Annotated in this window: 57 protein-coding genes and 1 tRNA gene (1 of these 58 cut by a window edge); 19 read left to right on the top strand and 39 right to left on the bottom strand. The window is 71.4% G+C overall.

All coding sequences use genetic code 11. The features are described 5' to 3' along the window. Positions 1-839: 839 nt before the first annotated feature. The 4 genes from QP119_RS06405 to QP119_RS06420 form a co-directional block, all read right to left on the bottom strand. Positions 840-1,973 (bottom strand): DNA glycosylase AlkZ-like family protein, encoded by a 1,134-nt coding sequence (locus tag QP119_RS06405; protein WP_284774594.1) that lies wholly within the window; start codon positions 1,971-1,973, stop codon positions 840-842. A 176-nt stretch (positions 1,974-2,149) separates the two neighbouring features. Beyond that, a complete protein-coding gene (locus QP119_RS06410; RefSeq protein WP_284774595.1) occupies positions 2,150-2,311 on the bottom strand; it encodes a hypothetical protein in 162 nt (53 codons plus the stop codon). Beyond that, positions 2,311-3,003 carry a YceI family protein gene (locus tag QP119_RS06415; RefSeq protein WP_284774596.1) on the bottom strand — a complete coding sequence of 231 codons (693 nt, stop codon included), beginning with the start codon at positions 3,001-3,003 and terminating at the stop codon, positions 2,311-2,313. Before QP119_RS06415 ends, QP119_RS06410 begins: the two co-directional genes overlap by 1 nt. Before the next feature lie 3 nt (positions 3,004-3,006). Continuing rightward, on the bottom strand, positions 3,007-3,360 hold the full coding sequence (locus QP119_RS06420) for a hypothetical protein (RefSeq protein WP_075663840.1): 354 nt from the start codon (positions 3,358-3,360) through the stop codon (positions 3,007-3,009). A gap of 95 nt (positions 3,361-3,455) precedes the next feature. Between QP119_RS06420 and QP119_RS06425 the strand changes: the two genes are divergently transcribed. Further along, on the top strand, positions 3,456-3,833 hold the full coding sequence (locus tag QP119_RS06425) for an RNA polymerase-binding protein RbpA (RefSeq protein ID WP_284774597.1): 378 nt from the start codon (positions 3,456-3,458) through the stop codon (positions 3,831-3,833). A 109-nt stretch (positions 3,834-3,942) separates the two neighbouring features. Here QP119_RS06425 and QP119_RS06430 read toward each other — a convergent pair whose 3' ends face one another. The 16 genes from QP119_RS06430 to QP119_RS06505 all read right to left on the bottom strand — a co-directional run bounded on the left by QP119_RS06430 (position 3,943) and on the right by QP119_RS06505 (position 21,717). Further along, on the bottom strand, positions 3,943-4,755 hold the full coding sequence (locus QP119_RS06430; protein WP_284774599.1) for a polyprenol monophosphomannose synthase: 813 nt from the start codon (positions 4,753-4,755) through the stop codon (positions 3,943-3,945). After that, positions 4,742-6,256: an apolipoprotein N-acyltransferase gene (lnt, locus tag QP119_RS06435; protein ID WP_284774601.1), complete on the bottom strand. Its 1,515-nt coding sequence runs from the start codon at positions 6,254-6,256 to the stop codon at positions 4,742-4,744. The genes QP119_RS06430 and lnt overlap by 14 nt, the downstream gene beginning before the upstream one ends. After that, complete coding sequence (locus QP119_RS06440) at positions 6,253-6,783, bottom strand: FxsA family protein (RefSeq protein WP_284774603.1); 531 nt, start codon at positions 6,781-6,783, stop codon at positions 6,253-6,255. The genes lnt and QP119_RS06440 overlap by 4 nt, the downstream gene beginning before the upstream one ends. Before the next feature lie 22 nt (positions 6,784-6,805). Next, positions 6,806-7,528, bottom strand: coding sequence for a precorrin-6A/cobalt-precorrin-6A reductase (locus QP119_RS06445; RefSeq protein WP_284774605.1), 723 nt, complete (start codon positions 7,526-7,528; stop codon positions 6,806-6,808). An 8-nt stretch (positions 7,529-7,536) separates the two neighbouring features. Next, positions 7,537-8,661, bottom strand: a complete 1,125-nt coding sequence (locus QP119_RS06450; protein WP_284774607.1) for a M24 family metallopeptidase — start codon at positions 8,659-8,661, stop codon at positions 7,537-7,539. Between the two features lie 20 nt (positions 8,662-8,681). Then, a complete protein-coding gene (locus QP119_RS06455) occupies positions 8,682-11,456 on the bottom strand; it encodes a DEAD/DEAH box helicase (protein WP_284774609.1) in 2,775 nt (924 codons plus the stop codon). 24 nt (positions 11,457-11,480) lie between these two features. Then, positions 11,481-12,440 (bottom strand): twin-arginine translocase subunit TatC, encoded by a 960-nt coding sequence (gene tatC, locus QP119_RS06460; RefSeq protein WP_284774611.1) that lies wholly within the window; start codon positions 12,438-12,440, stop codon positions 11,481-11,483. 3 nt (positions 12,441-12,443) lie between these two features. Continuing rightward, complete coding sequence (gene tatA, locus QP119_RS06465; protein ID WP_284774613.1) at positions 12,444-12,731, bottom strand: Sec-independent protein translocase subunit TatA; 288 nt, start codon at positions 12,729-12,731, stop codon at positions 12,444-12,446. Between the two features lie 82 nt (positions 12,732-12,813). Further along, the gene (locus QP119_RS06470) at positions 12,814-13,764 is read right to left on the bottom strand and encodes a helix-turn-helix transcriptional regulator (RefSeq protein WP_284774615.1); all 951 of its coding nucleotides are present in this window, start codon (positions 13,762-13,764) and stop codon (positions 12,814-12,816) included. Beyond that, positions 13,761-14,759 carry a helix-turn-helix transcriptional regulator gene (locus tag QP119_RS06475; RefSeq protein ID WP_284774618.1) on the bottom strand — a complete coding sequence of 333 codons (999 nt, stop codon included), beginning with the start codon at positions 14,757-14,759 and terminating at the stop codon, positions 13,761-13,763. The genes QP119_RS06470 and QP119_RS06475 overlap by 4 nt, the downstream gene beginning before the upstream one ends. Continuing rightward, the gene (pafA, locus tag QP119_RS06480) at positions 14,756-16,162 is read right to left on the bottom strand and encodes a Pup--protein ligase (protein ID WP_284774620.1); all 1,407 of its coding nucleotides are present in this window, start codon (positions 16,160-16,162) and stop codon (positions 14,756-14,758) included. The genes QP119_RS06475 and pafA overlap by 4 nt, the downstream gene beginning before the upstream one ends. Before the next feature lie 4 nt (positions 16,163-16,166). Beyond that, positions 16,167-16,361, bottom strand: coding sequence for a ubiquitin-like protein Pup (locus QP119_RS06485; protein ID WP_284774623.1), 195 nt, complete (start codon positions 16,359-16,361; stop codon positions 16,167-16,169). Positions 16,362-16,434: 73 nt separating this feature from the next. Then, entirely contained in the window at positions 16,435-17,961 is a 1,527-nt protein-coding gene (dop, locus tag QP119_RS06490; RefSeq protein ID WP_284774624.1) for a depupylase/deamidase Dop, read from the bottom strand. 15 nt (positions 17,962-17,976) lie between these two features. Next, positions 17,977-19,602, bottom strand: a complete 1,626-nt coding sequence (gene arc / locus QP119_RS06495; RefSeq protein ID WP_284774626.1) for a proteasome ATPase — start codon at positions 19,600-19,602, stop codon at positions 17,977-17,979. Between the two features lie 21 nt (positions 19,603-19,623). Beyond that, on the bottom strand, positions 19,624-20,460 hold the full coding sequence (locus tag QP119_RS06500; protein ID WP_284774628.1) for a tRNA (adenine-N1)-methyltransferase: 837 nt from the start codon (positions 20,458-20,460) through the stop codon (positions 19,624-19,626). Between the two features lie 9 nt (positions 20,461-20,469). Further along, positions 20,470-21,717 carry a M18 family aminopeptidase gene (locus QP119_RS06505; RefSeq protein WP_284774631.1) on the bottom strand — a complete coding sequence of 416 codons (1,248 nt, stop codon included), beginning with the start codon at positions 21,715-21,717 and terminating at the stop codon, positions 20,470-20,472. 54 nt (positions 21,718-21,771) lie between these two features. Between QP119_RS06505 and QP119_RS06510 the strand changes: the two genes are divergently transcribed. From QP119_RS06510 to QP119_RS06525, 4 genes are all read left to right on the top strand, one after another. Further along, positions 21,772-22,632: a RecB family exonuclease gene (locus QP119_RS06510; protein WP_284774633.1), complete on the top strand. Its 861-nt coding sequence runs from the start codon at positions 21,772-21,774 to the stop codon at positions 22,630-22,632. Between the two features lie 163 nt (positions 22,633-22,795). Next, positions 22,796-23,359 carry a DUF6230 family protein gene (locus QP119_RS06515; RefSeq protein WP_284774634.1) on the top strand — a complete coding sequence of 188 codons (564 nt, stop codon included), beginning with the start codon at positions 22,796-22,798 and terminating at the stop codon, positions 23,357-23,359. After that, entirely contained in the window at positions 23,346-24,425 is a 1,080-nt protein-coding gene (locus QP119_RS06520; RefSeq protein WP_284774636.1) for a DUF6114 domain-containing protein, read from the top strand. The genes QP119_RS06515 and QP119_RS06520 overlap by 14 nt, the downstream gene beginning before the upstream one ends. Before the next feature lie 8 nt (positions 24,426-24,433). After that, entirely contained in the window at positions 24,434-24,619 is a 186-nt protein-coding gene (locus tag QP119_RS06525) for a hypothetical protein (protein ID WP_284774639.1), read from the top strand. A gap of 3 nt (positions 24,620-24,622) precedes the next feature. On the opposite strand, the gene QP119_RS06530 is transcribed toward QP119_RS06525, so the two are convergent. After that, positions 24,623-26,281, bottom strand: coding sequence for a formate--tetrahydrofolate ligase (locus QP119_RS06530; RefSeq protein ID WP_284774642.1), 1,659 nt, complete (start codon positions 26,279-26,281; stop codon positions 24,623-24,625). 43 nt (positions 26,282-26,324) lie between these two features. On the opposite strand from QP119_RS06530, the gene QP119_RS06535 reads away from it, so the two are divergent. Further along, positions 26,325-26,717: a YidH family protein gene (locus QP119_RS06535; protein ID WP_423777767.1), complete on the top strand. Its 393-nt coding sequence runs from the start codon at positions 26,325-26,327 to the stop codon at positions 26,715-26,717. Further along, positions 26,714-27,046 carry a DUF202 domain-containing protein gene (locus tag QP119_RS06540; RefSeq protein ID WP_284774644.1) on the top strand — a complete coding sequence of 111 codons (333 nt, stop codon included), beginning with the start codon at positions 26,714-26,716 and terminating at the stop codon, positions 27,044-27,046. The genes QP119_RS06535 and QP119_RS06540 overlap by 4 nt, the downstream gene beginning before the upstream one ends. Positions 27,047-27,122: 76 nt before the next feature. Here QP119_RS06540 and QP119_RS06545 read toward each other — a convergent pair whose 3' ends face one another. The 8 genes from QP119_RS06545 to QP119_RS06580 form a co-directional block, all read right to left on the bottom strand. Further along, complete coding sequence (locus tag QP119_RS06545; RefSeq protein ID WP_284774646.1) at positions 27,123-28,430, bottom strand: anaerobic C4-dicarboxylate transporter; 1,308 nt, start codon at positions 28,428-28,430, stop codon at positions 27,123-27,125. Positions 28,431-28,589: 159 nt separating this feature from the next. Beyond that, positions 28,590-30,041 (bottom strand): aspartate ammonia-lyase, encoded by a 1,452-nt coding sequence (gene aspA, locus QP119_RS06550; protein WP_284774648.1) that lies wholly within the window; start codon positions 30,039-30,041, stop codon positions 28,590-28,592. Between the two features lie 299 nt (positions 30,042-30,340). Continuing rightward, entirely contained in the window at positions 30,341-31,186 is an 846-nt protein-coding gene (gene hisG / locus QP119_RS06555) for an ATP phosphoribosyltransferase (RefSeq protein WP_284774651.1), read from the bottom strand. Positions 31,187-31,240: 54 nt separating this feature from the next. Then, complete coding sequence (locus QP119_RS06560) at positions 31,241-31,504, bottom strand: phosphoribosyl-ATP diphosphatase (protein ID WP_284774653.1); 264 nt, start codon at positions 31,502-31,504, stop codon at positions 31,241-31,243. A gap of 24 nt (positions 31,505-31,528) precedes the next feature. Next, the gene (locus QP119_RS06565) at positions 31,529-32,236 is read right to left on the bottom strand and encodes an HAD family hydrolase (protein ID WP_284774654.1); all 708 of its coding nucleotides are present in this window, start codon (positions 32,234-32,236) and stop codon (positions 31,529-31,531) included. A gap of 60 nt (positions 32,237-32,296) precedes the next feature. Continuing rightward, entirely contained in the window at positions 32,297-32,677 is a 381-nt protein-coding gene (locus tag QP119_RS06570; RefSeq protein ID WP_284774655.1) for a hypothetical protein, read from the bottom strand. Between the two features lie 23 nt (positions 32,678-32,700). After that, positions 32,701-33,951, bottom strand: coding sequence for a cysteine--1-D-myo-inosityl 2-amino-2-deoxy-alpha-D-glucopyranoside ligase (mshC, locus tag QP119_RS06575; RefSeq protein ID WP_284774656.1), 1,251 nt, complete (start codon positions 33,949-33,951; stop codon positions 32,701-32,703). A gap of 90 nt (positions 33,952-34,041) precedes the next feature. Beyond that, on the bottom strand, positions 34,042-34,869 hold the full coding sequence (locus tag QP119_RS06580; RefSeq protein WP_284774736.1) for an undecaprenyl-diphosphate phosphatase: 828 nt from the start codon (positions 34,867-34,869) through the stop codon (positions 34,042-34,044). 73 nt (positions 34,870-34,942) lie between these two features. Between QP119_RS06580 and QP119_RS06585 the strand changes: the two genes are divergently transcribed. From QP119_RS06585 to QP119_RS06595, 3 genes are all read left to right on the top strand, one after another. Further along, positions 34,943-35,842, top strand: a complete 900-nt coding sequence (locus QP119_RS06585; RefSeq protein ID WP_284774658.1) for an aldo/keto reductase — start codon at positions 34,943-34,945, stop codon at positions 35,840-35,842. Between the two features lie 72 nt (positions 35,843-35,914). Beyond that, positions 35,915-36,949, top strand: a complete 1,035-nt coding sequence (locus QP119_RS06590) for a YncE family protein (protein WP_284774659.1) — start codon at positions 35,915-35,917, stop codon at positions 36,947-36,949. Positions 36,950-37,025: 76 nt separating this feature from the next. After that, positions 37,026-38,132 (top strand): quinone-dependent dihydroorotate dehydrogenase, encoded by a 1,107-nt coding sequence (locus QP119_RS06595; protein WP_284774661.1) that lies wholly within the window; start codon positions 37,026-37,028, stop codon positions 38,130-38,132. A gap of 22 nt (positions 38,133-38,154) precedes the next feature. On the opposite strand, the gene QP119_RS06600 is transcribed toward QP119_RS06595, so the two are convergent. Then, on the bottom strand, positions 38,155-38,508 hold the full coding sequence (locus tag QP119_RS06600) for a hypothetical protein (protein WP_284774663.1): 354 nt from the start codon (positions 38,506-38,508) through the stop codon (positions 38,155-38,157). A gap of 59 nt (positions 38,509-38,567) precedes the next feature. Further along, positions 38,568-39,113: a YbhB/YbcL family Raf kinase inhibitor-like protein gene (locus tag QP119_RS06605; RefSeq protein WP_284774665.1), complete on the bottom strand. Its 546-nt coding sequence runs from the start codon at positions 39,111-39,113 to the stop codon at positions 38,568-38,570. A 161-nt stretch (positions 39,114-39,274) separates the two neighbouring features. Between QP119_RS06605 and QP119_RS06610 the strand changes: the two genes are divergently transcribed. The 4 genes from QP119_RS06610 (at position 39,275) to QP119_RS06625 (ending at position 41,479) form a co-directional block, all read left to right on the top strand. Further along, a tRNA-Leu gene (locus QP119_RS06610) sits at positions 39,275-39,360 on the top strand. 76 nt (positions 39,361-39,436) lie between these two features. Next, positions 39,437-40,093, top strand: coding sequence for a GNAT family N-acetyltransferase (locus tag QP119_RS06615; protein ID WP_284774666.1), 657 nt, complete (start codon positions 39,437-39,439; stop codon positions 40,091-40,093). A 4-nt stretch (positions 40,094-40,097) separates the two neighbouring features. Then, positions 40,098-40,838: a TVP38/TMEM64 family protein gene (locus tag QP119_RS06620; RefSeq protein ID WP_284774667.1), complete on the top strand. Its 741-nt coding sequence runs from the start codon at positions 40,098-40,100 to the stop codon at positions 40,836-40,838. Between the two features lie 65 nt (positions 40,839-40,903). Next, positions 40,904-41,479 carry a MarR family transcriptional regulator gene (locus QP119_RS06625; RefSeq protein ID WP_284774668.1) on the top strand — a complete coding sequence of 192 codons (576 nt, stop codon included), beginning with the start codon at positions 40,904-40,906 and terminating at the stop codon, positions 41,477-41,479. 78 nt (positions 41,480-41,557) lie between these two features. On the opposite strand, the gene QP119_RS06630 is transcribed toward QP119_RS06625, so the two are convergent. Genes QP119_RS06630 through QP119_RS06640 form a run of 3 tightly spaced genes read right to left on the bottom strand, consistent with a single transcriptional unit; the run spans position 41,558 to position 44,230 of the window. Continuing rightward, entirely contained in the window at positions 41,558-42,892 is a 1,335-nt protein-coding gene (locus QP119_RS06630; protein ID WP_284774669.1) for an SPFH domain-containing protein, read from the bottom strand. A gap of 3 nt (positions 42,893-42,895) precedes the next feature. Next, entirely contained in the window at positions 42,896-43,324 is a 429-nt protein-coding gene (locus QP119_RS06635) for an NfeD family protein (RefSeq protein WP_284774670.1), read from the bottom strand. A gap of 54 nt (positions 43,325-43,378) precedes the next feature. Further along, positions 43,379-44,230, bottom strand: a complete 852-nt coding sequence (locus tag QP119_RS06640) for a DUF3097 domain-containing protein (protein WP_284774671.1) — start codon at positions 44,228-44,230, stop codon at positions 43,379-43,381. 47 nt (positions 44,231-44,277) lie between these two features. Between QP119_RS06640 and QP119_RS06645 the strand changes: the two genes are divergently transcribed. After that, on the top strand, positions 44,278-45,042 hold the full coding sequence (locus tag QP119_RS06645) for a hypothetical protein (protein WP_284774672.1): 765 nt from the start codon (positions 44,278-44,280) through the stop codon (positions 45,040-45,042). Here the strand turns inward: QP119_RS06645 and QP119_RS06650 are convergent. The 3 genes from QP119_RS06650 to QP119_RS06660 form a co-directional block, all read right to left on the bottom strand. Continuing rightward, a complete protein-coding gene (locus QP119_RS06650; RefSeq protein ID WP_284774673.1) occupies positions 45,012-46,070 on the bottom strand; it encodes a ferrochelatase in 1,059 nt (352 codons plus the stop codon). The genes QP119_RS06645 and QP119_RS06650 overlap by 31 nt on opposite strands. A gap of 91 nt (positions 46,071-46,161) precedes the next feature. Further along, complete coding sequence (locus tag QP119_RS06655) at positions 46,162-47,979, bottom strand: DIP1281 family NlpC/P60 protein (protein ID WP_284774674.1); 1,818 nt, start codon at positions 47,977-47,979, stop codon at positions 46,162-46,164. Positions 47,980-48,512: 533 nt separating this feature from the next. Beyond that, positions 48,513-49,028: a DUF6676 family protein gene (locus QP119_RS06660; RefSeq protein WP_284774675.1), complete on the bottom strand. Its 516-nt coding sequence runs from the start codon at positions 49,026-49,028 to the stop codon at positions 48,513-48,515. A 297-nt stretch (positions 49,029-49,325) separates the two neighbouring features. Here QP119_RS06660 and can point away from each other — a divergent pair, with 297 nt between their 5' ends. The 3 genes from can to QP119_RS06675 all read left to right on the top strand — a co-directional run bounded on the left by can (position 49,326) and on the right by QP119_RS06675 (position 53,760). Further along, on the top strand, positions 49,326-52,142 hold the full coding sequence (gene can / locus QP119_RS06665; protein ID WP_284774677.1) for an aconitate hydratase: 2,817 nt from the start codon (positions 49,326-49,328) through the stop codon (positions 52,140-52,142). A 189-nt stretch (positions 52,143-52,331) separates the two neighbouring features. Then, positions 52,332-52,895: a TetR/AcrR family transcriptional regulator gene (locus QP119_RS06670; RefSeq protein WP_284774678.1), complete on the top strand. Its 564-nt coding sequence runs from the start codon at positions 52,332-52,334 to the stop codon at positions 52,893-52,895. Positions 52,896-52,986: 91 nt separating this feature from the next. Next, the gene (locus tag QP119_RS06675) at positions 52,987-53,760 is read left to right on the top strand and encodes a glutamine amidotransferase (RefSeq protein WP_284774679.1); all 774 of its coding nucleotides are present in this window, start codon (positions 52,987-52,989) and stop codon (positions 53,758-53,760) included. A 28-nt stretch (positions 53,761-53,788) separates the two neighbouring features. On the opposite strand, the gene QP119_RS06680 is transcribed toward QP119_RS06675, so the two are convergent. Together QP119_RS06680 and QP119_RS06685 are read right to left on the bottom strand one after the other, a co-directional pair. Next, positions 53,789-54,481, bottom strand: coding sequence for an NAD(P)-dependent oxidoreductase (locus QP119_RS06680; protein WP_284774680.1), 693 nt, complete (start codon positions 54,479-54,481; stop codon positions 53,789-53,791). 160 nt (positions 54,482-54,641) lie between these two features. After that, positions 54,642-55,289, bottom strand: a complete 648-nt coding sequence (locus QP119_RS06685) for a hypothetical protein (RefSeq protein ID WP_284774682.1) — start codon at positions 55,287-55,289, stop codon at positions 54,642-54,644. A gap of 99 nt (positions 55,290-55,388) precedes the next feature. Here QP119_RS06685 and QP119_RS06690 point away from each other — a divergent pair, with 99 nt between their 5' ends. Beyond that, positions 55,389-55,504: the 5' end (the start) of an ACT domain-containing protein gene (locus QP119_RS06690; protein WP_284774683.1), read on the top strand. Its footprint extends 154 nt past the window's final position; the window shows 116 of its 270 coding nt (coding positions 1-116); its start codon is at positions 55,389-55,391; its stop codon lies beyond the right edge, outside the window.

Here is a 55,504-nt window from a genome sequence, read left to right on the forward strand (position 1 = left end):
TCTTGGCGGTGACACGTTGGCGCCTGGTGGTCGCCTGGCGGATGATCCTGCGGCGGGCCTGGCGCCGGCCGAGCTTCCTTCTCATGCGGGTGTTCGATGGTGTGTGGTGGCCTTTGGGTCGTCCCCGGTGGTGTCGCATGGTCCTTTCTACCCCCTGATTATGTGGTGTGTACTGGCACTTTGTGGTGCCTTGTGTGTTCGGGTTTCAGTGTAGCGCAGGGGTGGGACATGGGTAGCCTGTGTGTTCGAACGTGGGCTGTGAATTTTGGGTGAGCAGGTCTCGGGTGGGGCTTGCAGTGGATCACTGCGACCCGGGATCGGGTCGGCCGGCCCCTCGGGACTACCGGGGTTTGCAGTGAGTTACTGCATCGCCGTCTCAAGGTCGCCATCGGAGGGACCGGATGGGGGTCGCAGTAAGTCACCGCATCGCTTCATCACGCCCCTCTGAGACTGGCTTATCCGGCCCTGCAGTAGGTCACTGCACCGTCACCTAGCAGGCCACGACTGAGCGAGCTTGCAGTTGGTCACTGCATGTCCATATCCGAGACCGTCCGGAGAGCTGCATTAGGTTACTGCGACGCTGAGGGGGACCGGTCGCCGAGCGGCCGGCCTGGTTCCCCGCGGCTAGAAGGGCCGGCAGTAGATCACTGCACCCCTCCCTTTGACTCCCCCGCCACCGCATGACCGATGGGTCGCTCCCCTGCAAGCCAGGATCGACCACAAATGGAGGCCACCCACCGTGATGCGTCGACCAGGAAGTAGCGCCAACCCTCGCCTGGGGCTCGTTGAGCGCCGTAGCCGACCAACGCCACACCAGGCCAAAAGCCGAGCGCAGTAGATCACTGCGCCTCGAAGACGACCCCGGACAGATCAACACCCCGCGCCCCGGCAATCAGATTTGCCTCGCGCTCACAGGCTTCCTCCAACGCTTTAAGCGAGACCTGACCCGCGTCCTGCCCCACAGCCTTCCCCGCGGAGCTCCCAGGGCTCCCGGGACTCCCGGCACTCCCGGACCGCCCGCAACCATCCGAACCGAACCAGAACACCCTCACCATGAGCCGTCCCGACCTGGTCCGCGGCCGCCAGACACCGACCACTCGGCCGGCGACGACCACCGCGCCCGGGGCACCGACCGGACGCCAGATCGCCTTGTGGTGCTCCTCCCCCGCGATCGTCGCCCGGTCCCGTGCCTGCAGATAGGGATCCGAGGGCGGCAGCAGGCGCAGCGTCGCCCCAAGCTCAGCAGCCTCGGCCTCCGCCGGATCCGGCGCCGACACGAGAGCGGAGAGATCCGACTCGAGCGCGTAGACCCGCCGGCCGCCGTAGCGCACTGACACGAGCTCGTCGGTGAGTGCCGACCACCCCTCCGCGTCCTTCGAACCCACCCCGAGCCACGCCGCGAAGTCGCCGCGGTTGGCGGGCGCGTAGACGTGCAGGAAACGCCGCGCCAACTCGGCGCGGGCGGCCGCACCACCGGCGGCAGCGCCGCCGTCCCCGCCACCCGCACCATTGACGCCGAGGCCGACGAACGGGACGTCGTCAATCAACTCGTTGAGCAGCGCAAACGGTGCCTTATCCACCTTGCGGGGCGCGAAGGCGAGCTCGCCGCGCAGGCAGCACAGGCGCAGCAGGAAGTGGACGACGGCCTCGCCGACGGGCCAGCCGGCCGCGTGCGGGCCCTCCGCGCGCCACACGCACAGCGCCTCAGAGCTGAGCGACGGTTCGACGGCGGCGGCGAGCTGACGGCCGAGCTCGTCGATGGCGAGGCGCCGCCCGGAGAGCACCCCCGGCAGCTGCGCGGAGACGAGCTCGCGGGCCTCGTCGACCGAGAGCCCGAGCGCGGAGAGATGCGGCCGACGCCGCGGATCAGGCGCAGCCGGCCCTCGGGCGTGGGCGGCAGCGCGCCGAGGGTGTAGACGGGCAGGCCAGCGGCGTCGAAGACGAACGGCGCGCCCCGCATCGCCCAGGAGCACACGGGCCGGGCATTGACCACACCGCGCACCGCCGCCGCCTGCGCGGCGGACGAGGGTGGGCTGTCCTGGAACGCGCCGACGCCGCAATCAGCGGACCGAGGCAGCAGCCCCTGCGCACGCAGGCGATGGCCCAGCACCTGGGCCCGCTCCACGCGCACGGACACCTCGCCGAGCCCCTACCGTGCCCGGTACGCCGTGTAGAGCTGCCAGCCGGTCAGCGCGGCGAGGAGCACGCAGAGCAGAGAGAGCCAGGCGACCTCGGTGGTGGTCAGCCAGATGCCGAAGGCGATCACGATGGCCAGGCGAACCCACAGCCAGGGGATCATGCGCGGCAGCATCAGGGCTGCCTCAGGGTCAGGCGGATGTTGATCTCGCCCTGCTCGTCGATGGTGGCGGCGACGAAGTCGGGGGTCTCGACCTCGTAGTCGAGGCGGTTGACCGGGATCGTCGAGGAGACGACCACGCGGTCGCGGTCGCGCAGCACCTTGAACGGCGCGGTGACCCCGCGGGTCACCCCGTGGATGGTCAGCTCGCCGGTGAGCTCGACCTCGCCGGCGGTGCCGTCGTCGGGCACGCCCGAGAGGTCCACGGGCTCGGTGACCCGGAACTCGGAGGTCGGGAACTTGTCCGTCTCGAAGATCTTGTTGCGGACGTTGATGTCGCGGCGCTCGTTGTCGGACTCGATGGTGTTCATGTCGACGGTGACGGTGCCGTCGACGAGCTTCCGGTCCTCGACGCGCACCCCGCCGGTGATCTGCTGGGTGGACCCGGAAGTCACGCGGCGGTCGCCGGGCAGGAGCTCCGGGAAGGTGAAGCCGACGGAGGTGGCGTTGTCGCCGCGGTTGCGCACGACCTCCCAGTCGCCGTCGAGGCTGACCTCGGCGGGCTTGGCGTACTCGTCGGTCAGGCCCTCGGTCTTGACCCCGGGGCCGGTGAAGGCGGATATGACCGCGGGCGCCACGCCGGCGACGGCGATCAGCACGATCGCCACGACGAAGGCGGTGATCACGAACTTCCGGTTCTTCAGCATCGACTACCTCAGCTTCTCGACTCTCCTGGCCAGAGCCACCAGCTCCGAGCACAACCCCTCGAGCTCCGCGGCCCCGGCACCCTCGCCGGCGGCCGTGGCGACGTCCTCCGCGGCGCAGCGGACCTCGAACAGGCCGTCGCGCAGCTGCTCCGCCCGCTCCGGGGTGATCACCACGGCGTCGGCCGGGATGGGTCGTCCGGAGAGGTTGTGCCGCTGCTCGTAGGCGCGCTGGCGGCAGGTGGCGCTGCAGTACTTGCGGGGCCGCCCCCGGCCGCTGCTCTCGATCGCCTTACCGCACCACTGGCACGTCGTGGGACGACGGCGCCGGTTGTCCGGTGTGGCGGGGGTGTCTGGCACGCACACAGTCTAGCCCACCCGGGAACAAACCAGACCCGTGGGGCGTTATACTTGAGCGTCTGGAATAAGGGATCGAGTAAAGGACTGATGCGAATATGGCCGACCGCGTGCTCCGTGGCAGCCGCATGGGTGCCGTCTCCTACGAGACTGACCGCGACCACGACCTGGCTCCGCGCCAGATGGTGAAGTACCGCACCGACTCCGGTGAGATCTTCGAGGTCCCCTTCGCCGAAGACGCGGAGATCCCCGAGTCCTGGCTGTGCAAGAACGGCCAGATGGGCACCCTCGTCGAGGGCGAGGGCGTCGAGTCCAAGCCCGCCAAGCCGCCGCGCACCCACTGGGACATGCTGCGCGAGCGTCGTTCCATCGAGGAGCTCGACGAGCTGCTCGAGGAGCGCATCGAGCACCTGCGCAAGCGCCGCCGCTCCGCCGCGCGACTCAAGGCGCAGAAGGACAAGGAGGAGGGCAAGTAGCCCTCGATTACTCCTCAACCCGGAAAGACCCCGTGGAACTCCCACGGGGTCTTTCTTAATTGCCGACGTCGCGCTGCGCGGCGTCGGCAATTGACGGTGCGCGTGCGCGCTAGAAGTTGCGCAGGTTGCGCGCCTTGCGGCGGCGTTCGCTGATGGCGTGGCCGCCGAGCTTGGCCATCTCGGAGACCAGGTCGCGCAGCTGCTGGCCGCGGTGCTTGAGGCCCCACTTGGTCACGACGGCGAGGCTGTCGCCGACGAAGCTGCCCGAGAGCTTGGACTCGCCGATCTCGCGCTCGGTGAAGGTGATCGGCACCTCGCGGACGTCGAAGCCGGCCTCGACGGCCAGCCAGGCGAGGTGGACCTGGAAGATGTAGCCGGCCGCGGAGAGCTGGTCGAGGTCTAGCTGCTCGAGGACCTCGCGGCGGAAGGCGCGGTAGCCGGCGGTGGTGTCCGTCAGGCCGGTGCCCAGCGCCAGCGAGATGTACATGTTGCCGCCGCGGGAGAGGATCCAGCGCTTCTTGGGCCAGTTGACCACCTTGCCGCCCTCGACGTAGCGGGAGCCGATGACGAGGTCGGCGCCCTCGGCGATCTGCTCGAGGAGCAGGTGCAGCTGCTCCGGGGCGTGCGAGCCGTCGGCGTCCATCTCGCAGAGGACCTGGTAGTCGCGCTCCAGGCCCCACTCGAAGCCGGCGAGGTAGGCGCCGAGCAGGCCGCCCTTGCCCTCCCGGTGCAGGACGTGGATGTGGTCGTCGGCCGCGGCCAGCTCGTCGGCCTTCTCGCCGGTGCCGTCGGGGCTGTTGTCGTCGACGACGAGCACGTGCACCTCGGGCTCGGCGGTGCGCAGCCGCGAGGTGATGAGGGGCAGGTTGCCCAGCTCGTTGTAGGTCGGGATGATGACCAGGGTGCTGTCACTTGGTGCCACGACGGTGGGTTCTCCTTCTGACGGTGAACAGTGCGAGGGCCGCGAGGGCACCGCCCATCATAACCGCCGTCCACTCGAAGGCCCTCCCCCACCTGGCCGCCGGGGTCAGCCCGCGCTTGAGCGGCAGGTCGGCGACGAGGTGGTCGTGGTCGAAGATGGCGGTCTGCCCGGTGACGGTGCCGTCGGGGGTCACGATGGCAGAGACCCCCGAGGTCGCGGCCACGACGACGCCCCGGTCGAGCTCGATGGCGCGCATCCGCGACATGGCCAGCTGCTGGTAGGTCATGTCCGTGAAGCCGAAGGTGGCGTTGTTCGTCGGTGTGACGAGGATCTCGGCGCCGGCGTGCACGGCGTCGCGGTAGGCGGCGTCGACGATGACCTCGTAGCAGGTGGCCACGCCGACGTTGACGCCGCGCATGTGGACGGTTCCGTCGCCGTCGCCGGGCTTGAAGTCGCCGGCCTGGTCGACGTAGTCGGAGAAGAGCCGGAAGAAGTCGCGCATCGGCATCGTCTCACCGAAGGGCTGCAGGTACTTCTTGTCGTGGCGGTCGCCGACGCCGTGCGGGTCGAAGACGACCATCGTGTTGCGGGCGCCGACCTCGTCGCGGGTGAGCGTGCCCACCAGGACCGGGGCGTCGACGGCGGCGACGGCGGACTCGGTCATGGCGCGCGCGCTCGAGTCGAGGAAGGGGTTGACGTCGGAGGCGTTCTCGGGCCAGATGACGATGTCCGGGTCGACGTCCTCGGCGGCGAGGCGCTCGGTCTCGCGGACGTGGTTGGCCAGCACGGCGCGGCGCTGGGCGTTGAAGTCGAGCCCCATGCGCGGCACGTTGCCCTGGATCGCCGCCATGCGGGTCTGGCCGATGCGGGTGTCCTCCGGGTCGAGCCGGGTGCCGGCGCCCAGGCCGGCCGCGAGCACCACGACGACGCAGACCGCGCCGGCGAGGCTGAGGCGGCGCCGGAAGGCGGAGAGGACGAGGGCCGTCAGCGCGGCGCCGGCGGCGCAAACGGCGAGGGTGACCAGGGCGGGACCGCCGTAGCGGGCCAGGGCGGCCAGGGGCCCGGCGATCTGGCCCCAGGCCAGGCGCACCCAGGCGAAGCCGCCGAAGGGGAAGGTCGACTGGCAGAACTCGATGAACAGGTAGACCAGCGGCGCGGCGGCCAGGCCGAAGCGCCACCGGAGCACCGCGGTGAGCGCGACGGAGCCGAGCGCGATGTAGCAGGCCAGCACAATGGCGAGGGCGACGTACGGCAGCGCGCCGACGAACTCTCCGATCCACGGCAGAAGGCCGAGGTAGTTCCCGAGTCCGAAGGCCAGGCCGATGAGCGCGCCGAAGCCGAGGCCCGGGCGGTCCGCGCCCCACGGCGAGAGCGCGAGGAAGAAGAGGCCTACGCCGAGAATTGCCGCCCACCACCAGCCGGTGGGCTCATAGGAGGCGTAGACGGCGACGCCGCCGACGATCGCGATGAGCAGGCGCAGGCCGCGCAGGTACCGGTTCACCGGCCGTCCGTGCCCTTGTTGTCGCCCCCGTTGTCGCCGCCGTCGCTGCCGTCGAAGTCGTCGGGCTCCTGGCGGAACTGGGCGATCTCGTCCTCGTCGATGACCTCGTGGTCGTTGAAGGAGCCGTAGCTGGTGCGCGGGCCAAAGTGTGCGGTGGCCTCGAAGGTGCGCGCGCCCATGTCCTCGAGGAAGGTGCGCAGGCGCCGGGCCAGCCCGCGGCGGATGAGCTCGCGGGTGGGCCCGAAGATGAGCAGCAGGCCGAGGAAGGTGGTCACGAAGCCAGGGGCGGCGACGAGCACCGCCCCGGCGGCGGTCAGCCCGATCCCGCCGGCGGCCTTGCCGGGGCGTTCCCGGTTGCCGGCCGCACGGGTGGCGATGGTGCGCATCTCGAGGCCCGCCAGGCCGAGGCCCAGGAAGAAGAAGGCGAAGAGCAGCAGCAGCGCCCAGCCCCCGCCGAGCCAGGAGGCCACGGCCCAGAAGGCCAGGCCCTCGATCACGAGGTACGGGATGACGATCAGATAAGGCATGTCGCCCACCCTACCGGCGGGTTCACAGTGCCCGCACCACGTCCTCGGGTGAGTCGAAGACGGTCACGGCGGGCAGCACGTCGGGCCGGGCGACGGCGACGACGGGCACGCCGAGCGACTCCGCGGCGGCCAGGGTGACCTGGTGGGCGGCCTCGCCGGTGTCGGGCAGGACGACGGCATCGACCTGGTTGTCGCGCAGCACGGCGCGCTCTTCCCCCTTCTGGCCCTGGTCCCGGACGGAGCCTGCGACGTCCGGGACATCCGGGACGTCCCGGTGGCGCGGGGGCCAGGCCTCGGCCTGGGCGGGCGCGCGGCGCAGGACGTAGAGGTTGTCGGCGTCGTCGGCGAAGGCCGTCGGGTCGAGCACCCCGTCCGCGCAGTCGAGGAGCACGTGGTGCGCGTGGCGGGTGACCCAGGCCGCGGCGGCCTTGGCGTCGGGGAGGTTCACGACGCCGGACAGTGCGGGCGGAGCGTAGGCGACCATGGTCACCCCGGTGGCGCGGGCCGCCTCCGCGGTGTCTGCGTGCAGCTCCGCGTCGAAGGGCGCGGCGGCGTCGACGATCACCTCGATGCGGCCCTCGGTGATGGTGCGTGCCAGCCCGGCGGCGCCGCCGTGGTAGCCGGTGAGCACCCGGCCGTAGGCGACGGTCACGGAGGCCGGCACCACGGTGGTCACCTCCCAGCCGCCGCGGAAGAGGCCGGCGGCCAGGCGGCCGACCCCCTCGGCGCCGCCGACGACGAGCACGCGGGTCCTCACCGCAGCTCCCGGGGACCCTCGTTCAGGCGCTCGCAGCCGTCCTCGGTGACGACCACGATGTCCTCGATGCGGGCGCCGAAGCGGCCGCGCAGGTAGATGCCGGGCTCGACGGAGAACGCCATGCCGGGCTCGAGGACGAGGTCGTTGCCGGCCATGATGAACGGCTCCTCGTGGGTGGACAGCCCGATGCCGTGGCCGGTGCGGTGGAAGTACGCCTCGCCGTAACCGGCCTCGGTGATGCGGGAGCGCGCGACGTCGTCAATCGACGCGGCGGTCACGCCGGGTCGCACGGCCGCGACGGCGGCCTCCTGCGCCTCGGCGAGCACGGCGTACATGGACCGGGCCTCCTCCGGCAGCGTGGCCGGGTCACCGCCGACGACGTAGGTGCGCGTGCAGTCCGAGTGGTAGCCGACACCGTAGGTGCCTCCGATGTCGACGACGACGATGTCCCCGTCCTCGAGGACGCGGTCGGAGAAGTCGTGGTGCGGGTTGGCGCCGTTGGGGCCGGAGCCGACGATGACGAAGTCGACGACGCCGTGGCGCTCGAGGATCAGCTTGTCGATGTCCGCGGCGACCTCGGCCTCGGTGCGGCCCGCGCGCAGCAGCTCCGGGACCTTCGCGTGCACGGCGTCGATGGCCCGGCCGGCGGCGCGCAGCTGCTCGATCTCGGCGGCGTCCTTGCGGGTGAACAGCTCGGCCAGCGCCAGGGCGGCGACCTTGGTCTCGCGCGGGGCGAAGAGCTCCTGCAGCGCCAGCACGTGGCGGGTGGTCAGGCTGTCGCCGAGTCCGACGGCGCCGTCGGCGTCGCCCTCGAGAACGGGCGCGGCGGCCAGGGCGTGGGCGTCCTCGCCGTCGGCCCAGCCGAGCACCTCGACGTCCAGCTCGGAGACCGCGGAGTCGGCCAGCGAGTGCAGGTCGGTCTCGGGGGCGATCAGTCGGCTCTTCGTCGGGGTGACCGTCAGCGCGGTCAGGCGCTCGTGCGAGGAGGTCCAGGAGCCGGTGAGGTAGGCCAGCTCCGGGCCGGGGCCGATGACGATGCCGGCCAGGCCGCGCTCGCGCAGGAGCCCCTGCGCGCGCCCGAGCCGGTCGGCGTAGACGGAGGCGTCGAAAAGTTCAGACATGCTCCCTATGGTAGGTCCGCTCAGTTGCCGAGGGCGACCACGCCCCGCCGGATCGCGTCGACCGCACGGCGGGCGTTGCGGCGGACCTCGTCGGAGTAGCCGGTGGCCGCGACCTGCTCGAGCAGGTCGACCACGCGGCGGGCCCAGCGCACGAAGTCTCCCGGGGTCAGCTCGGCGCCGCACTCGGCGGCGGCCTGGATGGCGTAGCCGAGCGGCGCGCCTGCGGTCCACTGGTGCATGGCCAGGGCGAAGCCGGGCTCGGGCTCGCGGGTCACGGGCAGGCGGTGGCGGCGCTCGTCGGAGGCGAGCTCGGCGTAGATGCGCTCGGTGGCGTTCATCGCGTCGGCCATGTCGTCGGTGGGCGCGGCGGCCTCCCCGGAGGTCTCGCGGCGGTTCTCGAAGACACAGGTCGAGACCGTGCCGGCCAGCTCGGCGGGGTCGAGCCCGTCCCAGATGCCGCGGCGCAGGCACTGGGCCACGAGCAGGTCGGCCTCGTTGTGGATGCGGGCCAGCCGCTCCCCCTCGTCGGTGACGTGCGGGGTGCCGGACTCGTCGAACTCGACGTAGGAGTACTCGGCGAGCAGGTCGAGGATGCGGGTGAAGGCCCGGGCCAGGGTGTCGGTCGCGCCGTCGACGGCGGCGGCCAGCGACCGGGCCTCGCGGCGGCGCCGGATGAGCTTCTCGCCGGTGCGCGCCAGGGACTCGCGGTCGGAGCCGGGCCAGTCGTGCACGGGGTGGTTGTGCACCGCCTCTCGCAGGGCGGTGACCTTCGCGGTGGGGCGCACGCGCGGGCGGGTGCGCATGTGCTTGGGCCGGCCGAAGCTGTGGCGGTGGAACTGGTCGCGCACGTACTTGGCGTGGCGGCGCGGGTTGTGCTGCACACCCTTGGGCAGCTTCATGCGGCCGAGGACGACGGGCGGGTTGGCGAAGGCGCCGGCCTCGATGCGGCCGGCCCAGCCCGTCTCGGAGATGACCTGCGGGCGCGGGTCGAGGGTCTGGTTGGCGGGGTTGACCACCACGGCGAGCACCGGGCGGCGCTTGGCGGGCATGGCGATGACCTCGCCGCGCTGCAGGCGGGCCAGCAGGGTCAGCGTCTCCTTCTCGCGCTCGGCGTAGGCGTTGCGGTGCGCGGCCTTCTCCTCGTCGCTCAGTTCGCGCCGCAGCTCGAGGTAGTCCAGGAGGTCCTCGAGCGGGTCGTCGCTCGGCGGGGCGAGGGCCGCGACCTCGGCGGCGAGCTGCTCCTCGAGCTCGGTGACCCGGGCGCGGGCCCGGTCGAGCTTGCGGGCGTCGCCGACGACGGCGCGGTCGGCCTGGAACTGGGCGAAGGAGCTCTCGAGCACGTCGAGCGAGGTGGCGTAGCCGAGGGTGCCCAGCAGGTTGACGGCCATGTTGAAACCGGGGGCGAAGGTGGAGACCAGCGGGTAGGTGCGCGTGGAGGCCAGGCCCGCCACCGCGTGCGGGTCGACGGCCGGGGCCCAATGGACCACGGCGTTGCCCACGGTGTCGATGCCGCGGCGACCGGCGCGGCCGGTCAGCTGCGTGTACTCGGCCGGGGTGAGCTCAGCGTGGGTCTCGCCGTTGTACTTGACCAGCTTCTCGAGCACGACGGTGCGCGCGGGCATGTTGATGCCGAGCGCGAGGGTCTCGGTGGCGAAGACGGCGCGCACCAGGCCGCGCTGGAAGAGGTCCTCGACGATCAGCCGGAAGGCCGGCAGCATGCCCGCGTGGTGGGCGGCGAAGCCGCGGGTGAGCGCGGCGCGCCACTGGCGGAAGCCGAGGACCTTCAGGTCCTCCTCGGGGATGCCGGCCACCCCGGCGTCGACGATCTCGCCGATCCGGTCGGCGTCGTCCTGGTCGGTGAGCACGAGCCGGGAGCGCAGGCACTGGTGCAGGGCGCCGTCGCAGCCGGCGCGCGAGAAGATGAACGTGATCGCGGGCAGCATGCCCTGGTCGCGCAGCGCGGCGATGACGTCGGGGCGGCTCGGCGGGCGCCAGGAGCGCTCGCGGGTGGGCCGCTCCCGGCCGGGGCGGCGCCCCGTGGAACGGGAACGGAAACCGCCACGGCGTTCATGCGGGGCGTCGTCAGTCGAACGGCGCTCGGCGCGGTCGATGGCGCGCTGCAGGGCCCTGGAGACCCCTCCCCCGGTGCCCTCGGCGGCGACGGGGCCGGGCTCGAAGAGCGGCAGGACGGCGCGGCCGACGAGCATCCACTGGTCCAGCGGGACCGGGCGGTGGTCGGTGACCACGACCTCGGTGTCGCCGCGGACGGTGGCCAGCCACTCGCCGAACTCCTCGGAGTTGGAGACGGTGGCGGACAGCCCGATGATGTGGACGTCCTCGTCGAGGTTGAGGATGACCTCCTCCCACACCGCGCCGCGGGAGGCGTCGGCCAGGTAGTGGATCTCGTCCATGACCACGTGGCTGAGCCGGTCGAGCTGCGGGGAGTGCGCGTAGATCATGTTGCGCAGCACCTCGGCGGTCATCACGACCACGTCGGCGGTGCCGTTGATCGAGCGGTCGCCGGTCAAAAGCCCCACGCGGTCCTCGCCGTAGGTGGCGCACAGGTCGTTGAACTTCTGGTTGCTCAGCGCCTTGATCGGCGTGGTGTAGAAGCACTTGGTGCCCTGGGCGAGGGCGAGGTCGACGGCGAACTCACCGACGACGGTCTTGCCCGCGCCGGTGGGCGCGCAGACGAGGACGCCGTGGCCGGCCTCCACCGCGCGGCAGCCGCGCAGCTGGAAGTCGTCGAGGTCGAAGTCGAGGCCGGCGGTGAAACGGTCGAGATGGGAGCCCATGGTCCCCCAGGCTAGTGGGCGGGCCTAGAGGACGTCCGAGTAGTCCGTCCCGTCGAGGCGGCGGGAGGCGTGGACGGGGGCCGCGGGGGCGACCGGGGCGGGCGCGGCGACGGCCCCGGAGGACTCGTCGTCGTCGAGGTCCATCCACTCCGGGCGCTCACGGCCGCGGCGCTTGTCGTTGATGCGGCAGAACTGCAGCGAGAGCTCGACCAGGACGTTCAGCGCGATCGCCATGGCGACCATGGAGAACGGGTCCTGGCCCGGGGTCATGAAGGCGGCGAAGATGAACAGGCCGACGGCGATGTAGCGGCGCTTGTCCTTCAGCGCGTCGTAGGAGAGCAGGCCGACGATGTTCAGCGCGGCGATGAGCAGCGGGACCTCGAAGCTGACGCCGAAGACGATGAGCAGGGCCAGCAGGAAGTTGAAGTAGTCCTGGCCGGTCAGCGCGGCGAACTGCGCCTCGTCGCCCATGCCCATGAGGAACTCGAGCCCGTAGGAGAGCACGAAGTAGGCCAGCACGGCGCCGGCGCAGAAGAGCAGCACGGCGATGGTCACGAAGGTGAAGGTGGTGCGCTTCTCCGTCTTGTGCAGGCCCGGGGTGATGAAGGCCCAGACCTGGTAGAGCCAGACCGGGCTGGCGAGCACGAGGCCCACGATCGCGCCGACCTTCAGGCGCAGCAGGAACATCTCGAAGGGCCGGGTGGCCAGCAGGCGGCACTCCTCGTCGGGCCCGAAGGTGATGCGCATGTGCACGGGCAGCTCGCAGTAGGGCCCGCGCATGAGCTCGCCCAGGGTGGGCAGCCCGAAGGCGGAGTTCTGGTACCAGACGAAGCCGACGACCGTGGTCGCGGCGACGGCCAGCAGGCAGATGATCAGGCGGCGGCGCAGCTCCTTGAGGTGCTCGATGATCGTCATCGTGCCGTCGGGGTTGGCCCGACGCTTCGCCCCCGGCAGGTGCAGCCGGCGCTTGCGCTCCGCGGTCATGGACTAGGCGCGCTCCTCGCCCTGGGTGCGGCGCTCGGCGGCACCGGGGGCGTAGTCGTTCGCGTCGACCTCGGCGCGCCCGGAGCCCGAGGTGATCTCGCCCTGGGCGGGTTTGGCGTCCTTGCCCTTGGCGGCGGGGTCGTCGTCGTTGCCCATCTCCTTCATCTCGGACTTGAAGATGCGCATGGAACGGCCGACCGACCGTGCGGCGTCGGGCAGCTTCTTCGCCCCGAAGAGGATCACGATGACCAGCAGGATGATCAGGATTTCCGGCCAACCCAGGTTCGGCATCAGGGACTACTCCTTGCTTCGCGCTGCCGGCGCCCTCTTTCGGGCGCCTCGGGATACTCGCCCCAGGCTATCAGTCGGGGCGTCACTGACGGTCATCATACGCCGCGAGCGCGGCGGCCCGGCGTGCCACGAGGAAGTCGACGAGCTCCGGCGGGCCGGTCACGCGCAGGCGGTCGCCGTGCGAGAGCACGAAGCGTGCGAGCCACTCCCGCGAGCCGGCGTTGAGGCGCCCGGGGATCCACCCGTCGGCCGGTTCGCCGAGCTCGAGGGGAACGGTATCGGCGAGCCAGGCCATCGACTCGCGTAGCTCGAGCTCGGCGGTGCAGCCGGGCCCGAAGTCGAAGGGCGCGTCGGCGTCGAGGGCGGCGGCGCCCGATTCGGCGGCCTCGTCGGTGACCTCGAGGTCGTCCATGCGGTCCAGCCGGAAGGTGCGCTCCTCTCCCCCGTCGAGCGCACGCAGGTAGGTGTGGCCCTCGTGGCTGAAGAGGTGGGCGGGGCTGACGGTGCGCCGCCGGGAGGTGTCCGAGGACAGCGAGGCGTAGGTGAAGGCGACCTTGCGGCGGGCGGCGACGGCCTCGCGCAGGTCGCGCAGCAGCCCGTCGGCGTCGGCGCCGGTGCCCTGCGGGGTGGCGTCGGCGACCCCGCGCGCGCTGCGGCCGGTGTGGGCACGTAGCTTCGCGGCCGCCGAGCGCACGGCCTTTGAGTCGGCGATGCCGGGCACGTTCTCGAGGGACTCCAGCGACATCAGCAGCGCCACGGCCTCCGAGGGGGTCAGGCGCAGGGCCTTGTCCAGGCCCTGGTCGTTGAGGATCTCGACGCGCCGGTAGTCCTTGCGCATGTCCACCAGGTCGTCCGGGAACATGCCGGGGCGCCCGCAGCAGAAGAGCCGGTCGAGGTCGGCCATGAGCTCCTTGGGCTCGCGGCCGAGGTCGCGCGCGGCCTCGAAGATGCTGCGGCCGGGGTGCGCGGAGAAGTACGGCAGCAGGTTCAGCGCGCGCACCAGGTCGGTGCGGCGGTCTCCGGTGGTGCTCATCGGTGCTCCTCTCCCCCGTTACGCAAGAGATTGACGACGTCGCGCCGGGCGTCCGTGGGCGCGAGCAGCACGGCGTCGGCGCCGAAGCCGGCGACGGTGCGCACGAGCCAGTCGCGGTCCACGCCGGCGAAGTGGGCGGTGCCGTCGGCGTCGACCTGCGCCGCGGTGCGGCGCAGCTCCTGGCAGCGGCCCTCGGCCAGGCGCACGGTGGCGTCGACGGTGGTGCGCCCGCGGGCGAGCGCCTCGGCGACGAGCTGCTGCAGGTCGCGGCCCTCGTCGGGGTGGGCGATCGGCGCGCCGGTCAGCTCGACCGCGCTGACGCGCAGCAGGCGGAAGGTGCGCGGTTCGTCGCGGTCGAGGTCGTGGCCGGCGAGGTAGATCCGGTCGGCGTGGTTGACCAGGCCCCAGGGGTCCATACGGCGCCGCTGGGCGGCGGTGGCGCGGTCGCGCCGGTAGTCGAACGTGACCGAGGTGCCCGTGCCGACGGCCTTGAGCACGGCGCCCACGGTGCTGTTGGGCACCCGGGCCAGGTCGTTGGCGGCGGTGAAGACGGTGCCGGCGGCGTCGGAGAGGTCGCGGTCGAGCCCGGCGGCGGCGAGCTTGGTCCACCCGGAGCGGGCGAAGACACCGAGCTCGGAGGTGCCGCCGAGGTCGCCGGCCAGGCCGAGGACGGCGGCCTCGTCGGGGGTGAAGCTGATGGGCGGCAGCTCGTAGCGCTCGCGCACGAGCCGGTAGCCCTCGCCGTCGCCGTCGCGGCTGACCTCGACGGGCACGCCGACGCGGCGCAGCTCGTCGATGTCGCGGGCCAGGCGCTTGCGCCCGGTGTTGGCCTCGCGGGGCGACTCGTTAGCGGGGTCGCCGTAGCCGGCGACGTGGGCGCGCAGCCACCCGGAGTCCAGATAGGCGCCGCCGTGGTTGTCGGCGTCGATCAGCGCGAAGACGAGGTTGAGGCGGCGCTCTAGGCCGACGTCGCGCTTGGGCGCCCGGCTGCTCATCGCGGGCCCCCGGCCAGTTCCACCATGTGCTCGAGGCCCTCCGGGTGGGGCTCGAAGGGGTCGGAGAGCTCGAGGGTCTCCGGCTCGGGGCGGGTGACCTTGAGGCGCTGCCAGTCGCAGGTGACCTGGGTGCCGGCCGCACGGGCGGCGGCGAGAAACTCCCCGCGGGCCCGCGCCCGGGTGGTCTGAGGGGCGGTGTCGACGGCGGCCGCGATGGCGGCCTCGTCGACCCAGTGCTCGACGAGGCCGCGCGCGGCGAGCAGGGCGTAGAGCCCGCGGCCGGGGCGGATGTCGTGGTAGGCCAGGTCCACCTGGGCGAGCTTGGGGTGTGCCCAGTCGCCGCCGAGGCGGTCGCGGTAGCGCTCGAGGAGGTTGCGCTTGATCACCCAGTCGACCTCACGGCCGACCCGGTCGAGTTCGCCGGAGTCGACGGCGTCCAGGGCGCGCTCCCACAGCTCGACCACACGGGTCATCTCGGCCGTCGAGGTGCCCGAGCCGGTCTCCGGGCGCTCGGCGAGCCAGGCGCGGGCGGCGGTACAGCAGACGCGCTGGATCTCGAGGGCGCAGGTGGTCGAGCCGTCGGCGCACTCGAGCTCGGCGCGGCCGGTGACGTCGCGGGCGACGACGCGGCCCTGGGCCACGGGATGCTTAAGCTCGACGGTGGGCAGGCCGGCGCCGGCCTCGGCGAGCTCGAGCATGAGCAGCATGGAGCCGACCTTGAGCGCGGTGGTCGGCTCGGCCATGTTCGAGTCGCCGACGATGACGTGCATGCGGCGGAAGCGGTGCGAGTCGGCGTGCGGCTCGTCGCGGGTGTTGATCACCGGGCGCGAGCGGGTGGTCGCCGAAGACACGCTCTCCCAGACCTGGTCGGCGCGCTGCGAGAGCAGGAAATCGGCCGGGCGGTCGCCGCGCGGGCGGGTGACCAGGCCGGCGCCGCAGACGAGCTGGCGGGTGACCAGGAAGGGCATCAGGTCGCGGCCGAGCGTCTTGAGCACGGCGGAGCGGCCGACGAGGTAGTTCTCGTGGCAGCCGTAGGAGTTGCCCAGCGAGTCGACGTTGTTCTTGAACAGGTAGACCTGCGCGTCGATGCCGTCGGCGGCCACGGCCTGCTCGGCGCGCACCGCGAGCTCGTCGACGACGCGGTCGCCGGCGACGTGGTGGGCCACCAGCTGGCTCAGCCCGTCGCACTCGGCGGTGGCGTACTCCGGGTGCGCCCCGACGTCGAGGTAGAGGCGCGCGCCGTTGGGGATGAAGACGTTGGAGCTCGAGTACTCGGCGACCACCGGGCGGAACAGGTAGCGGGAGATCTCGTCGGGGCCGAGGGCGCGGTGCCCGTCGGCCACGGCGGTGATGCCGTACTCGGTCTCCAGGCCCATGATGCGGCGGGTGAAGACCTCCCCCATCGGCCTACTGCCCGCCCTTCTGGACGTAGGCGTTGACGAACTCCTCGGCGTTGGTCTCAAGCAGGCTGTCGATCTCGTCGAGGAGATCGTCGGTGCCCTGGGTGTTGACCTGCACCTGGCCCGCGGCGGAATCGAGGCCGGACTCCTCGGAGTCGTCCCGGCCGCCGCCCGGCTGGATCTGGGTGTTCTTCTGTGTCACGTGTGACCTCCAGACTCTGGTTCTGATTGCCGTCCACTGTAGCGACGGCGGGTTGAGGGTGCCCTCACTGTCCTCACTGATCGGCGACGCGCTCGACGGGCAGGCCCGCGGCCTCGAGTGCGGCCACGAGGGCCTCCGCGTCGGCGGCCGATTCGACCGCCGCGCCGAGCTCGGCCTCCGTGGCCCCGTCGGTGGCGGGGATGCCCACGCGGGCCAGGCCGGCGGGCACGCGCAGGGTCAGCGACTGCCAGCTGGCGGCGGCGACGTCCTCGGCGAAGCGGGAGACGACGGTGCCGCGCAGCCAGGCGCGCGAGTCGGCCGGCGGGGTGTCCGCGGCGCGCTCGATCTCCTCGGGCGTGACGAGCGTGCGCATCCGGCCGGCGCGCACGAGCGCGTGGTAGAGGCCCTTGGCCGGGTCGATGTCGGTGTACTGCAGGTCGATCAACTTCAGCTTCGCGTCGTCGACCGGCACGGCGCGCTCCATGTAGGAGGAGATCAGCTGCCACTTCGTCGGCCAGTCGAGGATGCCGGCCGCCGCGAGCGGCCCCTGGGCGAGCAGCCCGCAGACCTCGTCCCACGCGGCGAGCACGCGCTCGTCCTCGGCGTCGGTGGCCTGGACGCGCTCGCGGTAGATCGCGAGGATCTCGAGGGCGGTCAGCTCGCGGCCGTCGGCGAGGGTCAGCCGGTGGCTCAGCGTCAGGTCGCGGGAGACGGCCTTGAGCTCGGCGACGGGGTCGGCGAGCTTGAGGTCGGAGAAGTCGACCCCGGCCTCCACGGCGTCGATGACCAGGGCGGTCATGCCGAGCTTGAGCAGGTTGGCGGTCTGCGACATGTTCGCGTCGCCGATGATGACGTGCAGGCGCCCGTAGGAGTCCGGGTCCGCGTGTGGCTCGTCGCGGGTGTTGATGATGCCGCGGTTGAGGGTCGTCTCCAGCGAGATCGGCTGGCAGAAGTAGTCGGCGCGCTGGGAGATCTGGAAGCCGTCCTCCTCGCCCTTCTCGCCGCGGCCCATGCGCCCGGCGCCGACGACGACCTGGCGGGTGACGAAGAACGGGATGAGGCTCGCGGCCAGCACGCCGAAGTCGGTCTCGCGGGAGTACTGGTAGTTCTCGTGGGAGCCGTAGGACGCACCCTTGCCGTCGACGTTGTTCTTGTAGATCTTCACCGGCGGGCACGGCTCGTGGTTCTTGAGCACGGAGACGTCCTGGCGGGCCAGCTCCGCGATGTCCGCGGCGGCCCGGTTGAGGATGACGTCGCCGGCGGCGTCGTAGACCATCGCCTGGAACGCCGAGCTGCACTCCGGGGCGGAGTACTCGGGGTGGGCGTGGTCGACGTAGTAGCGCGCGCCGTTGTCGAGGACGACGTTGGCCACGCCGAGCGCGTCGGAGTTGACCACCGGCACGGTGCGGTAGCGGCGCAGGTCGAAGCCGCGGGCGTCGCGCAGCGGCGACTCGTCCTGGAAGTCCCAGCGGAAGCGCGCGCCGGTCTCCACCGCCGCGTAGGCGACGACGACGTGTGTGGAGGTGACGATCGGCGAGAGCTCCGGCCGGCTCGGGGTGGCGATGCCGTACTCGGTCTCGGTGCCCAGGAAACGTGACATGGGCCCGATCCTAGTTCAGCCGAGCGTGCGCACCTCGACGACGCGGCGGCCCTTCTCGCCGGTGATCCGGCTCCACTCGTCCGGGTTCGAGGTGTTGGGCAGGTCCTCGCTCTCGTGCTCCTCGGCGGCGACCGACAACCGCAGGTGCTGCGCACTCACGCCCGCCGACGCGGCGTCGTCAAGCGCCCCGCCGGCGGCGATGAGGTCCTTGATCGCCAGCTTCTTCGCACGGTCGACGATGTTGGCGATCATCGCGCCGGAGACGAAGTCGTGGTAGCACAGCTGGCGCGTCGAGCCGTCGGAGTACTCCAGCTCGACGTAGGGCCGCGGGGTGAACAGGGCCTCGACGGCGGCGTCGATGAGCTCCTCGGCGGGCGCGGCCATCGGCACGTTGCCGCCGAGGTAGCGGGCGAAGATGTCGCGGGCCTGCTCGGGTCCGGGGCGCTCGACGCGGATCTTGACGTCGAGGCGGCCGGGGCGCAGGAGCGCGGGGTCGATGAGCTCCTCGCGGTTGGTCGCGCCGATGACGATGACGTTGCTCAGGCCCTCCACACCGTCGAGCTCGGCGAGCAGCTGCGGCACCACGGTGGTCTCCACGTCCGAGCTGCGGCCCGAGCCGCGGGTGCGGAAGAGGGACTCCATCTCGTCGAAGAAGATGATCACCGGGCGGCCGGCGCCGGCGAGCTCCCGGGCGCGCTCGAAGATCACGCGGATCTGGCGCTCGGTCTCGCCGACGTACTTGTTGAGCAGCTCCGGGCCCTTGACGTTGAGGAAGTAGGACTGCGTGTCCTCGCCGGCGCGCCGGGCCAGCGAGTTGGCCACGGCCTTGGCGATGAGCGTCTTGCCGCAGCCGGGCGGGCCGTAGAGCAGGACGCCCTTCGGCGGGCGCAGGTCGTAGGCGCGGTAGAGCTCGGGGTGGGCGAAGGGTAGCTCAACGGCGTCGTGGATCTGCTCGATCTGCTCGTCGAGGCCGCCGATGTCGGCGTAGGTGACGTCCGGGACCTCCTCGAGGGAGAGCCGGGCGACGTCGGCCTTCGGGATGACCTCGAAGGCGCAGCCGGAGCGGCGGTCGAAGAGCACCGAGTCGCCGGCGCGCGGGGTGCGCGTGCCGGTCTCGATCAGCCGCCCGGCCAGCGTGACGACGCGCTGCTCGCCGGTGCTGTCGGCGACGATGGCGCGCTCGCGGCCGAGCAGCTCGACCAGGGTGCCCAGCTCGCCGGTCTCCGAGAAGCCCGCGGCCTCGATGAGCTGGTGGTTCTGGCCGAGGCGCACACGGATGCCCGGGCGCAGGTCCGCCTGGCAGACCAACGGCGACATGGGCACGCGCAGCCGGCGGCCCGAGGTGACGATCTCGGCGGACTGGCCGTCGTCCGAGCGCTCCAGGAAGATGCCGTAGGTCGACGGCGGCTCGGCCATCGCCTCGATCTGCTGGTAGAGGTTGGCCAGCTTGTCGCGCGAGCTCTTGAGCATCTCGGCGAGCTTGGCGTTGCGCGCGCCGAGGTAGCGGTTGGTGCGGTTGAGCTCCGCGGTCTCGTCGCGCAGCTTCTGCAGCTCGTTGGCGCCCGCGCGCTCGCGCTCCTTTGCGGCGGCGGTGGCGGCCTCACGGCGGCGGTGCTGGTCGAAGGACTCCGGCGAATTCATGGGACCCAGACTAGCTCCGCGTCACCGCCGGGCGCGGCGCTGCGGGTGCGGCGGGGTGACCCCGTCGGCCAGGCGGCGCGCCCAGACCAGGAAGGCGGTGTGGGCGTTCATGCGGTGCTCCGGACGGGTGGCCTTGCCCTCGACGCGCCACTCGCGCAGCAGGGTCTCCCAGGCGCGCGGCTCGGCGAAGCTGCCCGTCTCGCGGATGCCCTCCATCGTGTTCATCAGCTGCGGCACGGTGGTCACGTAGGTCATCAGCACCCCGCCGGGGATGAGCAGGTCGCGCACGGTGCCCAGGAAGTGCCAGGGCTCGACCATGTCGAGCACCACGCGGTCGACCTGCCCGCCGGTGTCCTCGACGGTGACCTCGCCGAGGTCGCCGAGGTGCGGGTGCCAGTTGGCGGGCTCGCCGCCGAAGTAGGCGGCGACGTTCTCGCGGGCGAAGCCGAGGTGGTCCTCGCGGATCTCCCAGGAGTGCACCTCGCCGGACTCCCCCACCGCGCGCAGCAGCGCGATGGTCAGCGCCCCGGAGCCGGCTCCGGCCTCGAGGACGCGCGCCCCCGGGAAGATATCGCCCTCGACGAGGATCTGGGCGGTGTCCTTCGGGTAGACCACGGCCGCGCCGCGCGGCATGGACAGCACGTGGTCGACGTAGAGGTGGCGGAAGCAGAGGTACTCGCTGCCCAGCTGGGAGCGCACCACCGAGCCCTCGTCGAGGCCGATGATGTCGTCGTGGTGGATCTCGCCCTTGTGGGTGAAGAACACCCCGCCCTTTTCGAGGACGATGGTGTGGTGCCGACGCTTCGGGTCGGTCAGCTGGACGCGGTCGCCCGGCTGGAAGGGGCCGGAGTAGGCCATGGGTTCTCCTTAGAGGCGGTAGTAGGCGGTCAGCGCGGTGGCGAGCCCGGCCACGTCGGCCGGGTCGCACAGCTCGCGCGCCGAGTGCATGGACAGCAGCGGCACACCGACGTCGACGGTGGGCACGCCCGTGCGCGTCGCCGAGATCGGCCCGATGGTCGAGCCGCAGGGCACGGCATTGTTGCCGACGAAGTCCTGACCGCGCACCCCGGCGGCGGCCAGCGCGGCGCGCCAGCGGGCCACGGTCACGGCTGTCGAGGAGTAGCGCTGGTTGGCGTTGATCTTGGTCACCGGGCCGCGCCCGAGGATCGGCTGGTGGCCGGGATCGTGCTTCTCCGGGTAGTTCGGGTGCACCGAGTGTGCGGCGTCGGCCGAGACGCAGAAGGAGCGCTCGAGCATCGCGGCACGGGCGTCCTCGTCGGCGCCCAGCGCCCGGGCGGTGCGCCCGAGGACGCGGGTGAGCAAGGGACCTCCGGCGCCCGTCGGCGAGGCGGAGCCGACCTCCTCGTGGTCGAAGGCGGTGAAGACGAGGACGTCGCGGCCCTCGGGCACCTCACGGGAGGCGGCCGTGATGGCCTCCAGTCCGGCCCACACGCTGGTCAGGTTGTCCAGGCGCCCGGCGGCGAGTACCCCGCCGAGCTCGGCGGGTCCCTGGGCGTCCACGGTGATCAGGTCGGCGGCGACGATGTCGCCGACGCCGACCCCCGCGGCGTCGGCAAGCACGTCCTTGAACGGCCGGCCCGTGCCCTCGGGACCGAGCACCGGCTGGACGTGGCGCTGGCGGTCCGGCTCGAAGTCGTTGGAGCGGTGGAGGTGGATGGCCAGGTGCGGGATGCGCGCGACCGCGCCGGTGCGCACGAGCGCCGTCGAACCGTCGCGCAGCGCCAGGCGGCCGGCGAGCTCGAGGTCGCGGTCGAACCAGGACGGGATGATCGGCCCGCCGTAGACCTCGACGGCCAGCTGGCGCCAGCCGGCGGCGGTGAACTCGGCGTTCGGCTTGAGCACGAAGCCCGGCGAGTCGTTGTGCGCGCCGACGACACGGAAGGCCGACGCCTGCGAGGCGGAGGCCGGCACCCACCAGGCCACGGCGGCCCCGCCGGAGACGAGCACGTGGCCGCCCGGCGTGGCGTCCCAGGCCGCGCCGGGGTCCTGGCGGGTAAAGCCCGCGGCCTCGAGGCGGGAGGCGACCTCGGCGGCGGCGTGGAAGGAGCTCGGCGTGGCGCGGAGGAAGTCGATGAAGTCAGCTGCTTCGGACATGCCCCAAGTCAACCACGCCGGCGTCGCGGCGCGCCGATAGGCTTGGGGGTGATCATGACTGCCACCGATGAACCCCTGCCCGGAATACCCGCCCACCACTCGACCGGGAAGGCGCGCCCGCTGGCGCTGTCGCCCTCGCGCGCCGGGGACTACCGGCAGTGCCCGCTGCTCTACCGCTTCCGCAGCATCGACAAGCTCTACGAGCCCTCCACCGTCGCCCAGGTCAAGGGCACCCTGGTGCACGCGGTGCTCGAGCAGATGCACTCCTGGCCGCGCGAGGATCGCACCCTGCCGCCGGCGGTCAAGCGGCTCAAGCCGACGTGGGCGGAGATGTGCGAGAAGGACCCGCAGCTCGACGAGCTCGTGCCCGAGCAGGACATGCTCGGCTTCCTGGTCGAGTGCCGCGAGTTGCTCAAGGGGTACTTCCGGATGGAGAATCCGCAGGGCTTCGACGCGGACTCCACCGAGCGCTACGTACACATGGTGCTGCCCAACGGGGTGCCCGTGCGCGGGTTCATCGACCGCGTCGACGTCGCGCCGACCGGCGAGGTGCGCGTGGTCGACTACAAGACGGGCAAGAAGCCCTCGCGGCGCTTCTCCGAGCAGGCGTTCTTCCAGATGCGCTTCTACGCGCTGGTCTACTGGCGCCTCTTCGGGCGCATCCCCGACCAGCTGCGGCTGATGTACCTCAAGGTCGTCGACTCGCTGTACCTTACGCCCTCGCCGCAGGAGCTGGAGTACTTCGAACGCGACCTGGGCCGGCTGTGGGCCAGTGTGGTGGCCGACGGCGAGGCCGGGACGTTCCGGCCGCAGACCTCGAAGCTGTGCGGGTGGTGCTCCTTCCAGGACATCTGCCCCGCCTTCGGCGGCACCCCGCCGGAGTACCCGGGGTGGCCGGGCGCGGCGGAGAGCTGAGGCCGCGGCCCGGCCGGCGGCGCAGTTTTTGCGCGGCCTGTGCAGGACTTTCCCGTGACACGCGCGAATCGTCGTACATGGTGACTACAGTCACGTTATTGTTTAGCCCACCAAACTAGACACCGCCGCCTCCGCGACGGAACGACGTGACGGGAGTTTTCCAATGGGTCACATCCGTAAGCTGCGCTTCGCCGGCATCCTCGGCCTCGGCCTGCTGGCCACCGCCGGCACCGACGTCGCCATGGCGCAGGGCGGGCTCTCCGCCAACCTGGCGCTGTCCAACACCATCTTCACCCAGCAGGTCGGCGGCATCGACGGCACCGGCTTCGCCCTCTTCGTCGACTCCGACGAGATGGCCGACGGCCCCGTGGGGGTCTCGCGCCTGCGCATCGACGACGCGAAGATCTCCGACCTGTGCATGTCCGCGCCCGTCAAGGTGCCCGGCATGGGCGACCGCAAGTTCCAGATGGTCACCGAGGGCGACAACACCCAGGCCGACAACCTGGTCATCGGATCCACCGAGATCGAGGGCACGCTGACCCTGGTCAAGCCGCAGATCGGCGTGGACACCGGGCAGCTGGGCGGCCCGGCCGGATCCGGCGGCATCGCCGCCGAGAAGCTGCTGGCCAAGGACCAGACCATCCACGCCTCGTCCATCGCCGCCGACCAGCTGACCGCCGCCGGCGCGAAGATCATCATCGAGGAGGCGAACGGTGGCCGATGCTAGGCGGACCCGCACCGGACGGCTGATCCGGGAGGAGAAGCCGGCGGCTCGGGCTGAAGAGGCTGAGCCGGAGTCGGGCCTCGAGGAGGCCAACCGCGGCTTCGGCGCATGGCCCCGGCAGCGCCCGTTCACCGCGGGGCTGCTGATGATCCTCGCCGGGGTGGTCATCATGGTCCCGGCCTACCTCTCCTTCGAGGTCTCCAACATCCAGGTGCAGATCTCCTCGATGTCGGGGGTGTCCACCCTGGTCATCGGCGCGCTGCTGATCATCTGCGGGCTGATGACCTGGTTCCGCGGTGACGGTCGCATCCTGACCGGCGTCACCGCGCTGATCCTCGGCGTGGTCGCTTTGCCGGCCTCGAACTTCGGCGGGTTCATCCTGGGCACCCTGCTGGCGATCGTCGGCGGCGCGATGGCGCTGTCCTGGAGCCCCGGCGAGCGCCCCTCGAAGCGCGGCGCGGGTGCCGGGACCGGGGCGGGCGCCGCGGCGGTCGCGGCCGTGGCGGCCGTCGGACTCGTCGCGGGCTCACCCTCCCCCGCCGCACGGGCGCAGCTGCCGGCGATTCCAGAGGTGCCGGAGGTGCCGGAGGTTTTGGAGATCCCCGCGCCGCAGATCCCGGCCGTCCCCGCGCCCGAGCTGCCCGCTCCGCCGGAGGTGCCCTCCGACATCCGGGAGCTCGTGCCCGAGGTCCCCGAGATCCCCGGTGTGCCGGCCCCGCACGCGCCCGCCCCCGAAATCCCGGGTCTGGACACCGCCCCGCCGGAGCCGATCGCCGGCATGCCCCCGCTGCCGGGCACCACCTACACGGTGCGCTCGGACTCGACGCGGCTCTTAGGCGACGTCAAGCTCTCCTACGTCACCGTGGACACCGTGCAGGGCCCGCGCCCGGCGATCCGCATCGACGCCGACCGCGTCGTGCTGGACAACCTCAACGTCCGCTTCCCCGCCCAGACGGCCGGCACCACCGCCGTGTGGCAGCGCACCGGCCCCGGCCAGATCACCACGCTCAACGGCGACTTCCACATCATCGTCGCCAGCCTCGAGGTCACCCCGCAGCTGGCGGGGTGACCTCTCCGGTGCCGATCCACATCGACGCCTCCTGGGCGCCGGAGGACGTCGGCCGCGAGCTGAAGAAGATCGGCGCGGGCCTGCCGGACGCCGTCAGTGAGCAGCAGGTCATGCTCAACAACACGATGGAGACCTGCTACATCACCTCCGGCGACCTGCGCGGAGCGCCGGGCACGACGATCAGGCCCGAGTAGGCCCTAGAACAGGCCGGTGATGCGGCCGTCGGCGTCGATGTCGATGTTCTCGGCGGCCGGCTTCTTCGGCAGGCCCGGCATCGTCATCACGTCGCCGGTCAGGGCGACGACGAACCCGGCGCCGGTGCGCGGCACGAGCTCGCGCACGTGCAGGACGTGGTTGTCCGGCGCGCCGAGGGCGTGCGGGTCGTCCGAGAAGGAGTACTGCGTCTTCGAGATGCACACCGGCAGCTTGTCCCAGCCGTTGGCCTTGAGCGTGGCCAGGTCCTTCTCCGCCTTGCGGGAGTACTCGACGCGCCCGGCGTGGTAGATCAGGAAGGCCACGCGCTCGATGGCGTTCTCGACGCCGTCGGCCGGGTCGTAGATCGGGTGCGAGCCCTCGCCCAGGCTGGCGAGCACCTTCTCGGCGAGCGCCTCGCCGCCGGCGCCGCCCTTGCCCCAGACCTCGGCCTCGGCCATCTCGACGCCGAACTCGCGGGCCCAGTCGAACATCCAGGCCCGCTCGGCCTCGGTGTCCGAGGGGAAGAGGTTGAGCGCGACAACGGGCTCGACGCCGAAGTGACGGATGTTCTCCACGTGGCGCTCGAGATTGACGACGCCGCGCGCCAGCGCGTCGATGTCCTCTGCGTCCAGGTCGGCGCGCTCGACGCCGCCGTTGTACTTGAGCGAACGGATGGTGGCCACGACGACGGTGCCCGCGACGTCGAGGTCGCCGGCGCGGGACTTGATGTCGAAGAACTTCTCGGCGCCCAGGTCCGAGCCGAAGCCGGCCTCGGTGCACACGATGTCGGCGCAGTCGAGGGCGGCGCGGGTGGCGGCCAGGGTGTTGCAGCCGTGGGCGATGTTGGCGAAGGGACCGCCGTGCACGAAGGCCGGGGTGCCGCCGAGGGTCTGCACCAGGTTGGGCAGCACGGCGTCCTTGAGCAGCACGGTCAGCGCGCCGGCCGCACCGAGGTCGCCGGCGGTGACCGGCGCGCCGTCGTAGGTGTAGCCGACGGTGATCGCGGCGAGGCGTTCCTTGAGGTCCGCCAGGCCGTCGGCCAGGCCGATCACGGCCATGATCTCGCTGGCCGCGGTGATGGTGAAGCTGGTCTCGGCGGGCACGCCGTGGGCGCGGCCGCCCAGGCCGGTGACCACGCCGCGCAGGGTGCGGTCGTTGACGTCGATGCAGCGCTGCCAGGTGACCTGGCGCGGGTCGATGTTGAGGCGGTTGCCCTGGTGGATGTGGTTGTCCACCAGCGCGGCCAGGGTGTTGGTGGCCGCGGAGATGGCGTGGAAGTCGCCGGTGAAGTGCAGGTTGATGTCCGCCATCGGAACGATCTGCGAGTAGCCGCCGCCGCAGGCGCCGCCCTTGATGCCCATCACGGGGCCCTGGGAAGGCTCGCGCAGGGCCGCCGCCGCGCGGTGGCCGAGGCGGGCCAGGGCGTCGGTCAGGCCGATCAGCACGGTCGACTTACCCTCGCCGGCCGGGGTCGGCGAGATGCCGGTGACCAGCACGAGCTTGCCCTTCTTGCCGCGGTCCGGAAGCTTGGTGGGGTCCACCTTCGCCTTGTCGGTGCCGTAGGGGTGCAGGGCCTCGGCCGGGATGGCCAGCTTCGCGGCGATGTCCTGGATCGGCTCGAGGGTGTGGTCTTGGGCGATGTCAACGTCGGTGAGTGCCATGTGTGCCAGGTTACTCAACGCCCCCGGGGCTACCATTGTCGGTGTGACCGATCAGGACTCCAGTAACGGAACTCACACCCGCTCGTGGCTGGCTCGCGTGGCGCTCCCCCACGGCGACGAGCCGGACCCCCGCTTCACGCTGGCCAACGAGCGCACCTTCCTGGCGTGGACGCGCACCTCGCTGGCCTTCCTGGCCGGCGGCGTGGCCCTGGGCGCCTTCGAGCTCGAGGGCCTGCCGCGCGAGGTGCGCGTGGCCCTGGCCGTCTTCGTCATCGCCGTGGGACTCGTCATCTCGCTGGGCGCGGCCGTGCGCTGGCTGCGCGTGGAGCGCGCCATGCGCGAGCACCGTCCCCTGCCGGTGCCGGCGATCGTGCCCGTGCTCTCGGCGGCGGCGGTGATCGCCTGCGCCGTGGCCGCCGGGATGTTCCTCGCGTGAGCGGCGCCCCCGCGGTCCACGGCGACCCCGGCCTGCAGCCGGAGCGCACGAGCCTGTCCTGGTCGCGCACCGTGCTCGCGATGCTGACGGCCTCCGCGGTGCTCCTGCGCTGGATACCGCTCTACGGCCCGGCGGTCTTCGCGCTCTACGCCGTGCTGCTGACGGTGGCCGGCACGATCCTGGCCCGGCAGCGCTCCCGCTACCGGCGCGAGGCGACGGGGCTCGCCGCCGGGCGGGTCTCGGCCAACGTCGGCGGTGTGGCGCTGATGGCGCTGGCGATGGGCGTGCTCGGCGTCGGCGGCATCGTGCTCGTGCTCGTCGACGCGTGAGGCGCGCGGTCCGGGACACGGCAACGGGCCCCGACCGGGAAAGGTCGGGGCCCGTTGAGCCTGAGGCGGTGGAGTCCTAGATGAGGACCGAGCCGAAGGCGTAGCAGAGCAGCACCGAGATGATGATCTGCAGGGTGCCCGGCACCAGGAACGGGTGGTTGAAGACCCACTTGCCGATCTGGGTGGAGCCGGTGTCGTCCATCTCGACCGCGGCGAGCAGCGTCGGGTAGGTCGGGAGGATGAACAGGGCGGAGACGGCCGGGAACGCGGCGACGGCGGTCAGCGGGCTGACGCCGATGGCCAGGGCGGCCGGCATGAGGGCCTTCGCCGTGGCGGCCTGCGAGTACAGCAGGGCGGCGGCGAAGAACATGACCACGGCCAGCAGCCACGGAGCAGTCTCGAGCACGTCACCGGCGAAGGCCTCGATCGACTCGATGTTGTCGTTGATGATCGTGGTGCCCAGCCAGGCGACGCCGAGGACACAGACACAGGCCGACATGCCGGAGCGGAAGACCTGGGTGCCCAGGATCTCGCCGGCCGGGATCTTGGTGACCACGACGATTACGGTGGCGGCCAGTAGCATGATGGACATGATCGCCTCGTTGCGCGGCAGCGTCGGGTCCGAGATCAGGCCGACGTTGTCCGAGGTGATGGTGGCCCAGATGACCACGAGCAGGATGGCGATCAGGAAGGTCGCCACGGAGATCTTGCCCGAGCGGGTCGGCTTGTAGTCGGAGGTGACGGCAGGCGGGGAGACCAGGCCGCGCTCGAGGCGGTCCAGGTAGACCGGGTCCTGCTCCAGCGGCTTGCCCAGCTTGTTGGCCAGGATGGCCGTCGGGAAGATCGCCAGGAAGGTCGCCGGGATCAGCACGGCCAGCAGGGACAGGTAGCCCACGCCGAGCGGCTCCAGGATGGAGGCCATGAAGACCACGGCCGCGGAGATCGGCGAGGCCACGATGGCCATCTGCGAGGCCGGGACGGCCACGGACAGCGGACGCGAGGGGCGGATCTTGCCCTCCTTGGCCACCTCGACGATGACCGGGAGGGTGGAGAACGCGGTGTGCCCGGTGCCGGCGCACAGCGTCATCAGGTAGGTGACGATCGGCGCCCAGACGGTGATCTGCTTGGGGTTACGGCGCAGGAACTTCTCGGCCCAGTGGACCAGCAGGTCCAGGCCGCCGGCGCGCTGCATCGCGGAGATGGCCGCGATGACACACATGATGATGCCGATGACGTCGAACGGGATGGCGTCGAACTCCACCGGAACGCCGGTCAGGCCGAGCAGCAGCACACCTGCGCCGCCGGCGAAGCCGATCGCGATGGATCCGAGCCGGGCGCCGAGCACGATGGCGCCGAGGACAATGAGGATCTGAAGGATGATCACTTGCGGTTACTTTCTTGCGGCCCCGGGCGCTTATCGCCCGGGACGGGAGACGGGGACCGCTTCGCCTCGGCGCCAGAGAAACTCATTCGCGCAGGCGACAAGCCGCCACCCGGCCAGAGCCGGGGGCGGTGCAGCGGTCACTGGGGATGGTACTTGGACCTAGTCCTCGTCGTAGACCTTGCCCTGGTACTTCGGGTTCATCAGGTTCTCCTTCGAGAGGACCTTGTTCATGGTCTCCTCGTCGATGAGCCCCTTCTCCAGGACCAGTTCACGCACGGAGCGACCGGTCTCGGCGGCCTCCTTGCCCACGACATCGCCGTTGTGGTGGCCGATGAAGGGGTTCAGGTAGGTGATGATGCCGATGGAGTTGTCCACGTAGGCCTGGCAGACGTCCTCGTTGGCGGTGATGCCGGTGACGCACTTCTCACGCAGGGTGTCTGCGGCGTTGGTCAGCGTCAGCAGCGACTCGAACATGGCCTGGCCGATGGCCGGCTCCATGACGTTGAGCTGCAGCTGGCCGGCCTCGGCGGCCCAGGTGACGGTGATGTCGTTGCCGAAGACGCGGAAGCAGACCTGGTTGACGACCTCGGGGATGACCGGGTTGACCTTGGCCGGCATGATCGACGAGCCGGCGGCACGCTCGGGCAGGTTGATCTCGTTGAGGCCGGCGCGCGGGCCCGAGGAGAGCAGACGCAGGTCGTTGCAGATCTTGGAGAGCTTCATGGCGGCGCGCTTGATGGCGCCGTGGGCCAGCACGTAGGCGCCGTTGTCGCTGGTGGCCTCGATGAGGTCCTCGGCGGAGACGACGTTCAGGCCGGTGTTCTCGGCCAGCGCCTTGGTGACCTCCTCGCGGAAGCCCTCCGGGGTGTTCAAGCCGGTGCCGATGGCGGTCGCGCCGAGGTTAACCTCGAGCAGCTTCTCCGCGGCGGTCTCCAGGATGGCGCGCTCCTCGGACAGGTTGATCGCGAACCCGTGGAACTCGGCGCCCAGGGTCATCGGGACGGCGTCCTGCAGCTGGGTGCGGCCCATCTTGAGCACGTGGGCGAACTCCTCGCCCTTGGCGCGGAAGGCGTCGCACAGCTTGTCGTAGGCCTCGATGAGGTTCTGCATCTCGGCGTAGACGCCGAGGCGGAAGCCGGTCGGGTAGGCGTCGTTGGTGGACTGCGCCATATTGACGTCGTCGTTCGGGTTCAGGGCCTCGTAGTCGCCCTTCTCCTTGCCCAGGTGCTCGAGGGCCAGGTTGGCGACGACCTCGTTGGTGTTCATGTTCAGCGAGGTGCCGGCGCCGCCCTGGAAGACGTCGATCGGGAACTGATCCATGCAGCGACCCTCGTTGAGGATCTGGTCACAGGCCCAGACGATGGCGAAGGCCTTCTCCTTCGGCAGCACGTGCAGGCGGTGGTTGGCCATGGCGGTGGCCTTCTTCACCTCGACCATGCCGCGGATGAAGGAGGGCACGTCGTTGATGGTCTTGCCGGAGATCTTGTAGTTGTCGATCGCGCGCATCGTGTGGATGCCGTAGTACGCGTCGTTGGGGACCTCCATGGTGCCGAGGAGGTCCTCCTCGACGCGGACGCTGGTGTCCTTGGTTGTGCCGTCAGAAGAAGTCATGTGGAATTCCTTTCTGTATCGCCGCGATTCAGTGCCATCCCGGGCACGTCACCCCCTCGTGTGGGGGGCGCGGCGCTGGCCGGGATGTTGCCTCCCACCATACAGAACTGAAAATTACCTGTTATCCTGCAGTTTTAAGTACTGATAGGTGTTGCGTATAGGTCGGAATCCAATGAGACGTATGGCGAGCCTAAGAAGTCCAGTTCAACGAACGATTACCCCCGAATGAGGCAGGAGAAAGGTGCGCATCCAGTTGTGAAAAGAATTAACTGCACGCGCCCCGGTGACGCGGGTTGCACTCAGATCCGGGCGATCCGTAGGTCGCTGGCGAGGATCGCCTCGGCGCCGACGGCCTGCAGGCGGTCCATGACGTTGTTGGCCTCCTGGCGCGGGATCATCGCGCGCACGGCCACCCAGTTCTCGCGGGTCAGCGGCGATATCGTCGGGCCGGTCAGCCCCGGGGTGATCTCCGAGGAGGCCTCGAGGTTCTCGCGGGCGATGTTGTAGTCGAGCATGACGTAGTTGTGCGCGTTGAGGATGCCCTGGAAGCGACGCAGGATGACCTGGTGTTCCTCGGTCAGCTCGGCGTCGGCGCGGGCGACCACGACGGCCTCGGAGTCGCAGAGCACCTCGCCGAAGGGCTCGAGGCCCTGCTTGCGCAGCGTGCGCCCGGTCGAGACGACGTCGGCGATGGCGTCGGCCACGCCGAGGCGGATGGCGATCTCCACCGCGCCGTCGAGCCGGATGACCTCGGCGGTGAGCCCGCGCTCGGCCAGGTCGGCGCGCACGAGGTTCGGGTACGAGGTCGCGATGCGCTTGCCGTCGAGTTTCTCGGGGGTCCAGTCCTCCCCCGCCGGGGCGGCGTAGCGGAAGGTGGAGTTGCCGAAGCCGAGCGACATGACCTCACGGACGTCGGCGCGCGAGTCGCGGGCCAGGTCTCGGCCGGTGATGCCCAGGTCGAGGTGACCGGCGGCGACGTAGATGGCGATGTCCTTGGGGCGCAGGAAGAAAAACTCCACCCCGTTGTCCTTGTCGACGACGTTGAGGGCCTTGGTGTCGCCGCGGCCGGAGTAGCCGGCCTCCTTGAGGATGCTGCTGGCAACCTCGGAGAGCGAGCCCTTGTTGGGGATGGCGATCTTGAGCATGACGGTTTCAGTGACTCCTGGGGGTTGGTGCGTGGGGCGGGGTCGGCGTGCGGCTCAGAGGTAGCGGTAGATGTCCTCGGGCTTGAGCCCGCGGGCCACCATGATCACCTGCGACCAGTAGACGAGCTGGGAGATCTCTTCCGCCAGCTCCTCGTCGGACTGGTACTCGGCGGCCAGCCAGACCTCGCCGGCTTCCTCGTTGACCTTCTTGCCCAGGAAATGCATCCCCTTGTCGAGGGCCTCCACGGTCCCCGAGCCCTCCGGGCGGTTCTTGGCACGGTCAGCGAGTTCAGCAAACAGAGAGTCGAAGTTCTTCACGGCTTCATTATGGCACGCGCCGCGCTACACCCCCGACAGTCGGTCGAACCACACCCCCACCCGGTGGGCGTCGACCCCCACAAAACTGCGCTCGCCGTTGAGCTCGCCGAGGTCCGCCGCCCCCGGCTGCGGGGCCTGCCCCGGGACCTCCGGCAGCCCGATGACCACGCAGCCGGCCTCGAGCGCGCCGGACATCCCGGCGAGCGAATCCTCGAAGACGACGCAGTCCGCGGGGCTGACACCCGTGCGCCGGGCGGCCTCGAGGAACATGTCGGGGGCCGGCTTGTAGCGGGCGACCTGGTCGCCGGTGACGGCGTCGGCGAAGAAGTCCCGGCCCACCGCGTCGATGGCGATGTCGGCGAGCGGACGCACGGTGTTCGTGGTGACCACGGCGGGCACCCCCGCAGACCCCAGATCACCGAGCAGGTCGCGCACGCCGGGCTTCGGCTCGAGTCGCTCGCGGAAGAGATCGGCCACGCGGGCGAGCATCTCCTCGCGCAGCCGGTCGGCGGTCGCCTCGTCGACGGTGACCCCGGCGTGCTCGGCGCAGATGCGCAGCGTGTTCGGGAAGGACCCGCCGATGGTCGCCTGCCGCAGCTCGGGGGTGAGCCGGCGGCCCAGCTTCTCGCTGAGCTCGAAGGTGGCGATCCCCCACAGCGGCTCCGAGTCCACCATGGTGCCGTCCATGTCGAAGAAGACCGCCGCGGGCGTACGCCCCGAAGAAGCCGCCATGAGTCTAAGTGCCACCTTTCCGCAGGATGTGTCCGGAAGGGGCAGCCTACCAGGCGGGACTCACTCGAGGACGGGCAGCGCCGCGAGCGTCTCGTCGGTCGCGCCGGTGGTGGCGGCGGCGTCGGTGATCAGCTCGTTGAGCTCGTCGAACTCCTCGGGCTCGAGCACGGCGTCGGCGTGCTTGGAGTTGAACTGGGTCAGCTCCTCGAGGGTGCGGGCGACCACGGGTTCGAGCAGGTCGGCCTCGGGGTCGTCGGGCACCCGGTCCAGGCGGTCGAGGAAGTCCTCGAGGATCCCGCGCAGCTCGCCGAGCGCGGAGGCGTCGTAGGGCGCCTCCCAGCTGTCCGTCTCACCCTCGCGCAGGTAGGCGCCGGTGGCGAAGGTCTCCAGGTCACTGATGTACTCGTCGATGCGGGGCTGGAAGTCAGCGCGGATGCTCATGGCGCCATTGTCACCGATTACGCCTAGACGTGCACGCCGAGCAGGGCGTGCACGGCCTCGGCGACCGTCTCCCCCGCCGCGCCGCGCGGGGCACCGTCGTGCTTGACGACGTCGCGTGCCCACCCGTCCAGCGCCGCGAGCGCGCCCGGGGTGTCCAGGTCGTCGGAGAGGCGCTCGCGCAGCTCCGCGACGACTGCCTCGGCGGCCTCCGGGTCCTGGGCGGCGTCCGCGGCGGCGCGCCAGGCGGCCAGGCGCTCCTCGGCCTCGGCCAGCACGGCGTCGGACCAGTCGCGGTCCTGGCGGTAGTGGCCGGCGAAGACGCCGAGGCGGATGGCCGAGGGCTCGTGGCCGGCGGCGACGAGGTCGGCGACGAAGACGAGGTTGCCCAGGGACTTCGACATCTTGGTGCCGTCGAGGGCGATCATGCCGCAGTGCACGTAGTGGCCGGCCATGCGCGCGACGTCGAGACCCGCCTCCGCGTGGGCGGCGGAGTACTCGTGGTGCGGGAAGGCCAGGTCGCTGCCGCCGCCCTGGATGGCGAAGCTGGAGCCGAGCCGGTCGGTGGCGATCGCCGAGCACTCGACGTGCCAGCCGGGTCGGCCCGGGCCGAAGGGCGAGTCCCAGGCGGGCTCGCCCTCGCGGTGGGCGCGCCAGATCAGGGCGTCGAGCGGGTCGCGCTTGCCCGGGCGGTCCGGGTCGCCGCCGCGCTCGGCGAAGGCGGCGGTCATCTCCTCGTGGGTGTAGTTGGACTCGTAGCCGAAGTTCTCGGTGGCGTCGACGCGTGCGTAGACGTCCGGGTGCTCCGGGTCGTCGACGACGTAGGCCGCCCCCTTGTCCAGCAGCTTCTGCACGAGCACGACGATCTCGTCGACGGCCTCCATCGCGCCGATGAAGTCCTGCGGCGGGAAGACCTCGAGGGCGGTCATGTCGCCGCGGAACTTGTCGATCTGCCCGTCGCCGAGCTCGCGCCAGTCCACGCCGTCGCGCAAGGCGCGCTCGAAGAGCGGGTCGTCTACGTCGGTGACGTTCTGGACGTAGCGGACCTCGTGGCCGTTGTCGAGCAGCACCCGGTGGGCCAGGTCGAAGGCGAGGTAGGTCGCCGCGTGGCCGAGGTGGGTCGAGTCGTAGGGGGTGATGCCGCAGACGTAGAGGCCGACCGGGCCGGACGCCGGGATCTCGACGGGCTTGACCGCCTGGTCGGCGGTGTCGAAGAGCTTCAGCGGCACGGCGGTGCCGGCGGCGCGGGTGAGTTCGGGGCGGGGCCAGGATTGCATGGTCCACACTCTAACCGTCCGCCGCGACGCGGCGGCGGACAGGCGGGCCCACCCGGGCCGGGGCCCGCCCGAAACGGCCTGGACCGGTTTCTAGACCGGCTGGAGGACGCCGGTGGCCAGCAGCAGCATGACGATCAGGCCGGCGGGGATGCGGTAGGCGGCGAACCAGGCGAAGGAGTGGTTGGAGACGAACTTCAGCAGCCACGCGATGCAGACGTAGCCGAGCGCGAAGCAGATGACGGTGCCGACGGCCAGCTGCGTGCCGGTGGCGGCCTGGCCGGCCTGCGGATCGAAGGCGTCCGGCAGCGAGAACAGTCCGGAGGCGAGGACAGCGGGGACGGCCAGCAGGAAGGAGAACCGGGTGGCCACCTCGCGGTCGAGGCCCAGGAAGAGGCCGCCGGAGATGGTGCCGCCGGAGCGCGAGACGCCTGGGATCAGCGAGAGGCACTGCCACAGACCCATCACGACCGCGTCCTTCATGGTCAGCTCGTCGAAGCCGCGGGTCTTCCTGCCCTGGCGCTCGGCGAGGATGAACACGAAGGAGAAGAGCACGAGCACGGTGGCGGTGATCCACAGGTTGCGCAGGTTCTCGCGGATGATGTCCTTGCCCAGGAAGCCGATGAGGCCGACCGGGATGGTGCCGGCGACGACCATCCAGCCCATGCGGTAGTCCAGGCCGCGGGCCCCACGGTCGCGCAGGCCGCGGAACCAGCCGGTGAGGATGCGCCAGATGTCGCGGGCGAAGAAGACCAGCACGGCGGCCTCGGTGCCCAGCTGCACCACGGCGGTGAAGGAGGCGCCGGCGTCCTGGCCCCAGAACAGCTCGGAGACGATGCGCAGGTGGCCGGATGAGCTCACCGGCAGGAACTCCGTGAGTCCCTGCACGATGGAGAGCACGATCACCTGGGCCCAGCTCATGGCCTCCGGGGCGCCGGAGGCGAGCGTCGTCACGTCATTCACGGGCAACACCCTACCCACTAGGGTGGGGCGGGTGGAATCTCGCACCGTGGGCCGCTCCGGGCTGCGCGTCGGGGCCCTCGGACTGGGCACCGAGGCCTGGGGCACGGCCACCCACTCCGATGACGCCCGGGCCATCGCCCGGGTCTTCCTCGACGCCGGCGGCAGCCTCGTCGACACCTCGCCGGCCTACGGCGTCGGCCGCGCCGAGGAGGTGCTCGCCCGCGTCCTGGCCGACCTGCCGCGCGAGGAGCTCGTCCTCTCCTCGGCCGCTGGTGTCGACCCGACCGCCCCGGTGGGCCGCCGCGTGGACTGTTCGCGGCGCAGCCTGCTCGCCCAGCTGGACCGCACCCTGACCCGCCTGGGCACCGACCACCTGGACCTGTGGTCGGTGGGCTACTTCGACCGCCAGACCCCGATGAGCGAGGTCACCGACACCCTCGCCGCGGCCGTCGCCTCCGGCAAGGTCCGCTACGCCGGGGTGCGCGACCACACCGGCTGGCAGCTCGCCTGCACGGCCGGCGTCGCGGGACCGGGCGGCGTCGTCGCCGCGCAGGCCGAGTACTCACTGCTGGTGCGCCAGCCCGAGGAGGACCTGGCCCCGGCGGCCGGCTACCTCGGCGTGGGGCTCCTGGCCCGCGCGCCGCTGGGCCACGGGGTGCTCGCGGGGCTCTCCCGCGGCGAGCTGCCCGCCGAGGCGCACCCGCTGCTGGGTGCACGGGCCCGGACCATCGTCGACGCGCTGCGCACCGCCGCCGAGGGCCTGGGCGTCGACCCGGCCGTGGCCGCGCTGGCCTGGGTGCGCGACCGGCCGGGGGTGGCCGCCGCGGTGACGGGCCCCTCCGACCCCGCCCAGGCCCGCGTCGCCTTCGCCGCCGACGGGGTGCGACTGCCCGCGGCGATCACCCGCGCGCTCGACGACGTCTCCGCGTGAGCGACGTCTCGGCCTGACCAGCGGCGACCGGCGGGGCGGGACCGCCCGGTCGCACTGCTAGGCTGGCTGTCTGTGAGAAAGCGCGCCATCGGCCTCCCCCTCCTCACCGCCGCACTGCTGACGCTGACCGCATGCGGCGGGACGGACGGTCAGGACGGCACCGAAGAGAACATGGGCAACGCCCGCCCGGCGGTCTCCGACTCCGCCGGAGACGCACCCGACGGTGAGACGTTCGAGGCTCCGACGGGCCTCGGCGAGATCTCCCAGGCGGTCACCGACGGCGAGGTCGTCGGTCTGCGCGGGAGGGACGCGGTCGCATTCGGCACCGTCGCCCAGCTGCGCGACGGAAAGGCCGAGGTCGTCGAGACCGACCCCGCCTGCGGCACCCTGACCCAGGGCGCGGGCACATTCGTCCTCGCCTGTGGCTCCGAGGTCCTCCTCTTCGACCCCGCGGATCCGGCCGAGCCCGAGCGCCGCGACGTGGAAGGCGACGCCACCCGCGCCGCGCTCGTGGCCTCCGGGGAGCTGTTCACCGCCAACGCGGACGAGCCCGAGATCGTCATGACCCGCCCGGACCGCTCGACCGAGCGCATCGAGGTCGAGGACCCGGCCACCGAGCTGGTCTCCGTGCCCGGCCGCGACGGCGAGCGCGACGCCGTGGTGCGCACCTTCAACCCGGACACCACGATCCAGGACGTGGACTGGACCAACGACCCGCCGCGCCAGGGCGGCCGGCTGCGCGTCGGCCTCGGCGTGGGCACCGTCGCCCCCGGCGAGGACGACTTCCTGCTCGCCGCCGACGCCACCGGCGGCCAGCTGGCGGTCTACACCACCGACGACGTCATCCGCCTGCACCAGACCGTCCCGGTCGACGGCGAGCCCTGGGCCGTCGCCTGGGACCCGCACGCGAAGCGCGCCTGGGTCTCCTCGCCCGGCGACCGCGGCCTGCGCGCCTTCGACCTCTCCTCCGGCAGCCCCGAGCAGACCACGCAGCTGCGCGCGGTGCCCGACGCGCAGAGCATCGTCGTGCTTGACGACGGCACGCTGGTCGCCGTCTCCGCCACTGGTTCCGGTGTGCAGGTCGTCGCCGACGCCGCCGGCGCCTGAGCCCGGGCGCCCCGGCAGCCGGGGCGCCCCCTCCGTCCTTTCCATTCCTTCCCTACCGAACCCGGGAGAATCCACCGTGACCCTCGATCTCCGTCACCGCGCCTACGCCGCCGCCCTGAAGGTGATGTTCCAGATCCCACCGGAGCGCATCCACGGCATCATCATGTCCGCCCTGCGCGTCATGCAGAAGGCCGGCCCGGTGCGCACGGCCGTCTCGAAGATCTTCCCGGTGCGCGAGCCGATCCTCTCCCAGGACCTCTTCGGCGTGCACTTCGAGCGCCCGCTGGGCCTGGCCGCCGGTTTCGACAAGGCCGCCGAGGTCGCCGACGTCTGGGAGGCCTGCGGCTTCGGCTACGCCGAGCTGGGCACCGTGACCGCCAAGGGGCAGCCGGGCAACCCGGCCCCGCGCCTCTACCGCCTGCCGGCGGACAAGGCCCTGCTCAACCGCATGGGCTTCAACAACCCGGGCGCGGCCGCGGCGGCGGCCAACCTCAAGGCCCGCCGCGGGGCCGGCGTCATCGCCATCAACATCGGCAAGACGAAGGTCACCCCGGCAGAGGAGGCCGTCGAGGACTACCGCACCAGCGCCCACCTGCTCGGCCACCTGGCCGACTACGTGGTGGTCAACGTCTCCTCCCCCAACACTCCGGGCCTGCGCGACCTGCAGGCCGTCGAGGCGCTGCGCCCGATCCTCGCCGCCGTGCAGGAGGAGACGGACACCCCGGTGATGGTCAAGATCGCCCCGGACCTCTCCGACGAGGACGTCGACGCCGTGGCGGACCTGGCCGTGGAGCTCGGCCTGGCCGGCGTGGTGGCCACCAACACGACCATCTCGCGGGAGAACCTGAAGACCGACTCAGACGAGGTCGCGGCCATGGGCGCCGGCGGCATCTCCGGGCCGCCGCTGGCCGCCCGCGCCCTCGAGGTGCTCGAGCGCCTGCACGCCCGGCTGGCCGACAGTGACGTGGTGCTGGTGGCCTCCGGCGGCATCTTCACCGCCGAGGAGGCCTGGGCCCGCATCGCGGCGGGCGCGAGCCTGCTGCAGGGCTACACCGGCATGATCTACGGCGGCCCGGACTGGATCCGCGACATCCACCGCGGCCTGGCCGAGCAGCTGCGCCGCCAGGGCATGAACAACATCGCCGAGGCCGTCGGCTGCCGGAAGGCCTGGCTGGCCGCCTAGACACGGCCCACCTGAAGCTGCCTCAGGCGGCGAAGCTGCGCCGGATGAGCCAGGCGCACACGCCCGCCACGACCACGAGACCCAGCACCCAGTGCTGGGCGGTGGCGTAGGCGGGCTCCGGGGGCATGAAGCGGCTCGCCACGACGAGCAGCACCGCGACGATCAGGGCGATGACCTTTCCGCGGCTGCCGGGCTCGTCACGGCGGGTCGTGGCGAAGGCACCGAGCAGCGCGCCCGCCAGCAGGATCGTGAGCACGCGCGGGGTGAACTCGAAGGGGGCGCCCACGCCCCTGCCGAAGACGTCGAGGACGAGCAGCAGCAGGGCCACCAGGGCCACGCCGAGGAAGGCGCCGCCGACGCGCAGGCCGGCCGGCACGCCGCCACGATCCGGGCCGCGGCCGCCTCCTGCGGCAGCGACACCCTGTTCCCGCGCGCTCACTCGTTCTCGTGCCAGCCCCAGAGGATGGCGCGTCCGATGGCGTGGAAGTACAGGTTGAAGCCGAGCACCGTCGGGGTGGCGTCCGCGTCGACGTCCAGGTGCTCGACGTCCACGGCGTGCACGGCGAACAGGTAGCGGTGCGGGCCGTGGCCGGCCGGCGGGGCGGCACCGGCGAAGGCACGCGAGCCGCCGTCGTTGCGCAGGGCGGTCACCCCGTCGATGCCGAGGTCGTTTTTCGCACCCGCGCCGGCGGGCAGGCTGTCGGTGGACACCGGGATGTTGAAGGCGGCCCAGTGCCAGAAGCCGGCCGCCGTCGGGGCGTCCGGGTCGTAGCAGGTCACGGCCAGCGACTTGGTGCCCTCGGGCAGGCCGGACCAGGACAGCTGCGGCGAGACGTTCTCGGCGGCCGTCTGCGCGGCCGGCAGCTGCGCGCCGTCATCGAAGTCCTCGGAGGTCAGCTCGAAGCCCGGAAGGTCCTTCAGGGGCGCGTACGGGTCCGGGCCGGGGAAACGGGGGTCTGTGGCGTAGTCGTGGTTGCTCATGTACCCGTTTGTACCTAAACATGCGCCGCCGCGGGGGCGTTTTCGCCCACGTGGGGGCGACGGGACGTCGGAAAGCGGCGTGAGCTGGCAATTTGTTCCGCGAACCGGGTTCGGGTTAAGGTGATCCCCGTTGCGCGCCGCGATGCGGCGACGACCACCCTGCCCGGGTGGCGGAATGGCAGACGCGCTAGCTTGAGGTGCTAGTGTCCTATTAACGGACGTGGGGGTTCAAGTCCCCCTCCGGGCACGATCTGATCCCGGGTCACCGTCACACGGTGGCCCGGGATCACGCGTATGCGCGGCGGGATCTAGAATCGACGGTCGTGACTGTATCCGTGAGAAGCTACCGAGCAACCGACCACGACGACGCGATCAAGATCCTCGTCGACGCCTTCGAGGACGACCCGTCCTTCCGCCGCGTGACTCCCCTGGCCCGCGGGCTGGGCCACCGCGAGACGCTCGCGCGGATGCTCTCCGCCCAGATCAGGCGCCACTACATCCCGCACGGCCGCATCGACGTCGCCGTCGACGGCGAAACCGACGACGCCACCCCGCTCGGCGTCGCCCTGTGGAGCACCCCCGACGACGGGCCGGGGCCGGTGGAGAAGATCTCCGCGCTCAAGGACTGGGTCTCCCTCTTCGGCCGCCACGCCGCCACCGCCGTGCTGCGCGACCGCCAGGAATCCTCCTTCGAGCCGCGGTTCGCGCACTGGTACCTCTACACCCTGGCCGTCTCCCCGACCGCGCAGCGCCGCGGCGTGGGCACCGCGCTGCTCAACCACGGCCTGGAGCGCGCCGGCAACGACGCGGTCTACCTCGAGGCGAGCACCCCGCACGCCGCCAACCTCTACGAGCGCCTCGGCTTCGTGCCCATGGGCCGACTGCCCAAGCACGGCGAGGGTGTCCACGAGATGGGCATGTGGCGCCCGCCGGTGATCAAGGCCCCGAAGCCGGGCCGTGGCCCGGCCGCGGAGGGGTGATGGGATGGCCGGACTCGGCCGCTGGGTGCGCAGCTTCCTCGGCTTCGTGCTCGGCCTCGTCGCCGACGCCTGGCGCACGGTGCTGGGCTGGCCGGTGCACCGCAAGGTGCTCGTGGCCGCCGCGCTCGGCGCGTTCATCGTGCTGACGCTGACCGTGGACCTGCCCAGCCTGGCCACCCTGCGGGCGTGGTCGGACTCAGCCGGCGACTGGTTCGTCGTCGCCTTCTGGCTGCTCTACGTGGCGGTCACGCAGCTGCCCGTGCCGCGCACCTTCCTGACTCTGGCCTCGGGCATCCTCTTCGGACCCTGGACCGGGGCGCTGGTGGCCGTGACCGCGACGACGGTCTCCGCGGTCGTCTCGCTCGGCGTGGTGCGCGGGCTGACCGGCGACTGGATCCGCCCGCGCCTGGATCACCCTGCGGTGGCGGGCATCAACGCCCGGCTGCGGCAGCGCGGCTGGCTGGCCGTCGGCTCGCTGCGCATGATCGCCGGCGTGCCGTTCTTCGTTCTCAACTGCGCCTGCGCGCTCTCGCCGGTGCGCGTGCTGCCCTACGCGGTGGCGACCTGCGTCGGCTCCGCGCCCGGCACCGTGGCGCTGGTCTTCTTCGGCGACACCCTGACCGGGCACGCCGACCCGGTGGTCATCGCCTTCACGGTGGCGCTGGCTCTGGTCGGGCTCGTCGGTCTCGCCGTCGATCACCGGATGCCGGTACAGTCGGGTGGCAGATCAAGGGTAGAGGCCTGACCGGCCGGTGCCGGTCCCCCGCCCTCTCCCCCTCTCTCCCCGCCTGATTTTCCGGAGGTGTCCCCGTGCTCGCCCTGCACGCCCGCTACCGCGGCCGCAGCACCCGCCGCGCCGAACTGGTGCGCCGCAGCGCCGAGGCGCTGGCCACGCTGCCCGGCGTCGGCGACTTCGAGCGGCTGGGCGTCGAGGACATCCGGGCGCGCGTGGAGACGCCCGAGAGCCTCTGCGACACGGTCATGGCGTTGCTTTCCGACGGTGAGTGGGCACTCGGCGTCGGCGTGACCGACGCCGCCCACGACGCGACCGAGGCGGCCACCGCGGCGTTGGGCAGGGCCGCCCGCCCGGGGCTGGTGCGCGCCCGGGTGCTCCCGGACGCCACCGGCACCGCCGGCGAGGACATCGCCGCGGTCTTCCTGCTGCTCGGCCAGGTGCTGGCCAAGCGCTCGCTGGAGGGCCGGGAGGCGACCTCGCTGATGCGCACGGGCATGAACCAGATCGAGGCCGCGGAGCGCCTCGGCATCACCAAGCAGGCGATCTCGCAGCGGCTGCGGGCCGCGGGCTGGCAGGCGGAGAACGCCGGCTGGCAGCTGGCGGTCAACCTCATCACGGCGGCCCAGAAGGCTGCGCCGGAAAACGACTGATAGAGAAGAGAGAACTGACCGGCGCCACGGGGCGCCGGTCAGTCGCTGTCTGGTGCGGTTCAGCGCTGCGCGGCAGCGCTAACGGTGCTCATCGGGACGGCCGTGCCGCGGTGCGGGCTGCCCCTGGGGCGTCTCCGGGCCGGTGCCCCACACGTCGTCGCTGAACTGGACTCCCTCGGCCGGCTGCTGCGTCGGGGCGGCGATGCCGCGTTCCGGGTGGGCGGCCGGCGTGGCGGTGCCACGGTCACCGGCGCTCTCGTCGCGGCGGCGGGCCGGGGTGGCCTTGGGGGCCTTCTCCTCGCCGGCGAGCGGTATCCCCGGGTCGACGGGCTTGTTGGCCACGGCGTTGGCGGCGGCCACGGCGGCGGCGATCTCCGGGTCGGACTCGGTGGAGAACCACTCGTTGGTGTCGCCCTCCTCGGCCATTTCGCGGGTCTCCGCGTCGACGTCGGCCGGCTCGTAGCGGAAGACGCCGTCGTCGTCCTTGTTGCTGAAGGCCTTGGCGAACTGCTCGAGGGTGTCGCCGAACTGGGCCGGGATCATCCACATCGTGGAGGCCTGGCCCTCGGCCATCTTCGGCAGCTTCTCCAGGTACTGGTAGGCCAGCACCTCGGGCGTCGGCTTCGAGGCGCGGATGGCCGCGTTGACCTTCTGGATCGCGCGGGCCTCACCCTGGGCCTCGAGGTAGCGGGCGGCGCGGCGGCCCTCGGCGAGCAGGATCTCGGACTGGCGCTCGGCCTCGGCGGCCAGGATCGCGGCGTGCTTCTCGCCCTCCGCGGCGAGGATGCGGGCCTGCTTCTCGCCCTCGGCGGTCTTGATGTCGGCCTCGCGCTGACCCTCGGCGGTGAGGATCGTCGCGCGCTTCTCGCGGTCGGCCTTCATCTGCTTCTCCATCGACTGCTGGATGGAGGGCGGCGGGTCGATGGCCTTCAGCTCGACGCGGGAGATGCGCAGGCCCCACTTGGTGGTGGCCGCGTCCAGCTCGCCGCGCAGGCGGCGGTTGATGACCTCGCGGGAGGTCAGGGTCTCCTCCAGGGTCATGCCGCCGACGACGTCGCGCAGCGTGGCCACGGAGATCTGCTCGACGCCGACGATGTAGTTGTCCACGCCGTAGATGGCGCGGGCCGGCTCGTTGATCTGGAACGTGACCACGATGTCGATGGCCACGGTCAGGTTGTCCTCGGTGATGACGGCCTGCGGCGGGAAGGACACCACGCGCTCACGCGTGTCCACCCGGGCGCGGACCCGGTCGATGAAGGGGACGAGCAGCGTGATGCCGCCCGAGACGGTGCGGGTGTACCGGCCGAGCCGCTCGATGACCGCCGCCTCGCCCTGGGGGATCAGGGCGATGGACTTGAAGACGACGAGAGCGACGAAGACCAGGATCACCAGCAGGACGATCAGGCCTGCCATGGGTCAGGGCTCCTTCCAGACGACGGCGGTGGCGCCGTCGATGCGAACGACGGTGACGGAGTCCCCCGCGCCGAAGGTCACGGACGGGTCCATCGAGCGCGCCGACCAGATCGAGCCGTCGAGGCGGACCTGTCCGGTGTGGGCGTCGGTGGGCTCGAGCACCTCGGCCGACTGCCCGACGAGGGCGCGCGGCGAGGTGTCCAGGGCGAGGGGCTTCTGCATCTTCCGTCGCAGCCAGGGGCGAAGGAAGACGATGAGACCGATCGAGACGACGGCGAACACCAGCACGTTGGCCCACTCGGGCACGCCGGCCAGCGACGTCCCGGTCGCGGCCAGGGCGCCCGCGGCGAGCATGAGGAAGGTGAACTCCCCGGCGGCGAGCTCGAGGCCCGCGAGCACCAGGGCGCCGATGAACCAGACGATCGTTCCCATGGGCCCCAAGGTACCGCAGGCCCGCGGCCTCCGGGAGCCCTGACGCACGGGTTTTCAGCCGGCGGCGTCCGCCTTGCTCAGCGAGGGGTCGGTGACGAAGTCGACGAGGCGCTCGACGGCCCCGATCAGCGAGGAGTCGAGGTCGCGGAAGTTGTGCACGGCCGCGTACACCCGGCTCCAGCCCTCCTTGGGGTCGGACCAGCCGAGGCGCTCGCACACGCCGGTCTTCCAGTCCTCGCCGTAGGGCACCTCCGGCCAGGCGCGGATGCCGACGCTGGCGGGCTTGACGGCGGCCCAGATGTCGATGAACGGGTGGCCGGTGACCAGCACGTGCTCGCCCACGCCCTCGACCAGGCGGGACTCCTTGGAGCCCTTGACCAGGTGGTCAGCGAGCACGCCGACGCGGCGGCCGGGGCCGGGGCGGAACTCGGCGAGGCGCTCGGGAAGGTTGTCCAGGCCCTCCAGGTACTCCACGACCACGCCCTCGACGCGCAGGTCGTGGCCCCAGACCTTCTCGACGATCGCGGCGTCGTGGATGCCCTCGACCCAGATGCGCGAGGGCGCGGCGACCTTGGCCTGAACGTCGCGCACCCGCCGGGAGCCGGAGTTGGAGTGCGTGGGCGGGGCGGGCGCGGCGGCGACGTCGCGCACGAGGGTAACGCGGCGGCCCTGGTGCAGGAAGCCGCCCGGGCGCAGCCGGAAGACGCGCGTGGTGCCGTAGCGGTCCTCGAGGCGGACCAGCTCGCCCTCGACGGCGCGCTCGGTGCCGATGACGGCACCGACGAAGTTCTGCCCGAAGACCTCGACGACGGTGCCCTGCTTGGCGGGCAGCTCCGGGTAGGTCGCGGGGCGGTTGCGCGCGTGGCCGGAGAGGATGTCCCCGGCGTAGGGGTCGTGGAAGCTCATGGCCCCACAGCCTATCCCCCGTGCGGGTCCGCCTAGAGTGGCTGGCCGTGAGCATCCGCGAGACCGTCTACTCCCCGCTGCAGAACGCCGTCGTCTGGCTGGCCGCCGGACTGCACGGCCACGAGCCCGCTGACTCGGTGCTCGGTGCGCTGACCGAGCTCTTCGGCCCCGGACAGACGCTTGACGACGCCGCGCCCCTCACCGATGTGCTGGCCTTCCTCCGTCGCTGCGGCGCCCACGAGACGGACGCGGGGCTGCGCCTGGTGCTCTCCGGCCCGGCCGACGCCCCGCGGCTTCCGGCCCGCTCCCCGGCGGCTGCCGCCGCCGCGGTCGGCCCCGGCGCCGTGGTGGTCGAGGGCACGGACCCGACCGTCTACCACGCGCTGGTGCCGAGGGTGCCCGCCGACGGCTCGCCGGTGGTCTGGGAGCGCTTCAGCGGGCCGGCTCCCCTGCCGGCGCCGGACTACCTCTCCCCGGGCGAGGCCGACCGGCTGCTCACCCAGGCCACGAACCGGGCCACGGACCTCATCGACGCCGTGGGCTACCGACCCGACCCCAAAGTAAAGTCCCCACGGTTGACCGTGGGGACTCTGGGCGACTTTTACGACACCCCGGGTCTTCCCGGTTCGGTGCCGCCGCGGGCGGCGAAGCTCTTCGCGCGCGCCGACCGGGTCGCCGCGATCGTCGAGACGCTCCCCGAACGCATCGGCGACCACAGCCTGGACCCGCAGCTGCTGGCCCTCGGTGGGCCGGTGCGACGGGCCCGGGTGGCCGGCGTGGACTACGCCGTGCGCGAGCTGGCGCGCGGGTAGGCGTCCACGGGCTCGCCGTTGACGCTGACGCCCCAGGCGGGCATGTCGCCGCGGACCTCGATCTCGCGCAGGCCGGCGGCCTCCTCCATGAGGTCGACGACGCCGCGGGCGAAGGGCTCCGTGGTGCCGGCGGTGCGCGAGCGCTCCAGGTGCACGCCCATCTCGTCGCAGGCCTGCTTCAGCTCGGTGTCGAGGTCCCAGACGACCTCCATGTGGTCGGATACGAAGCCGACCGGGCAGTTGAGCACCGCGTCGAGGCCCTCGGCCTCGTGGAGCCCGGTGACGAAGTCGACGACGTCGGGCTCGAGCCACGGCTGGTGGGGCGGGCCGGAGCGCGACTGCCAGACCAGGTCGTGGTCGGACTCGCCGGCGGCGGCCGCCACCAGGCGGGCGGCTTCGCGCACCTGGGACTCGTAGACCTCGGACTCGGCCGGGCCCTCGCCGTGGCCGCGGTCGGTCACCGGCACCGAGTGGGCGGTGAAGACGAGGCGGGCGTTCTCGTCGGCGCCGAACTTCGCGCGGGCGTCGCGGATGCCGGCGGCCATCTCGTCGACGAAGCCGGGGTGGTTGAAGAACTGGCGCAGCTTGGTGAACTCGAGCTCGGGCGCGCCGCGCTCGGCCAGGTGGGCCCGGGCGCGCCGGATGTCCTCGTCGTACTGGCGGGCCCCGGAGTAGCCGCCCCACGCCGAGGTGGCGAAGACGAGGGGGTGGCGCACGCCGTCGGCGGCCATCCGCTCGGCGGTGTCCTCGAGGAAGGGGTGCCAGTTGCGGTTGCCGAAGTAGACGGGCACGTCGATGCCACGCCGCTCCAGCTCGGCCTCGATGTTGGCGATCATCTCCTTGTTCAGCCGGTTGATCGGGCTGACACCGCCGAAGTGGTAGTAGTGCTCGCCGACGACCTTGAGCCGTTCGACGGGGATGCCGCGGCCCCGCGTGACGTTCTGGAGGAAGGGGATGACCTCCTCGTCGGCCTCCGGGCCACCGAAGGAGAGCACGAGCAGCGCGTCGTGGGGGAAACCTTGGTTCATGCGCACGATGCTACGTCAACCTTTTGATCACGCAAAAACGGGGCCCGCGCCGTGCGTGGACCCCGTAGCCTGCGGGTTTTTTAATTCCGGATCAGATCAGGCGGACGGCGCTGGCCGACATGCCCGACCAGCGGACCGGCGAGATCTGGACGGTCGAGCCGGACTGCGGTGCCTCGATCATCTGGCCGTCGCCCAGGTAGATGGCCACGTGGTGGTTGCCGGCGGGGCCGTAGAAGATCAGGTCGCCGCGCTCCATGTTCGAGGGGTCGACCTTGGTGCCGCGCTGGTACTGGTAACCGGTGTAGTGCGGCAGCGAGATGCCGACGCCGGCGAAGGCGTAGAGGACCAGGCCGGAGCAGTCGAAGCCGATTTTGTTGTAGTCGCCGTAGGAGTCGGCGACACCGCCGTCGCGGATGCCCTTGGTCGGGCCGTTGGCGTCGCCGCCGCCCCAGGCGTACGGCATGCCGATCTGCGACTTGGCGCGGGCGATGACGGTCTCGATGCGCTGCTCGCGCGAGCCGTCGACGCTGCCCGAGACCTCCTCGGAGACCTCGTCGGCGGTCTCCAGGGTCGGCCCGCCGATGGACTGGCCGGTCGAGTCGGTGGACTCGGTGGTGGTCGCGGTCTCCTCGGCCGCCTCGGTGGTCGCCGTGGCGGTGGGCTCGGCCGGGGCGGTGGCCGTCGACTGCGTCGACTCGGCGGCCTGGGTGCTGGTGGCGGTTTCGCTGGTGGCCGTGGCCTGCGCGGTCGCGGAGGTCTCGGTGGCCTCGGTCGAGGTGGACTCGCCGGTGGCGGCGGTGCCGGAGGGATTCTGGACGGCGGCGATCTCGCCGGCGTCCGCGTCCTCACCGGTCGGGTACGGGTTGTCGAGCGTGTTGTGCTCGGGCTGGGTCGCGGCGACGGCCTCGGCGGCCTTCTCCGCGGCGGCGGTGGCCTCGCGCTCGCGCTGGGCGGCGTCCTCGGCCTCCTTGCGGGCGCGCTCCTGCTCCTCGGCGGCGGCCTCCTCGCGCTCGGCCTTGGCCTTGGCGGCGGCGGCCTCGCGGGCCTTCTCCTCGGCCTCCTTGCGCTCCTGCTCGCGCTGCTCGTACTCGCGGTACTCCTCGCGCTCGCGGTCCAGGCTGTCGTGGTGGCCGCGGGCGGCGTCGAGCTGGCCCTGGGCCTCGTCGCGCTGGGCGACGAGCTGCTCGCGCTCGGCGTTCTTCTCCTCGAGCTCGCGGGAGCGCTCGTCGATCTGGGCGCGGGCGTCGTTCTGCGCCTTCTCGGCGGCGGCCTCGCGGTCCTCGGCGACGTCACGGGCCTCGCGCAGGCGGGACTCGCGGTTGGCGGTCTCGGTGCGCAGGCGGTCGAGCTCGTCGACGGCGGCGCGCTGCTTCTCGGCGTTGGTGCGCAGGTAGGTGCGGCGGTCCAGGCCGTCCTCACTGGTGGCGTTGCCGGAGACACCGGAGACCGGCGCGGAGGCGCCGCGGCGGTAGGCGGTGCGGGAGATCTCGTCGAGCTTGTCCTGGGCCGAGCTCATCTCGTCCTGGACCTGGTCGAGCTCCGCGCGGGCCTCCTTGACGGCCTGGCGGGCCTGCTCGGCCGAGCCCTGGGCATCGTGGAGGTCCACGAGGGTCTTGTTGATCTGCTCGCGCACCCCGCCCATGTCCAGCTCGAGGTTGGCGATCTCCTCCTCCTTGGAGGACAGCGCGCCGGCCGCCTCGGCCACGCCGCCGGCGCCAGCATCGACGGCCTGCTGCGCCTGGGCGAACTCGGAGGGCTCCGGGTTGCGCGGGACCGCGCCCGCGACGGCGGAGGTGGCGACCATCACCGCGGAGACGGTGGTCGCCACGGCGACACGCGCGCAGGCGCCGACCCGACGACCGGCGCGAGTCGGCGTCTGCGTCTGATCGGCGTTCAGAGAGTAAGCCACGAAAATCTCCTGTCAGTCCCCCGGCGGACTTTCAAGTCAACGGCCTTGACCCGGGGATGGGGCGCGCGGTGTGCGTCCCATCTAGCACCGCCCCGCGCGGCCGCCCCGGACACAGGAGTGCTCCCCCGGCGTGACTTTCCCGATCCGTGAACGCGACATGCTTCCCCACAGGTCCGTACCACGACATCGATGTGTCACAGCCGATTCGGAAGTGAATTCCTGCGACCGCGGGCGACCCGCGAGTCGATGACCAAACCATAGACCACGCGAGCCCCGAAAACCTCAGTCAGTCACACACGCCACAGAAGTAAAGTTCCCAGCCATGACCCGGTCGGCCCGCTGGCCTGCAGAAAAGGCGTTACACCCCGGACGAGTGATCTTTATCACAAATAAGGTCACAGGCGTGTCACTCTCCGCTCTCGACCAGGTCAAGATGTAGGCGGGCCCACCGCCCTCTCACGCCCCCTCAGGCGTCGCAGGGCGCCGCAACGGCGACCACCGGGACGTCGTCAAGTAAAGCTTTAAGACTTGACCTACTTCCTCGTGCGGGCGGCACGGTAGGCGGCGAGCGCCGCGACGGCCAGAACGGCGAGCGTGACCAGGAGGATGACGCCCGCGCCCGCGACGCCGACGCCGGGATCGGCGAGCTCGCCGGAGAAGGCGCCCACGGAGGCCGGGTAGTCGGGCTCGCCGACCATCGCCAGGGTCGCCTGGTCGAGCTCGGCGCGGGCCAGACCCGTCTCCGGTGCGCTGACCGCGCCCGCACCCCCGGGCGCGCGCACGACGACGGTGCCCGGGCCGCCGGCGGCGCCCGCCCCCCCCGCCTCGATCGCGTTGAGCGTGTCCTGTGCGAGATCGCGCAGGGCGGGCACCTGCGCCGGCGTCTCGTCGAGGACGACGACGCCCAGTCCCCCTTTAATGTCGGAGCCGGCGACCGCGTCGCGCAGCGATCCGACGAAGGCCGGGTCGTCGGCGCCCGTGCCCACGACGGCGACACCGTCGTCGGCGAGATCCGCGGCGAGCTCGGCGGCGGGCGGGGCCTGGGTCATGGCGGGACCTCTTCACTAGGGAGGAACGGATATATAAGGAACGGCGCCTGCGTTCCGCGCTGACGACCCACAGCATATCGGGCACCGCCCCCGCACGAACGGGGTTGGCCGAAAAGGTGGTTGTCCGCGTCACGTTCGCAAATAGGACGGTTGTACTGTTAGCCTGAGACTCGACGGCCAATCGCGCCGCCGGTGCTAGTAGAATCATTTCCAGCGGACCTCGTGAACTGCCGGACTCCGGCTCCGGCCACGAGACAGTCCTCACATTTCGATATCCCGCGAGAAACGGAGCTCACTGTGACCGCAAGCAAGAACTCCTTCGACGCCCAGCGCACCCTCAAGGTGGGCGACAAGGAGTACCAGTACTTCGCTCTCGATGCCGTGCCCGGCATGGAGAAGCTGCCGTACTCCCTCAAGGTTCTCGGCGAGAACCTGCTGCGCACGGAGGACGGCAAGAACGTCACCGCCGACCACATCAAGGCCCTGGCGAACTGGGACCCGACCGCCGAGCCGGACACGGAGATCCAGTTCACCCCGGCCCGCGTGCTCATGCAGGACTTCACCGGCGTGCCCTGCGTGGTCGACCTCGCCACCATGCGTGAGGCCGTGTCCACGCTCGGCGGCGACCCGGAGCAGGTCAACCCGCTGAACCCGGCCGAGATGGTCATCGACCACTCCGTCATCGTCGAGGCCTTCGGCAGCGACGACGCCCTGCAGAAGAACGTCGAGATCGAGTACCAGCGCAACGAGGAGCGCTACCAGTTCCTGCGCTGGGGCTCGGAGAACTTCTCCAACTTCCGCGTCGTGCCCCCGGGAACCGGCATCGTCCACCAGGTCAACATCGAGTACCTGGCCCGCGTCGTCTTCGACAACGAGGGCGTGGCCTACCCCGACACCTGCATCGGCACCGACTCCCACACCACCATGGAGAACGGCCTGGGCATCCTGGGCTGGGGCGTCGGCGGCATCGAGGCCGAGGCGGCCATGCTGGGCCAGCCGGTCTCCATGCTCATCCCGAAGGTCGTCGGCTTCAAGCTCACCGGTGAGATCCCGGTCGGCGTGACCGCCACCGACGTCGTGCTGACGATCACCGAGATGCTGCGCCAGCACGGCGTGGTCCAGAAGTTCGTCGAGTTCTACGGCAACGGCGTCAAGTCCGTGCCGCTGGCCAACCGCGCCACCATCGGCAACATGTCCCCGGAGTTCGGCTCCACCTGCGCGATCTTCCCGATCGACGAGGAGACCACCAAGTACCTGCGCCTGACCGGCCGCCCGGAGGAGCAGATCGAGCGCGTCGAGGCCTACGCCAAGGCCCAGGGCATGTGGCTGGACGAGGACGCCCCGGAGGCCGAGTACTCCGAGTACCTCGAGCTGGACCTGTCCACCGTCGTGCCGTCCATCGCCGGCCCGAAGCGCCCGCAGGACCGCATCCTGCTCAACAAGGCCAAGGACACCTTCCGCGAGCAGCTGTCCACCTTCACCGACGACCCGATCTGCGAGGACGACTCCGCCGAGGCCATCAAGATGGCCGCCGAGGGCAACGCCCCCGAGGAGCAGAACGAGGACGCCCTGCCGGAGACCTACAACTCCTCCGCCGAGGGCCACGGCGAGTCCGCCGCGGTCGGCTCCAAGGGCCGCCACTCGCACCCGGTGACCGTCAAGTCCCCGCGCGGCGGCGAGTACACCCTGGACCACGGCATGGTCGCCATCGCGTCGATCACCTCGTGCACCAACACCTCCAACCCGTCCGTGATGATCGGCGCCGGCCTGATCGCCCGCAAGGCCGCCGCCAAGGGCCTGCGCGCCAAGCCGTGGGTCAAGACCATCTGTGCGCCGGGCTCCCAGGTCGTCGACGGCTACTACAAGCGCGCCGACCTCTGGAAGGACCTCGAGGCCCTGGGCTTCTACCTCTCGGGCTTCGGCTGCACCACCTGCATCGGCAACTCCGGCCCGCTGCCGGACGAGGTCTCCCAGGCGATCAACGACAACGACCTGACCGCCACCGCGGTGCTCTCCGGTAACCGCAACTTCGAGGGCCGCATCTCGCCGGACGTGAAGATGAACTACCTCGCGTCCCCGATCCTGGTCATCGCCTACGCGATCGCCGGCACCATGGACTTCGACTTCGAGACGCAGCCGCTGGGCCAGGACCAGGACGGCAACGACGTCTACCTGAAGGACATCTGGCCCTCCCCCGCCGAGATCGAGGAGACCATCCAGCAGGCGATCTCCCGCGAGCTGTACGTCCAGGACTACGCGGACGTGTTCAAGGGCGACAAGCAGTGGCAGGAGCTCGACGTCCCCGAGGGCGAGACCTTCGACTGGGACCCGGACTCCACCTACATCCGCAAGGCGCCCTACTTCGACGACATGCCCGTCGAGCCGGAGCCCGTCAAGGACATCCACGGCGCCCGCGTCCTGGCCAAGCTGGGCGACTCGGTCACCACCGACCACATCTCCCCGGCCTCCTCGATCAAGCCCGGCACCCCGGCCGCCCAGTACCTGGACGCCAACGGGGTCGAGCGCAAGGACTACAACTCCCTGGGCTCCCGCCGCGGCAACCACGAGGTCATGATGCGCGGCACCTTCGCCAACATCCGCCTGCAGAACCAGCTGGTGGACGTCCAGGGCGGCTACACCCGCGACTTCACCCAGGAGGGCGGCCCGCAGGCCTTCATCTTCGACGCCTGCCAGAACTACAAGGCCGCCGGCACCCCGCTGGTCGTCATCGCCGGCAAGGAGTACGGCACCGGCTCCTCGCGTGACTGGGCCGCCAAGGGCACCAACCTGCTGGGTGTCAAGGCCGTGATCACCGAGTCCTTCGAGCGTATCCACCGCTCGAACCTGATCGGCATGGGCGTCATCCCGCTGCAGTTCCCCGAGAGCGAGTCCCACGAGTCCCTGGGCCTGGACGGCACGGAGACCTTCGACATCACCGGCATCGAGGCGCTCAACGACTCGATCCCGTCGACGGTCCACGTCACCGCCACCAAGGAGAGCGGCGAGACCGTCGAGTTCGACGCCACCGTGCGCATCGACACCCCCGGTGAGGCGGAGTACTACCGCCACGGCGGCATCCTGCAGTACGTGCTGCGTCAGATGGCCGCCAAGTAGGCCGACCCCGGCCGTGGCCTGACGGGCCCCGCACCGCGGGCCCGTCGCGCAGGGCGGGGAGGCGAGGTGACCGCCTCGCCTCCCCGCCCTTTTCCCTTTCTTGCCCACAGTCCCCTTCACCTCTCCCCCTTCTTCCGCTTAACTTCCCTTCACCAGATTCACCCGAGACCGGAAAGGTCGTGCCGTCTTATGCCCGTGGTCAGCGAAGAGGAGCTCGCGCGGCGTCGCCGCGAGATTTTGGAGGGCGCCCGCGTGTGCTTCGCGCGCCACGGCTACGAGGGCGCGACCGTGCGCCGCCTCGAGGAGGCCACCGGCAAGTCCCGCGGCGCGATCTTCCACCACTTCGGCGACAAGGAGTCGCTCTTCCTGGAGATCGCGCACCAGGACGCCGTACGCCAGGCCGAGGTCGTCGCCCGCGACGGCCTGGTCGCCGTCATGCGCGACCTGATCCACCACCCCGAGCACCACGACTGGCTGGTCACCCGCGTGGAGATCTCGCGGCTGCTGCGCACCGACGCCGGCTTCCGCGCCCGCTGGGAGAAGCACCAGGAGGTCCTCGACCGGGCCATGCGCCAGCGCTTCGAGCAGCGCGACGTCGCCGAGCGCATGCGCACCGACGTGCCCGTCGGGGTGCTGACGACCTACCTGGAGACCGTGCTCGACGGGCTGATCGCCCGGCTGGCCTCCGGCGGCTCGGCCGAGGGCTTCGACACCGTGCTCGACCTGGTCGAGGAGTCCGTGCGCCACCGCTGAGCCCGGACAGCGGGGACCGCCGGGCGCGACACGCGCATCTAATAGACCGCTTGGTTCGGAAAATGCCGGCCGTCTGTGTAGACTGCTTGGTATGCTTCCGTTCCTGCTGCTCTCCCCGCGCCGCAGCCCCGCAGTGGCCGGCGCCGAATACCGCGATTTCCTCCGTGCCGCGGGCCTGGAGGAGGAGCAGCTGGTCCACCGAATGCTCGACTCGGAGAACTCCCGGCTGGGTGATCTCCGCGGCTTCTCCGGCGTCTTCGTCGGCGGCTCGGACCTGAACGTGACCGACGCCCGGCACAGCCGCTGGCAGCAGAACGTCAACGTCCAGCTCGCCGGGCTGCTCGCCGCGCCGGTGCCCGTCCTCTCCGTCTGCTACGGCGGCTCCGCGATCGCACGCTCCACCGGCGGCGAGATCGGGCGCACCCACCCGGAGAACGCCGGGGCCACCACCGTCGAGCTGACGGCCGCAGGCAAGGCCGACCCCGTCTTCGGCGCCCTGCCGGCGAGCTTCACCGCGCTGACCGGGCACACCGAGAACATCACCGCGCTCGGGCCTAACGCCACGCTGCTGGCCACCGGCCCCTCCTGCCCCGTGCAGGCCGTGCGCTACGGCGAGCGGCTGTGGACCTGCCAGTTCCACAGCGAGATGGACGCCGACGCGATGCGCGTGCGCATGGGCTTCTTCCACGGCCACGGCTACTACGACGACGCCGAGTTCGACGCGATCGTCTCCGGCCTGCCGCTGGTGGACACCTCCGCCCCACGCACGCTGCTGCGCTCCTTCGTCGCCCACGCCGCCGCCGACGCCGCGCGCCGCCGGGCGCGCGCGGTCGCCGACGCGCACGTGCCCGCCCTCGTGGGCTAGGCGCGGGCGTCGGAAATCGGGGTCTTGGTCAGGCGCCGAAGTCCGCCGCGGTGACCGGCCCGTCGCCGTCGACGAAGGCGAAGCGCGCCGCGTGCGGGAACTCCGCGCGCCCGGCGGCCTCGACGATGACGTCGGCGACCAGCTCACGCGACGTCTCGGCGGCCGCGCCGGCCTCGTCCGGGATCGCCCTGATGCCGCGGTCCGGCTCCAGGGTGAGCACGCCCGGGGCGAGCACCAGGTGATCGAAGGCGACGCGGGCGGCCAGGCGCTCGTCGACGGCCTGCTTGGCCTCGCCGTAGGCGTGCATGCCGTGGCCCTCGCCCCAGGGGTTGTGCAGCGAACCGGCGTAGGAGACCAGGATCAGCCGCGGGGCGTCCGCGCCCAGCTCCTCGAGCGCGCCCACCAGCGACAGCGCGGCGTCACGGTCGACGGCATAGGTCGCCTCCGCGCCGCCCTTGCCGCCGGCGCCGGCGGACCAGACGATGACGTCGTGGCCCGAGACGAGCTCGCGCCATTGCGCGGCGGATAGCGCGGTGATGTCGGCGACGTGCGCGGTCGCGCCGAGCTTCTCGACGTCGCCGGCCTGCTCCTCAGCGCGGATGACCGAGGTGACCCGGTCGCCGCGGGCGACGAGCTTCGGGGTGGCCAGGAGGGCGACCCTTCCGTGGCCGCCGATGATCAGGACTTTGCGGGGGCTGTGCGTCTGCGTCGTCTGTGACATGGCCCCAGGCTAGTCACCGGGACCGAGCAGCTCCACCTTCTCGAGCGCGGCGCGCGCCCGGCGGGCGTCGATCAGCGGGTCGAGGGCGAGGGTGTTTCCTCCTGGCCGTCCGGGTAACGCACGATGGTCCAGCCGTTGTCAACGTCCTCGACGTCGTCTTTCACTTTGCCGTAGGGCCCTTCGCGAAGGGCCGGCCGTCGTGCAGGATCCCGGCCACGGGGACATCGGCTATGATCCCGGAGTACTCGTCGGACTCGTCGCCCCCGAAGAGGCTGCGCATGGTCGTCGTGTGGAAGCCGCGGCACGTCACCGCGCCGGTGCGGAAGGTCGCGTAGCGCAGCCGCCCGTCCGCCCACGCCGTGTCCAGGGCGCGGCGCAGGCGCGTGATCTCGCTCAGCCTGCCGACGTTCTCGCGCAGCCCGAACGCCGAGCAGATCGAGAACGCGGGCACGAAAACCAGGAAGCAGAGCACGCGCATCCACACGGCCTCGTCGAGGAAGATGAGGAAGACCGTGATCGCGACCGCGACGATCGCGATCAGGGCCCACATGCCGATCCGCCACAGCGCCGAGCGGCGCCGCCGGGCGGTCGAGGACGGCGCGCCGGAGCGCCCCTCGGCCAGCGCGAGCTCAAGGTCCGTGCGGGGCAGGGCCGCGGGCGCCGCACCGACGTCGCCGGCGGTGCCGTCCTCGACCGCCGCGGTCAGTTTCCCGTCGGCCCAGGTCTCCTGCGCGCCCCAGAGCCAGCGGTGGAAGAACCGCTCGCCCCGGCGCGTGAAGCGACCCCGCCTGCCTGTGTCCCGCGTCATTTCCATGGCCTCATCTTGGCACGCGCGCCCCGCGCCCGTCCCCCGCTCGACCATCCTGCGTGGGGATGTGCGTCGAGACCCCGGGTAGAGTCCTGGATCATGTACGCGATCATGACCGTCACCGGTGCGGACCACACCGGAATCATCTCGGGCGTCACCGCCGCGCTCGCCGAGCAGAAGATCAACATCCTCGACGTCTCCCAGACCATCATGGA

Source organism: Corynebacterium frankenforstense (assembly GCF_030211955.1).
In the GTDB taxonomy this organism is placed as follows: Bacteria; Actinomycetota; Actinomycetes; order Mycobacteriales; family Mycobacteriaceae; genus Corynebacterium; species Corynebacterium frankenforstense_A.

Bases quoted from the DNA above. Each gene is read 5' to 3' on its own strand.
- QP119_RS06410 (WP_284774595.1), bottom strand. From the start codon at position 2,311: ATGCTGCCGCGCATGATCCCCTGGCTGTGGGTTCGCCTGGCCATCGTG.
- QP119_RS06415 (WP_284774596.1), bottom strand. From the start codon at position 3,003: ATGCTGAAGAACCGGAAGTTCGTGATCACCGCCTTCGTCGTGGCGATC.
- QP119_RS06425 (WP_284774597.1), top strand. From the start codon at position 3,456: ATGGCCGACCGCGTGCTCCGTGGCAGCCGCATGGGTGCCGTCTCCTAC.
- QP119_RS06440 (WP_284774603.1), bottom strand. From the start codon at position 6,783: ATGCCTTATCTGATCGTCATCCCGTACCTCGTGATCGAGGGCCTGGCC.
- QP119_RS06450 (WP_284774607.1), bottom strand. From the start codon at position 8,661: ATGTCTGAACTTTTCGACGCCTCCGTCTACGCCGACCGGCTCGGGCGC.
- QP119_RS06455 (WP_284774609.1), bottom strand. From the start codon at position 11,456: ATGGGCTCCCATCTCGACCGTTTCACCGCCGGCCTCGACTTCGACCTC.
- tatC (WP_284774611.1), bottom strand. From the start codon at position 12,440: ATGACCGCGGAGCGCAAGCGCCGGCTGCACCTGCCGGGGGCGAAGCGT.
- tatA (WP_284774613.1), bottom strand. From the start codon at position 12,731: ATGCCGAACCTGGGTTGGCCGGAAATCCTGATCATCCTGCTGGTCATC.
- QP119_RS06470 (WP_284774615.1), bottom strand. From the start codon at position 13,764: ATGAGCACCACCGGAGACCGCCGCACCGACCTGGTGCGCGCGCTGAAC.
- QP119_RS06475 (WP_284774618.1), bottom strand. From the start codon at position 14,759: ATGAGCAGCCGGGCGCCCAAGCGCGACGTCGGCCTAGAGCGCCGCCTC.
- pafA (WP_284774620.1), bottom strand. From the start codon at position 16,162: ATGGGGGAGGTCTTCACCCGCCGCATCATGGGCCTGGAGACCGAGTAC.
- dop (WP_284774624.1), bottom strand. From the start codon at position 17,961: ATGTCACGTTTCCTGGGCACCGAGACCGAGTACGGCATCGCCACCCCG.
- arc (WP_284774626.1), bottom strand. From the start codon at position 19,602: ATGAATTCGCCGGAGTCCTTCGACCAGCACCGCCGCCGTGAGGCCGCC.
- QP119_RS06500 (WP_284774628.1), bottom strand. From the start codon at position 20,460: ATGGCCTACTCCGGCCCCTTCCAGCCGGGCGACCGCGTCCAGCTGACC.
- QP119_RS06505 (WP_284774631.1), bottom strand. From the start codon at position 21,717: ATGTCCGAAGCAGCTGACTTCATCGACTTCCTCCGCGCCACGCCGAGC.
- QP119_RS06510 (WP_284774633.1), top strand. From the start codon at position 21,772: ATGACTGCCACCGATGAACCCCTGCCCGGAATACCCGCCCACCACTCG.
- QP119_RS06515 (WP_284774634.1), top strand. From the start codon at position 22,796: ATGGGTCACATCCGTAAGCTGCGCTTCGCCGGCATCCTCGGCCTCGGC.
- QP119_RS06530 (WP_284774642.1), bottom strand. From the start codon at position 26,281: ATGGCACTCACCGACGTTGACATCGCCCAAGACCACACCCTCGAGCCG.
- aspA (WP_284774648.1), bottom strand. From the start codon at position 30,041: ATGACTTCTTCTGACGGCACAACCAAGGACACCAGCGTCCGCGTCGAG.
- hisG (WP_284774651.1), bottom strand. From the start codon at position 31,186: ATGCTCAAGATCGCCATCCCCAACAAGGGCTCGCTCTCCGAGGTTGCC.
- QP119_RS06565 (WP_284774654.1), bottom strand. From the start codon at position 32,236: ATGGCGGCTTCTTCGGGGCGTACGCCCGCGGCGGTCTTCTTCGACATG.
- QP119_RS06570 (WP_284774655.1), bottom strand. From the start codon at position 32,677: ATGAGCATCCGCGCTGACTTCCAGCCCCGCATCGACGAGTACATCAGT.
- mshC (WP_284774656.1), bottom strand. From the start codon at position 33,951: ATGCAATCCTGGCCCCGCCCCGAACTCACCCGCGCCGCCGGCACCGCC.
- QP119_RS06580 (WP_284774736.1), bottom strand. From the start codon at position 34,869: ATGAGCTGGGCCCAGGTGATCGTGCTCTCCATCGTGCAGGGACTCACG.
- QP119_RS06605 (WP_284774665.1), bottom strand. From the start codon at position 39,113: ATGAGCAACCACGACTACGCCACAGACCCCCGTTTCCCCGGCCCGGAC.
- QP119_RS06620 (WP_284774667.1), top strand. From the start codon at position 40,098: ATGGCCGGACTCGGCCGCTGGGTGCGCAGCTTCCTCGGCTTCGTGCTC.
- QP119_RS06630 (WP_284774669.1), bottom strand. From the start codon at position 42,892: ATGGCAGGCCTGATCGTCCTGCTGGTGATCCTGGTCTTCGTCGCTCTC.
- QP119_RS06635 (WP_284774670.1), bottom strand. From the start codon at position 43,324: ATGGGAACGATCGTCTGGTTCATCGGCGCCCTGGTGCTCGCGGGCCTC.
- QP119_RS06640 (WP_284774671.1), bottom strand. From the start codon at position 44,230: ATGAGCTTCCACGACCCCTACGCCGGGGACATCCTCTCCGGCCACGCG.
- QP119_RS06650 (WP_284774673.1), bottom strand. From the start codon at position 46,070: ATGAACCAAGGTTTCCCCCACGACGCGCTGCTCGTGCTCTCCTTCGGT.
- QP119_RS06660 (WP_284774675.1), bottom strand. From the start codon at position 49,028: ATGACCCAGGCCCCGCCCGCCGCCGAGCTCGCCGCGGATCTCGCCGAC.
- QP119_RS06670 (WP_284774678.1), top strand. From the start codon at position 52,332: ATGCCCGTGGTCAGCGAAGAGGAGCTCGCGCGGCGTCGCCGCGAGATT.
- QP119_RS06675 (WP_284774679.1), top strand. From the start codon at position 52,987: ATGCTTCCGTTCCTGCTGCTCTCCCCGCGCCGCAGCCCCGCAGTGGCC.
- QP119_RS06680 (WP_284774680.1), bottom strand. From the start codon at position 54,481: ATGTCACAGACGACGCAGACGCACAGCCCCCGCAAAGTCCTGATCATC.
- QP119_RS06685 (WP_284774682.1), bottom strand. From the start codon at position 55,289: ATGACGCGGGACACAGGCAGGCGGGGTCGCTTCACGCGCCGGGGCGAG.